Source organism: Ellagibacter isourolithinifaciens (assembly GCF_008831035.1).
GTDB lineage: Bacteria > Actinomycetota > Coriobacteriia > Coriobacteriales > Eggerthellaceae > Ellagibacter > Ellagibacter isourolithinifaciens.
In genome coordinates, this window is the sequence record NZ_WAJR01000009.1 from 57,672 (window position 1) to 100,872 (window position 43,201).

At 61.6% G+C, this 43,201-nt stretch carries 39 protein-coding genes, 1 tRNA gene and 2 rRNA genes (1 of these 42 running past the window's edge); 8 read left to right on the top strand and 34 right to left on the bottom strand.

The genetic code is table 11. The features are described from left to right. The 4 genes from F8C90_RS05165 to F8C90_RS05180 form a co-directional block, all read right to left on the bottom strand. Positions 1–980, bottom strand: partial view of an NYN domain-containing protein gene (locus F8C90_RS05165; protein ID WP_211361029.1) — the 5' portion only. Its footprint begins 466 nt before the window's first position; the window shows 980 of its 1,446 coding nt (coding positions 1–980); the start codon lies at positions 978–980; the stop codon falls past the left edge of the window. Positions 981–1,129: 149 nt separating this feature from the next. Next, entirely contained in the window at positions 1,130–2,461 is a 1,332-nt protein-coding gene (locus F8C90_RS05170; RefSeq protein WP_158049392.1) for an MATE family efflux transporter, read from the bottom strand. Positions 2,462–2,464: 3 nt separating this feature from the next. After that, positions 2,465–3,262: a MarR family winged helix-turn-helix transcriptional regulator gene (locus tag F8C90_RS05175; protein WP_158049393.1), complete on the bottom strand. Its 798-nt coding sequence runs from the start codon at positions 3,260–3,262 to the stop codon at positions 2,465–2,467. A 411-nt stretch (positions 3,263–3,673) separates the two neighbouring features. Beyond that, a complete protein-coding gene (locus F8C90_RS05180) occupies positions 3,674–4,819 on the bottom strand; it encodes an aminotransferase class V-fold PLP-dependent enzyme (protein WP_158049394.1) in 1,146 nt (381 codons plus the stop codon). A gap of 129 nt (positions 4,820–4,948) precedes the next feature. Between F8C90_RS05180 and pyrE the strand changes: the two genes are divergently transcribed. After that, complete coding sequence (gene pyrE, locus F8C90_RS05185) at positions 4,949–5,629, top strand: orotate phosphoribosyltransferase (RefSeq protein WP_158049395.1); 681 nt, start codon at positions 4,949–4,951, stop codon at positions 5,627–5,629. 215 nt (positions 5,630–5,844) lie between these two features. Here pyrE and F8C90_RS05190 read toward each other — a convergent pair whose 3' ends face one another. Then, positions 5,845–6,363, bottom strand: coding sequence for a hypothetical protein (locus F8C90_RS05190; RefSeq protein WP_211361030.1), 519 nt, complete (start codon positions 6,361–6,363; stop codon positions 5,845–5,847). Between the two features lie 304 nt (positions 6,364–6,667). On the opposite strand from F8C90_RS05190, the gene F8C90_RS05195 reads away from it, so the two are divergent. Next, positions 6,668–6,742, top strand: a tRNA-Thr gene (locus tag F8C90_RS05195). 60 nt (positions 6,743–6,802) lie between these two features. On the opposite strand, the gene F8C90_RS05200 is transcribed toward F8C90_RS05195, so the two are convergent. Then, positions 6,803–7,264: a universal stress protein gene (locus tag F8C90_RS05200; RefSeq protein ID WP_158049397.1), complete on the bottom strand. Its 462-nt coding sequence runs from the start codon at positions 7,262–7,264 to the stop codon at positions 6,803–6,805. A gap of 213 nt (positions 7,265–7,477) precedes the next feature. Here F8C90_RS05200 and F8C90_RS05205 point away from each other — a divergent pair, with 213 nt between their 5' ends. Both F8C90_RS05205 and F8C90_RS05210 read left to right on the top strand, forming a co-directional pair. Further along, positions 7,478–9,085, top strand: a complete 1,608-nt coding sequence (locus F8C90_RS05205) for a putative DNA modification/repair radical SAM protein (protein WP_158049398.1) — start codon at positions 7,478–7,480, stop codon at positions 9,083–9,085. Next, positions 9,082–9,954, top strand: coding sequence for a TIGR03915 family putative DNA repair protein (locus F8C90_RS05210; RefSeq protein ID WP_158049399.1), 873 nt, complete (start codon positions 9,082–9,084; stop codon positions 9,952–9,954). The genes F8C90_RS05205 and F8C90_RS05210 overlap by 4 nt, the downstream gene beginning before the upstream one ends. Here the strand turns inward: F8C90_RS05210 and F8C90_RS05215 are convergent. The 8 genes from F8C90_RS05215 to F8C90_RS05250 form a co-directional block, all read right to left on the bottom strand. Then, complete coding sequence (locus F8C90_RS05215) at positions 9,876–10,841, bottom strand: radical SAM protein (protein WP_158049400.1); 966 nt, start codon at positions 10,839–10,841, stop codon at positions 9,876–9,878. The genes F8C90_RS05210 and F8C90_RS05215 overlap by 79 nt on opposite strands. Before the next feature lie 317 nt (positions 10,842–11,158). Further along, a complete protein-coding gene (locus tag F8C90_RS05220) occupies positions 11,159–12,118 on the bottom strand; it encodes an NAD(P)-binding domain-containing protein (RefSeq protein WP_158049401.1) in 960 nt (319 codons plus the stop codon). Between the two features lie 8 nt (positions 12,119–12,126). Then, positions 12,127–13,050 carry a DegV family protein gene (locus tag F8C90_RS05225; RefSeq protein ID WP_158049402.1) on the bottom strand — a complete coding sequence of 308 codons (924 nt, stop codon included), beginning with the start codon at positions 13,048–13,050 and terminating at the stop codon, positions 12,127–12,129. 60 nt (positions 13,051–13,110) lie between these two features. Then, complete coding sequence (locus tag F8C90_RS05230) at positions 13,111–14,565, bottom strand: nicotinate phosphoribosyltransferase (protein ID WP_158049403.1); 1,455 nt, start codon at positions 14,563–14,565, stop codon at positions 13,111–13,113. 9 nt (positions 14,566–14,574) lie between these two features. After that, complete coding sequence (locus F8C90_RS05235; protein WP_158049404.1) at positions 14,575–16,026, bottom strand: regulatory iron-sulfur-containing complex subunit RicT; 1,452 nt, start codon at positions 16,024–16,026, stop codon at positions 14,575–14,577. Beyond that, the gene (locus tag F8C90_RS05240) at positions 16,004–17,155 is read right to left on the bottom strand and encodes a DNA polymerase III subunit (RefSeq protein WP_158049405.1); all 1,152 of its coding nucleotides are present in this window, start codon (positions 17,153–17,155) and stop codon (positions 16,004–16,006) included. Before F8C90_RS05240 ends, F8C90_RS05235 begins: the two co-directional genes overlap by 23 nt. Then, positions 17,148–18,011 carry a dTMP kinase gene (gene tmk / locus F8C90_RS05245; protein WP_246155793.1) on the bottom strand — a complete coding sequence of 288 codons (864 nt, stop codon included), beginning with the start codon at positions 18,009–18,011 and terminating at the stop codon, positions 17,148–17,150. The genes F8C90_RS05240 and tmk overlap by 8 nt, the downstream gene beginning before the upstream one ends. A 6-nt stretch (positions 18,012–18,017) precedes the next feature. Further along, positions 18,018–19,172, bottom strand: a complete 1,155-nt coding sequence (locus F8C90_RS05250; RefSeq protein ID WP_158049406.1) for an NAD(P)-dependent malic enzyme — start codon at positions 19,170–19,172, stop codon at positions 18,018–18,020. Positions 19,173–19,412: 240 nt separating this feature from the next. Between F8C90_RS05250 and F8C90_RS05255 the strand changes: the two genes are divergently transcribed. Then, positions 19,413–20,276 carry a fumarate hydratase gene (locus F8C90_RS05255; protein WP_158049407.1) on the top strand — a complete coding sequence of 288 codons (864 nt, stop codon included), beginning with the start codon at positions 19,413–19,415 and terminating at the stop codon, positions 20,274–20,276. A 2-nt stretch (positions 20,277–20,278) separates the two neighbouring features. Then, a complete protein-coding gene (locus F8C90_RS05260) occupies positions 20,279–20,833 on the top strand; it encodes a FumA C-terminus/TtdB family hydratase beta subunit (protein ID WP_158049408.1) in 555 nt (184 codons plus the stop codon). A 101-nt stretch (positions 20,834–20,934) separates the two neighbouring features. Here F8C90_RS05260 and F8C90_RS05265 read toward each other — a convergent pair whose 3' ends face one another. The 4 genes from F8C90_RS05265 to thyX all read right to left on the bottom strand — a co-directional run bounded on the left by F8C90_RS05265 (position 20,935) and on the right by thyX (position 26,450). Beyond that, positions 20,935–21,600: a TetR/AcrR family transcriptional regulator gene (locus F8C90_RS05265; RefSeq protein WP_158049409.1), complete on the bottom strand. Its 666-nt coding sequence runs from the start codon at positions 21,598–21,600 to the stop codon at positions 20,935–20,937. A gap of 4 nt (positions 21,601–21,604) precedes the next feature. Further along, positions 21,605–24,193, bottom strand: a complete 2,589-nt coding sequence (locus F8C90_RS05270) for a DNA topoisomerase I (protein WP_158049410.1) — start codon at positions 24,191–24,193, stop codon at positions 21,605–21,607. A 271-nt stretch (positions 24,194–24,464) separates the two neighbouring features. Continuing rightward, positions 24,465–25,763, bottom strand: coding sequence for a DUF1385 domain-containing protein (locus F8C90_RS05275; RefSeq protein ID WP_158049411.1), 1,299 nt, complete (start codon positions 25,761–25,763; stop codon positions 24,465–24,467). Between the two features lie 6 nt (positions 25,764–25,769). Beyond that, on the bottom strand, positions 25,770–26,450 hold the full coding sequence (thyX, locus tag F8C90_RS05280; RefSeq protein WP_158049412.1) for an FAD-dependent thymidylate synthase: 681 nt from the start codon (positions 26,448–26,450) through the stop codon (positions 25,770–25,772). A 188-nt stretch (positions 26,451–26,638) separates the two neighbouring features. Here thyX and F8C90_RS05285 point away from each other — a divergent pair, with 188 nt between their 5' ends. Both F8C90_RS05285 and F8C90_RS05290 read left to right on the top strand, forming a co-directional pair. Further along, positions 26,639–27,532: a class I SAM-dependent methyltransferase gene (locus F8C90_RS05285; RefSeq protein WP_158049413.1), complete on the top strand. Its 894-nt coding sequence runs from the start codon at positions 26,639–26,641 to the stop codon at positions 27,530–27,532. 104 nt (positions 27,533–27,636) lie between these two features. Then, positions 27,637–28,062 (top strand): TOBE domain-containing protein, encoded by a 426-nt coding sequence (locus F8C90_RS05290; RefSeq protein ID WP_158049414.1) that lies wholly within the window; start codon positions 27,637–27,639, stop codon positions 28,060–28,062. A 187-nt stretch (positions 28,063–28,249) separates the two neighbouring features. Here F8C90_RS05290 and rpmE read toward each other — a convergent pair whose 3' ends face one another. From rpmE to F8C90_RS05370, 16 genes are all read right to left on the bottom strand, one after another. Beyond that, on the bottom strand, positions 28,250–28,717 hold the full coding sequence (rpmE, locus tag F8C90_RS11365; protein WP_158049415.1) for a 50S ribosomal protein L31: 468 nt from the start codon (positions 28,715–28,717) through the stop codon (positions 28,250–28,252). Positions 28,718–28,941: 224 nt separating this feature from the next. Continuing rightward, entirely contained in the window at positions 28,942–29,322 is a 381-nt protein-coding gene (locus F8C90_RS05300; RefSeq protein ID WP_158049416.1) for a desulfoferrodoxin family protein, read from the bottom strand. A 105-nt stretch (positions 29,323–29,427) separates the two neighbouring features. Then, positions 29,428–30,261, bottom strand: a complete 834-nt coding sequence (gene lgt / locus F8C90_RS05305; protein ID WP_158049417.1) for a prolipoprotein diacylglyceryl transferase — start codon at positions 30,259–30,261, stop codon at positions 29,428–29,430. Positions 30,262–30,265: 4 nt separating this feature from the next. Further along, positions 30,266–30,484, bottom strand: a complete 219-nt coding sequence (locus F8C90_RS05310; protein WP_158049418.1) for a UDP-N-acetylmuramoylalanyl-D-glutamate--2,6-diaminopimelate ligase — start codon at positions 30,482–30,484, stop codon at positions 30,266–30,268. Between the two features lie 68 nt (positions 30,485–30,552). Beyond that, entirely contained in the window at positions 30,553–30,843 is a 291-nt protein-coding gene (locus tag F8C90_RS05315) for a hypothetical protein (protein ID WP_158049419.1), read from the bottom strand. A gap of 134 nt (positions 30,844–30,977) precedes the next feature. After that, positions 30,978–31,217 (bottom strand): NifU family protein, encoded by a 240-nt coding sequence (locus F8C90_RS05320; RefSeq protein ID WP_158049420.1) that lies wholly within the window; start codon positions 31,215–31,217, stop codon positions 30,978–30,980. 108 nt (positions 31,218–31,325) lie between these two features. Continuing rightward, positions 31,326–32,771 carry an LCP family protein gene (locus F8C90_RS05325; RefSeq protein WP_170264555.1) on the bottom strand — a complete coding sequence of 482 codons (1,446 nt, stop codon included), beginning with the start codon at positions 32,769–32,771 and terminating at the stop codon, positions 31,326–31,328. A gap of 69 nt (positions 32,772–32,840) precedes the next feature. Further along, a complete protein-coding gene (gene murA / locus F8C90_RS05330; protein WP_158049422.1) occupies positions 32,841–34,121 on the bottom strand; it encodes a UDP-N-acetylglucosamine 1-carboxyvinyltransferase in 1,281 nt (426 codons plus the stop codon). A gap of 185 nt (positions 34,122–34,306) precedes the next feature. Then, positions 34,307–35,167 (bottom strand): translation elongation factor Ts, encoded by an 861-nt coding sequence (gene tsf, locus F8C90_RS05335; RefSeq protein WP_158049423.1) that lies wholly within the window; start codon positions 35,165–35,167, stop codon positions 34,307–34,309. 83 nt (positions 35,168–35,250) lie between these two features. Further along, positions 35,251–36,018, bottom strand: coding sequence for a 30S ribosomal protein S2 (gene rpsB, locus F8C90_RS05340; protein WP_246155794.1), 768 nt, complete (start codon positions 36,016–36,018; stop codon positions 35,251–35,253). A gap of 324 nt (positions 36,019–36,342) precedes the next feature. Then, complete coding sequence (locus F8C90_RS05345; RefSeq protein WP_158049424.1) at positions 36,343–38,370, bottom strand: methionine--tRNA ligase; 2,028 nt, start codon at positions 38,368–38,370, stop codon at positions 36,343–36,345. Continuing rightward, the gene (gene sppA, locus F8C90_RS05350) at positions 38,354–39,436 is read right to left on the bottom strand and encodes a signal peptide peptidase SppA (protein WP_158049425.1); all 1,083 of its coding nucleotides are present in this window, start codon (positions 39,434–39,436) and stop codon (positions 38,354–38,356) included. The genes F8C90_RS05345 and sppA overlap by 17 nt, the downstream gene beginning before the upstream one ends. Positions 39,437–39,568: 132 nt before the next feature. After that, entirely contained in the window at positions 39,569–41,611 is a 2,043-nt protein-coding gene (rho, locus tag F8C90_RS05355) for a transcription termination factor Rho (protein ID WP_158049426.1), read from the bottom strand. 3 nt (positions 41,612–41,614) lie between these two features. Beyond that, the gene (gene fsa / locus F8C90_RS05360; RefSeq protein WP_158049427.1) at positions 41,615–42,301 is read right to left on the bottom strand and encodes a fructose-6-phosphate aldolase; all 687 of its coding nucleotides are present in this window, start codon (positions 42,299–42,301) and stop codon (positions 41,615–41,617) included. A gap of 438 nt (positions 42,302–42,739) precedes the next feature. Beyond that, positions 42,740–42,854 (bottom strand): 5S ribosomal RNA (rrf, locus tag F8C90_RS05365). A 118-nt stretch (positions 42,855–42,972) separates the two neighbouring features. Then, positions 42,973–43,201, bottom strand: a 23S ribosomal RNA gene (locus F8C90_RS05370); the annotation flags it as partial.

Genomic DNA, 43,201 nt, shown 5'->3' on the forward strand with positions numbered 1-43,201 from the left:
GTCTCGGAGGTTGCCTCCCGCTGCCCGTCGATTGTCTCATCAGCCTTCGTATCGGCAGATTCACCCTGCTCAACGCTAGAAACCTTGGAGGATTTACGGCGACGGCGGCTGCGGCGGCGCGACTTCGAGCTGTGCGAGGACGCATCCTCACCACCCTCGCTCTCCGAATCCTCGGAAGCGCACGCAGTTTCAGCTTGCTCGCCCGCTTGCTCGCCAACGCCCTCGGAATCAGAATGCCTCTCAGCCGCCGCGCGCTCATGCTCGGCGCCTTCCGCAAGCTCGACCCGCACGTTCGAGCCGTCCTTGCGAATGGTGACGCTCTTGAACTCGCCGAGAAGCTTCGAGAGCAGGTTTGTCCCGAACGAGCGCACGTCGAAGTCGGGGTAACGCTTGAGCAGGCGGCTTCCCACCTCGCCCAAACCCGTCGACTTCCCGTTGTTCTGGTTGTCGGTGATGATGTCGACGACTGCGCGCTCGACTTCCTCGATGGTCAGGCTCGATGAGGAGCCGTTCGCCTTGTCGCGGCGTGCCTCGCCGATGAGCAGCTCAAGCGTGGTGAAAATGTCGCACGCCTTGCGAAACGGCGTGGGCGTTTTCTTCTCGCCCATCCCGATCACCGTGAGGCCGCTCTCGCGGATACGGCTCGCCAGGCGCGTAAAATCGCTGTCGCTCGACACGAGGCAGAAGCCCTCGACCGAGTTCGTATAGAGGATGTCCATCGCGTCGATGATCATGGCCGAGTCGGTGGCGTTCTTGCCGACGGTGTAGCTGAACTGCTGAATCGGCGTGATGGAATTGTCGAGCAGCACGTCTTTCCACTTGGCATGCAGGGTGCTCGTCCAGTCGCCGTAAATGCGCTTGTAGGTGATGGTACCGTATTTCGAAAGCTCGTCGAGAATGGGCTTGATGTACTTCGATGAGACGTTGTCCGCGTCGATAAGCAGCGCAAAGCGCTTGTCAAATGAGGGTTTTTGTTCCACAGGTTCTCCTTTTGCGGCGCCCGAGAAGAGGCGCTCATTGTTCGCCCCCATGATACAACAGCACTCCCATCACCGCATTATCCTCACAAAGCGCACGAGCAGGCCGCGGCGAGCGAAAGCGGGACGACCCTTCCGCGACGCGGAGGACGCTAGACATAACCGTAGTGGTTGCGCAGGCCGACGAGAAAACCGCCGGTAAGAAACATCGACGCGATCTCGGCGACCACGATGGAAAGCCAGATGCCGTCGACGCCGATGATCGCAGGCAAAAACATCACCGCCGCGCACTCGAACACGAGCGTGCGCAAAAACGATATGAGCGCCGAGACGAGACCGTTGTTGAGCGCCGTGAAGAACGCCGAGCCGAAAATGCTCACGCCCACGAAGATGAACGCGAGCGAATACTCGCCGAGGGCGGCGACGGTCATCTCGCACAGGGCAGGGTCGTATCCCACGAACACCGCCGCGAGCGGGTGCGCAAAGAGATGAGTCAGCACGGTGATCAGCACGCCACCCGTCACCATCACGCCAAGGCAGGTGCGGAACAAGCCCTTGAGCTCGGCGGAATTCTTCGCACCGTAGTGGTAACTGATGATGGGCGAGGATCCGACTGTAAATCCCATGAGAAGCGACACCGCAATCCAAGCGACGTACTGGATAACGCCGTAAATTGCGACGCCATCAGGCCCGATATAAGCCATCAGCTGGAAGTTGTAGACCATCGACACGAGCGACATGGAAAGGTTCGAGACAAGCTCCGATGAGCCGTTCACGCAGACGCGCCCCAAAGCCCGCACGTCGATAAGCGGGCGACCCAGGCGCAGCGTGCTCGAGTTTGGCCGCGCGAAATAGAGGAACGGGATCGCACCGCCAAGGACCTCGCTTATCGCTGTCGCCAGGGCAGCGCCCGCCAGGCCCCACTGGAACACGATGATGAACAGGGCGTCGAGCGCGATGTTGGCGACGCCGGCAACCACCATGACGCAAAGCCCCACCTTGGGCTTGCCCGCAGCGGTCAACAGGCTCTGGAAGGTTTCCTGCAACATGAAGAAAGGAAGCGAGAACGCCAGGATGCTGCCGTAAACGACACATTCCTCAAGCAGCGATCCTTCGGCCCCCAACGCACCGGCGACAGACCCTACGGCCACGAACACCACGACCCCGCATGCGATGCCCACGATGAGCGTCGCGTACACGATAAGTGAGAACAGCCCGCGAGCACGCTTGTCATCGCCCTCCCCCAACGTTTTGGCGACGAGAGCCGTACCGCCCGTTCCGAACATGTACCCGAGCGCACCGAGCATCATGAACAGCGGATAGACAAGATTTAAGGCAGCGAAGGATTCCTTGCCGACGAAGTTCGACACGAACAGACCGTCGATCACGCCGTAGATCGAGGTGAAAAGCATCATTGCGCAAGTTGGAGCGGTGAAACGCGCGAGCCGCCCGAGCGTGAAATGGTCGGAAATCCGGATCGCCATGGCTTATTGCACCTTCTTATTCGGAGAGGAAAGACACCCGCCCGGGGGCGCACCCTCGCCCTCCCCGCCGCGCTTGGCAGCCCCGTCGTTTCGAGGTGCGGAAGCGTCGCCTTGCGCTGCAGCCTTGACTCCTCGGAGCGCAGCTTCGCCAGCCAGAAGCGCGGCCTTGCTGCTTTGCGAGGTCAGGAGCACCCCAGGGATATCCGCGAAATGCGAGCGCAGAGCATCGGTGTAGCGCCGTCCGAGGAGAAGCGCCAGTTCGAGCTCCCTGTCGTCGAATTCCCTCAGCGCCGCAAGCTCTGCCTCGATCATAGGGACGATGGTACGCTCGGCGAGCTCAAGGCCCACCGGAGTCAGATGCGCGAGCAGACCGCGACGGCCCGGACCACTCTTGAGCACGACCACACCCTCGCGTTCGAGCTTGTGGATGGAGCTGTTCACCGTTTGCTTGCCGATACACATCTGCACGCAAATGTCATGCTGAGAGATGCCCTTTTCGCCCGCAAGATAGATAGCGTATAGGATATTGAACGCGCTTTCGGAGATTCCAAACGATGCCGCAACGTCGCGATAGAGCTGGTTCTGCTCACGCCAAAAACTATCGAGCGCCTCGTAGGCGCGCGCGATATTGCCTGGGACAGAAGCGCCCGTCGGGCAACTTGGGCCCTCCGCGTCCGCCGAACTTGCGACGTTTGCCGCGCCGCTGGAAACCGCCGCATCCGCCATGTTCGCGCCCACCTTGCCCGGCGCGCACGTGCCGTTTGCCTCATTCGCGTCGGACGCCGTATTCCCTTTTCTCATCCTTGTCCTTTGGTCCGATTTCGTACTTTCATGGTACTGTAGTACGAAATCGGACTTACGAGAATGCCGCGCATGCAATATGCACAACTAATGCTCGCCTTCTCGGGCGAGAAACGCAAGAAGGCATATTTATAAGGAACCTTTATAACCCAAAACTGCAAGTCAGTGCTCTGTCGTTCAATTAATTAGGACTCTAGATGTACAAGAATGACGATAATTTGCAAAACAAGAAATAGCCTCGCGGCGCATTCCCTCACTTCGTCGCCCCAATTAGCGGAATGCGCAGAGATATTCCCCGCTTTGCTAGACTTTGGGGAATATTTTAATTAGTGGCCATACTATAGTTGAAAATTATCGTCGTTTTTGTACACAACCCCACCGCACGCCCGTCAGCGCACCGCGCGGCACTCGCTAGCTCGCTCGGTGCGCAATACTCTCCACTGCCTCAAGCGCGGCGTCAACCTCAGCCTGCGTGTTGAAGCTGGAGAAACTCGCGCGCACGACGCCCTGCTCAGCCGTGCCGAGCGCCTTGTGCATAAGCGGCGCGCAGTGGGCACCGGGGCGCGTGCAAATCCCGAAATCAGCGTCGAGCCGCGCGGAGACCTCGCCCGAATCGGCATCGCCGATGTTGAAGGCGACGATCCCCGAGCGCCCAAAGCTCGCATGCCCGCCGTACACCACGATCCCGGGAACGCTCGCCAACCCGCGCTCGAAGCGCTCGACAAGCCCCGCCACCTGGGCAGCAATCGCAGCTGGCGCTTTCTGCGCCACGTATTCCACGCCGGCGGCAAGCCCCGCCAAGCCATGCGCGTTTTCCGTTCCCGCCTCAAGCGCCTCGGGCATGAACGACGGTTGACGCTCATCGAAGCTGTGTACTCCCGACCCGCCCTCGAGAAGCGGCACTACCTCAAGCCCCTCACGCACGATGAGCCCGCCTGTCCCCTGCGGGCCGTAGAGGCTTTTGTGCCCAGTGAAGCAAAGCACGTCCACCCCGAGCGCCGCCATATCGACCGGCATCGCGCCCGCCGTCTGCGCCGCATCCAGAACGAACAGCGCACCCGCGTCGTGAGCCATCGAAGCCATGCGCACAACATCGTACACATCGCCCGTCACATTCGACGCGTGCGTGGCGGCGACCAGGTTCGCACCTCCTTCAAGCGCGCGCTCGTAGGATTCCCAATCAAGCGACCCATCAGGGAGAATGCGGGCAACCTCCACCTGTACCCCACGCAGATCGCGGGCGCGGAAGAGCGGCCGCAGCACCGAGTTGTGCGACGCAGCCGTGGTGACAGCGTGTCCCTCATCTGGCAAAAGACCGGCAAGAGCGATGTTGAGCGCCATCGTGGCGTTCATGGCGAACGACACGCGGGAAGCGTCCTGTGCGCCGAGCAACCCCGCCACGGCCGAGCGCGCCTCGAACACCGCCATGCTCGCCGCGAACGCCGCCGCATGCGAGCCGCGCCCCGGACCGCCAAACGAGCTGATCGCGTCCGCCACCGCGCAAGCCACACCGCCGGGTTTCTTAAGCGTCGTCGCCGCATTGTCGAGGTAAATCACGTGAGCGCCTTTCGGGAAATCTGCCCGCAGGCGAGCAGTACCCACCGCAAGCGTCGAGTTCTTGTATAGTGGAATCATACCGCGAAAACGACTCGCGCGACCACGCGCACAACAGGGAAAGGACGCCCCATGGAGCAGTACAAGCAAGAGTTCATCGAGTTCATGGTCGAAAGCCATGTGCTCAAGTTCGGCGAGTTCACGTTGAAAAGCGGCCGCAAGTCCCCGTTTTTCATGAACGCGGGCGCCTATGTGACGGGCGACCAGCTGCATCGTCTGGGGCTCTACTACGCGCGCGCGATCCACGACAACTTCGGACTCGACTTCGACGTCGTGTTCGGCCCCGCGTACAAGGGTATCCCCCTGTCGGTCGTGACGGCGATGGGACTTCACGAGCTCTACGGCAAAGAGGTGAAGTACTGCTCGAATCGCAAGGAAGCGAAAGACCACGGCGAGGGCGGCAACCTGCTCGGGCACGTGCTCGAGGACGGCGACCGCGTTGTCATGGTGGAAGACGTCACCACGTCGGGCAAGTCGATCGACGAGACCTACCCCCTCATCACCGGCGCCGCGAATATCGAGGTCAAAGGCCTTATGGTCTCGCTCAACCGCATGGAGGTTGGAAAAGGCGGCGTGAAGTGCGCCTGCGACGAGGTGTCGGAGAAGTACGGCTTCCCCACGGCGAGCATCGTGAACATGGCCGAAGTGACCGAGTACCTCTACAACCGCGAGGTGCAGGGTGAGGTCCTCATCAACGACGACATCAAGGCTGCTATCGACGCATATTACGAAGAATGGGGCGCGAAGGAATAGCGCAACCACTTAATTAAGCGGGCGAGAAGGCGCCGGGGCACGCCAAGCCGCACCTCCTCGCCCGACCCAGCCAATCGGCACCTCTCGCCCGGTGCCTCGTTAATGGATGATTTCCACGTTTCTCAGCATCTTCTCGGCAAGAGCGACTTCCTTCGCTCTATCCTCTTCCTCAACCGACCCGAGATACGTTAGCCCCACACCAATGAGCCGATCGTTCAAAAAATAACTTGCAACGCGCATCTCTGCGCCTTGTTCTTGTCCACATTCTCATATGCGGCGTAAATAAGAATAGACTCACCGTTTCCTTTGTCGATATCGTCAACGAGGCGAAATCCCGGATCGGTCATTTCAGGGCGCGGAAGCGTGAAGTTATCGATGGCGTTTTTCACATCTTGGCTGGAGACATTGCCATCATCGACCTCGGAAAACATCGAGAGCGACCGAAAGCCATGATCTTCCTCCTCGCCCGACACCAAAAACGTCGAGTCAAGACCGCTCACTTCGCTTGAAGAGAAAAGCGAGCAATACGCCTCGAGAAACATGCCAAATCCCTTTTCATGGTAGAAGCTGCCCTCTGGAACAACCGCGTAAGGTTCCTCGTAATAAATGTGCAGCTTTCCGTTATCCACATGGGGAGATGAGTTGTCACCGTCGCTCGAGGAGCAAGCAGCCAGCGTAAAAACTGCTAACGCGGAAAAGCATGCAACTAGAACGGAGCAGAGGAAGCGCGGCACATGGTTCTTACGCCCCCGCAACCCCCGATTTCGATTATCATTAGATTTCGATCGCATTTTCTTCGGTTCCTATCTCGTGCATGTTGCACGCAGGATCTCCTATCTAGCCATACCCCCACGCAAAGCCATCGCTGCCAGATAAGAGTTCATAGAAGCAATGACTCCTGGCATCGGGACATGGACATAGCGCGGAGCAGCTTCGACACCCTTCGACGCCCCCTTGCTGCACCCCGACGCCTTCCAGGATTTCCCTCTTTTCAGTTGGCGCGTTTTGCCTTATCATGTTTGCTTGCGCAAACCGCATGCCGGCGTGGCTCAACGGTAGAGCAACTGATTTGTAATCAGTAGGTTGCGGGTTCGATTCCTGCCGCCGGCACCACGAAAAAGCAATCCTCCATCTGGCGGTTCGTCCTTTCCAGATGGGGGATTTTTTTGCTCGCTAGTCTTTCACCACGAGAACGGGAACCTTCGCCTCTTTCAGCACGAAGCTCGACACGCTGCCAAGGATGCCGCGCAAGCCGCCAAGGCCGCGCGACCCCATGATGATGAGGTCGATGTTGTGCGCCGCCGCATACGCAACGATTTGCACGCCTATCGTCGTCTCGCCCTGCACCTCGGCATGAATCTCGTTCATAAGCCCGCGCGTCGCGAGACGGACATCACGTTCAAGCTTCCTTTGAGCCTCGTTTTGGGCTTCCTCGAAAGCCTCCCTCATGCCAACGGGAACCGCCGCGCCATACGAAGAATCGAGCCGCTCGATCACCTGGTGCTCGATGTCCGAAATCTGCAGCACGTGAAGCGCGCAACCCGGATCCTCTTTCGCGTAGCGGGCAGCTTCCTCGAGCGCCGCATCGGCAGACGCCGAACCATCGTAGGGAACTAAGATATTGTCATAGAGCATGGCTGCCCCTTCCCCATCGTGCGTTTTGGAAACGCAATTCAGAAGACGGCGATGCAGCAATCGCCTTGTGAGCTAATGATAGCGCGCTTATCTATCTGCGAACAGGGATTATGGCGAATTTTCTCCTTCATCGGGAAAGAAAGGCGCGGGCATTGCACATCAGTTCGAAGCTTGTTAAAATACGAACAAATATTCGAACGAACAGGTGTACCCATGAATATCGTCGACAAACTGGAAATTCTCGCTGACGCCGCAAAGTACGACGTAGCCTGCACATCTTCCGGCGTCGACCGAGGGGCGCGGCGCGGGCAGCTGGGAAACGCCCTGGCCGCGGGGTGCTGCCACAGCTTCACCCCCGACGGGCGCTGCATCTCGCTTCTGAAGGTGCTCATGACCAACGTCTGCGTCTACGACTGCGCCTACTGCGTGAACCGCGCGAGCAACGACGTCGCTCGTGTCGCGTTCACCCCGCGCGAGCTCGCCGACCTGACGATATCGTTCTACCGACGCAACTATATCGAAGGGCTGTTCGTAAGCTCCGGCGTCATAAAAAGCCCGGATTACACGACCGAGCTCATGATCGAGACGCTGCGCATCCTGCGCGACGAGTACGGCTTTCGCGGGTACATCCACGCGAAGGCGGTGCCCGGCACCTCACCTGAGCTGATCGATCGGCTGGGTCATCTGGCCGACCGCATGAGCGTGAACCTGGAGCTCCCCTCCCAGAAAAGCCTTGCGCTTCTGTGTCCGCAAAAGCGCAAGCAGCAGCTTCTGGCTCCGATGCGCCAGATTCGCGACTCCATGGCAGAAGACGCTGACACGCGTGCTCTCATGCGAAAGAACACGACATACTACTCGCAAAATCGACCGGCGAAATGCAAGCGGGCATTCGCACCCGCTGGCCAAAGCACGCAAATGATTATCGGCGCCACACCCGAGAACGACTTTCAAATCCTGAATTTATCGGCAGCGCTCTACCGCACGCTCTCGCTCAAGCGCGTGTTCTTCAGCGCATACCTGCCAGTTACCTCCGATGAGCGCCTGCCCGCATCAGGCGCGGTGGAACTCGACCGAGAGCATCGACTCTACCAGGCCGATTGGCTTATGCGCTTCTACAAGTTCGACGTGAGCGAGATAATCGACGAGGACAACCCTTACCTCGACCCGCAGCTTGACCCGAAGGCGAACTGGGCCGTCAACCACCTGGAGCACTTCCCCGTAGAGGTGAACACCGCCCCGCTCGAAATGCTCCTGCGCGTGCCCGGCATCGGCCCGCGCGGGGCGCGCCTTATCGTGAAGGCCCGACGCACATGCTGCCTGCACGAACCCGAACTGCGCAAACTCGGTATCGCCTACAAGCGCGCACGCTTCTTCATCACCTGCAACGGCAAATACGCGGGAACAGGCACGCCATTCGCCCCAGGAGCCCTGCGCGCGCAGCTCGCCGCACCGATTGACGGCGGAAAGCACGGACGACGTGCGGCGAAGCAATGCCAGGGGCAGCTAAGCCTCTTCGATCCGCTTGAGGGTCAGAATCAACACGGAAAGCGAATTGAGGAAGCACAGGCACGCGATGCGCTCCATAACGCACAAGGGACGAGCGCGCACGATGCGCCCACAAACTCAGCCAGAGCAGGCGTAGACGACGCCCTTAGAACTTCATGCAAGGCAAGCACGAGCAGTACCCCCATGACCGCGCAGAAGACGAGCATATCAAGCTCAAGCCCCCGCAGCCTCCCTGAGAAAAGCACGCTCGCCAGCCAAGCCGATGGCCTGTTCGGGTGGCAGCATGCCATCGACAAGCAAAAGGCTTGCGCATGATCGCCGCAGAAGAGCCGCTCGCCCATGTTGCCTATGTCTACGACGGAACGCCCGAGGGGCTGCTCACCGCAGTGTTTCAAGCTTACGCGAATCACGAGGACCCCGAAGATATTGCACAGGGAGCCGCATTCCAGCCCCGCCTTGATCAGAGCGTTCGGACCATAGAGACCGATGCAGCCCTCGCAGAACGTGTGAAGCGTGGATTGGTGCGCGCAACGGGAAAAGCAGGATTCAACGCCGTGTTGCACGCATCGCTATCCGACGACGCGCAAGCGGGATCCGTCGTCTATCGGTTCATTCGCTACGCCATGAGGTCCAACGCGAATCGAGCGGCAATCAGCGAAATCGCACACCCCGCGGTGGCCCCGCTCATCGCACTCGACCGCTCGGTAATGAACGAGCGGCATCTTATGCAGCAATTTTTGCGCTTCGAGTGCCTCAAAGGAAATATATGGTTTGCTCGCTGCTCTCCGAAGGCATCGGTCGTACCCCTGCTCATGGATTGGTTCTCGGCGCGCTTCAACGACGCCCCCTTCATGATTTACGACGAAGCGCACCGCATAGCGGGAATCTACGACGGATCGGGGTGGCAGCTCGTTCAAACCGACATAGTAAATCTCCCTGAAAAAGCAGGTGACGAAGAGATGATGCAGCAAGCGTGGAAGCGGTTCTACGACGCCGTCTCCATCGATGCGCGCTATCACCCCGAGCTCCGCCGCCACTTCATGCCGAAGCGCTTCTGGGAGAACCTGCCCGAAATGGATGAGCGCTACGACACGTCGACGGACGACTACTCGCTCAATACGCCCTCGAGGTCGAAAGCAGGGATGAAGCTCTCCTCGGCAGCACCGCCCTCCTGCCAGAAGTAGTCCTCGATACCGAGCGAGTCGGCAAAATCGAGCAGCCGTTCGTAATCTTCGTTGGGAACGCGGCGGGCAAGTTCGGAGCAACGTTCAAGCTCGCGGCATGCCCAGGCGTCGCCCGCCTTGGCGCTCTCTGCCAAAACGGGAGTGTACTGGTTCATGATCGAAAGCAACACAGAGCTGCCGAAGTGCTCCCACACCGTTTGCACCACGCGTTTCGAGTCCTCGAGCGCACCGGGCAGCATCAGATGGCGCACCACCACCCCGCGCGTTATACGCTCGTCACCCTCGTACTCGTCAAAGCAAGGGTCGCCCAGCTCATCGACCATAGCAGAAAGTGCATCGAGGGCGACCTGGGGATAATCAGGAGCCTTTGAGTATCGCGCGGCAAGCTCGGAGGAGGCGTATTTGAAATCGGCGAGATACACATCCGCATAACCTCGGTTTTCACGGACGGCGCGAACCGTCTCGTATCCTGAGGTGTTCCAAACGACGGGGAGGTCCATCCCCTGCCCCCGCGCCAAATCGAGCGCTGCTCGCGCATGCGGCGCGTAATGGGTCGGCGTCACAAGATTGATATTCAGCGCGCCCTTCGCCTGAAGCTCGGAATAAATCTGCGCCAGACGCTCAATCGATATCTCAGCCCCCGCCTCGCCGTCGGCAATAACGGCGTTTTGGCAGTACACGCAGCGAAGCGGGCACCACGAGAAGAACACCGTGCCCGACCCGTGCGTGCCGCTGATCGGCGGCTCTTCCCAGAAATGCAGCGCAGCACGGGCGATGCGAAGCCGCCCGTCAGCCCCGCAAACACCACGAGCCCCCGCGCTGCGGTCAACTCCGCACGAGCGAGGGCAAAGGTCGCAAGAAGATATGTCGATTTCGCTTTGAGGCATTGTCTAATCCCACCGTTTTGAGCCGCCGAGATTACCTCCGTGCTCAAACAGTCCTCGCTTCGCTGCGGAACTGCGCGCGGAGGCAACTCTCGACGTCTCAAAACTACTCATTAGTTCTTCGGGTCGAACCAGAATAACGAGCTCGGAAGCATGCGGCGGCGCCTCCGCGCGCAGTTTCGCACGAGCCGAACGTGCCCTCTGGCACGTTCGCGCGAGCTCAGGACTGTTTGAGCACGGAGGTGCCGCCGCATGCTCCCGAGCGGACAGGTCAACTCAATTCGCGGCATTCACACGAATCACAGCCAGAGCAGTCAAGCTTAGTTCGCCGAGTACCCAAACCCGCCGTGGTCGTGATGATGACCGCAGCCGCAATCGTCTTCCTCATCATCGTAGCCGTAGTCGTCGTCATCGTCAGCACCCTGACCATATGCTTCTTCGGCGCGCGACCAATCGAGGCCGTTCTCAGCGCACTCGGCTTCCTCGCCGTAGACCAAAGCCAAGGCTGCCGGCGACTTGAACGAGCCTCCGATCACCTCGAGCAGCTCCACGAGGTGCATCGTCGATTCCGCCTGCGGAAGGATCAAATCGGCATCGTCGGCACTTGCAAGCGCGGCCTGCAGCTCCGAGAGGAACATCTCCGCCGTGAACGCGCCCTCGAAGCGCTTTTCGCGAACCGCCTCAAGCATGCGCTCGGCGGGCTCGGAGAGTCCGGAGATCGCCACGTCGGAGAGGCCGTTACCCAAAGCAGCACGGTGCGCGGCGCGAACCAGCGCGTTCGCCTCGATCGCAGAGACAACGGCAGCCGCCTCCTGCAGAGTGCGAACAGCACGCATGAGCTGGGCCGTTCCCGCAGCGCCGCACTCCACCACGCGACCGCAGACCGCATTGAGGAGCCCTTGCGCCGCAGCGACGGCGTCCTCTTCTCCCGCAACATAGCAAACGAGGTTCTCCTCGTCGAAGGGGCGCGGATCGAGCATGTCCTCAAGGGCGATGGGCGCCTCGACGAACCCCAAGTCGCTCACCGTGGCGACCGCGCCGAGCTCGCGCGCAAAACCTGGCGTCGATGCGGAGAAGTCGATGAGCACCGCGCTGGGATGCGCCGACTGGACGAACCCGCCTTCGTCGAAGTACGCGTCTTCGAGCGCCGATTGCGAGGTGCAGAACGTGATGATGGCGCTTGCCTCTTCGATATCGGCGCAGCGCTCGAAGCCGGCGTTCGCCAAGCGCACGGCGATATCGTCGTGGAAGTTCTCGTCACCGAAAAAAATATAACGCATGGGACCCCCTAATTGCCTTTCACTTTACGGGCGATGCGGTCGGCCACGGAAAGCTCCTCGCGGCGGTCTTTGCCCCAAAACACCACGGCCAGCATGCCCGGCCCCACATGCGACCCGATAACCGGGCCGATGCTGCTCTCCAGGAACAAGATATTCTCGTCGATCTTCGAAAGCGTCTCTTTCAGGCGATCGGCATCCTTCGGGCAGTCGGCGTTGCCGATAACGGCGAAGCGCGCAGCCCCTTCGTCCGAGACATGCTTTGCGTAGTACTCCGCAAGCTGTTTGATGCCCTTCTTCCGCCCGCGCGCGACGCCGGTGAGCGAAAGCTTGCCATCGAGCGCGATGTTGAGCAGCGGCTTCACGTCGAGCTTCGATCCGGCGAGCGCAACCGAGGCGGGGATGCGACCACCGCGGCGAAGCGCCTCGAGATCATCGACCATGAACTCGGCGTCGATGTAGTAGCGCGCCTCCTCAGCCCAATCCACCATCTCCTTGGCGGTAAGCCCCCGGTCACGCTGGCGAATGGCCTCATAGACCAAGAACCCTTCGGCAATCGATGCCAACAGCGTGTCGACTACGTACAGCTCGGCTTCGGGATGCTCGGCCACGAGCTGGTCGCGGATGATCATAGCGGTGTTGTAGCTGCCGGACAGGCCGCTTGAGAAGCTCAGGCACACGGTCGGAACGCCAGATTCGATCGCGCGGGTGAACACATCTTGATACACCGTAAGCGGAACCTGGGCCGTCGAGGGCTCGTCGCCATTGCGCATCGAATCGAAGAAATCGTGTGCGGAACGCGAGCGATACATATCATCGGAATGCTCGCCGTCGCCGGCGATGTAGGGAAACTCAATCAGCTCGATGCCTTCGCGATCGACCACATCGAAGGGCAAATCGCAACAGGAATCGATAATCAGGTTACAAGCTGGCATTCATTCTCCTATCTCATGCGGCACCGCTCGTTGCGGCGCCGGCGTATCAGATTGCACCCGCTACTCGAAGCCGCGCAGCTTCGCGACCAAATCGCTTCGGCGCTCGAACAGTCCGCGTTCGAGTCCCACCGGATACGAATGCGGGTTGAGCATGCGCTTTTGGCTCTCATCGAGCGTGGCAAGCCCCTCCCTCGCGCGCTCCCTCGCAGCGAGCGCATCGCGAAACTTAGGCGCAAGCACCGTTTTGCCGTTGCGCGCGAGCGGCGCGAGCAGCGTCTCGAAGCGCTTACCGCCCAGGCGCTTGCGGCGCAGCGAGTCAAGCGGGTCGACGATCGTCTCGCACTCCTGCACGCCGACGTTAGTGTCAAACACCATGTCGCCCGCAATATGGCCGTCCTCGTGATAGTAGCGGCGCACGTCGAGGACGCCGGGGAACGTGAGCTTTTTGGCCGACTCAGAGATCTTCAGGTGGTCAACCCACTCGCCACCCGGCTTGCGCGTCGCGGAAAGCTTGTAAACGCCCCCGAGCGTGGGCTGATCGTAGGCGCAGGCGAGCTTTGTGCCCACGCCCCAAGCGCTCACCTGGGCACCCTCTTCGAGAATCGACTGGATCGTGTACTCGTCGAGATCGTTGGAAAGCACGATGCCGCAGTCGGTCAAGCCGGCCGCGTCGAGCTTGCGGCGCGCCATCTTCGCGAGCCATGCCAAGTCGCCCGAATCGATGCGGATGCCCGAGAGCTTCTCGCCGCGCTCGCGCATCTCAAGGCCGACGGTGATCGCGTTGTCGATGCCCTGCTCGACGTTGTAGGTGTCCACGAGCAGCGTGCAGTTTTTGGGAAACGCCTCCGCGTACGCCCGAAACGCCTCGAGCTCGGAGGGGAATGCCATGACCCACGAGTGGGCGTGCGTGCCCGACACGGGAAGGTCGAACATCTTGCCCGCGAGCACGTTCGAAGTCGACGCGCAGCCGCCCACGATACTCGCGCGCGACGCCCACAGGCCGCCGCCCGCGCCCTGGGCACGGCGCAGGCCGAACTCGGCCACGGGCGCATCCTGCGCCGCAAGGCACACGCGCGCGGCCTTGGTCGCAATGAGCGTCTGGAAGTTCACGCAGTTGAGAAGCGCCGCCTCGAGCAGCTGGCACTGCATAATCGGGCCCTTGACGCGCACGAGGGGCTCGTTCGGGAACACGACCTGCCCCTCGGGCACAGCATCGATGTCGACCGTCAGCTTGAAGTCGCGCAGCCATTCCAGAAAATCGGCGGCAAACAGCGCGCCGCCGCCCGGGGCGGGAATCTTCGAGAGATAGTCGATGTCCTCGCCCGAGAAGGCGTAGGTGTCCACCATGTCCGCAAGCTGCGCCATGCCGCACGCAATGGCGTAGCCCCCTTTGAACGGGGTGTCGCGGAAATACATATGGAAGCATGCCTCGGTGTTCTCATGCCCGGAATCGCGATAGCCCTGAGCCATCGTGATCTCGTACAGGTCCGTCAAAAGCGCGTAGTCGATGGGCATTTGCTCTCCTTAGCCTTCGTTTTGCGAGCTGCCGCCGGCCTTGTGCGAGCGCCTGCGCGCACGACGATGCTCGTTTTGCGAGGGAGCGCCGCCCTGCGCAGGACGCTGACCGCCCTCTCCCTGTTGACGCGGCCCCGAAGACGATGCCTGCTTTTGAGGCTTCGCGCGAAGACCCGAGGACTTCTGGCCAGGGCGAGGACCCGACTTCTGCTGGCCTCTCCCCTCCTCTTTGGCGCGCTGCGGCTTTTGATGTTTGGCCGAGCGCTCCGCGGACTGCTTGCCCTGCTTGTTCTCGCTCGCCTTCTGATCCGAGCGCCGGCGCGGCTTGCGCTTGGAAGAGGACCCGCGAGAGGCCTGCTTGTCCTGCTTCTTCTCCTGGGAATCCTGCTTGGAGGCATGGTCGCTTTCCGCGGAGACCTTAGTCGACCGGCGACGGCGCGCGCGATGCGGCTCTTCGGCGGGGCGCTCGTCTGAGCCCCCCTTGCGCGAGCGCTTCGAAGAACCCGTACGGCGCACGCTGCCCGCTTCTGCAAGCTTGTCCCTGCCGGTGAACTGGTCGGTCGAGAAGAGCGCGTTGGACATGAACTCCGGCTCGTCGGGAGCATTCGCCTCGTCCCACGCCTCCTGCCCGATCGTGTTCGGGCGCGAGCCCTCCTCGGGCGCATCGAAGGCGGAAAGGGGCACGCGAACGGGCTCCTCGCCCTCAAGGCGCACCGAAACGACCTCGCGCGGCACGTCCAAATCGACGACCTTCGCCGGTCCATCGGGGGTTTTCACCGTGGCGTTCTGCTTGGGGGCGCGGCTCTTGAAGTCCTTGTACGCATCGAACTCGTAGCGCAGACAGCACATGAGGCGCCCGCAAACGCCGGAAATCTTCTGCGGGTTGAGCGAGAGGTCCTGTTCCTTGGCCATGCGGATGGACACGGGGCAGAACTCGCCGCCCAAGCGGGCGCAGCACAGCTCCTGGCCGCAATGGCCGAGACCGCCGACCATGCGAGCCTCGTCGCGCACGCCGATCTGGCGCATGTCGACGCGCACATGGAAGCGCGAGGCGAGCTTGCGAACAAGCTCGCGGAAGTCGACGCGCTCCTCCGCCTCGAAGTAGAAGACCGCCTTGTCGCCCTCGAGCAGGTATTCCACCGACACCGGATGCATGTCCTCGTTCGCCTCGGCCGCCATCTCCTTGAAGATGGGCAGCGCCTCGCGGCCGAGCCGCTCCATCTCGCCAGCGCGCTCCACGTCCTCGGGCGTGGCGATGCGCTTCACGGGCTTGAGCGGCGACTTCAACTTCTTCACCTGGTCTTCGTCGATCTCGAAGACGTCGCCTGCGGCATGACCGAACTCGACGCCGCGCGCGGTGAGCACCACCACGTCGTCGCCGTTATGAATATCCAGATCACGCGGGTCGAACCACAGCGTGCGCGGATTGAATGCGAGCCTAATGGGCGCGACTCGAACCATACAGAACCTCTCTCACTTCAAACAGCATCGCATCGATGCACGTTTCTGGGGAAACATTATACGAGATAGCCTCGTCGCTTTCGCGCAGCGCAGCCAGCGCGGCGGCCGCTCGGGCCTCGTCGGTGCGCGCGGCAGCCATCTCGATCTGCGCCTTGACGTCGACGTTCACGATGAACTCAGGCGTTCCGGCGCAGGTTGCCATCACATCGCGCAGCCAAGAGCTCGCAATCGAGAAAACCTGGTGGAGCGCCTGCGAGGTCTTCGCCGTGATCTGGCGCTTGTTGCGTGCCTCGATCTGGCGAATCACTGACTTTGCCAGGAAGTCGGCGTTCTCGGAAAGCTCCGCCTCGAGCGCCGCACGGACGTCGTCGAGCGGTGCCTTCGCAGCCCTCACGAGACCGGCAGCGAGCTCTATGATATCCCAATCGTCGGCGGTGGCGAGCCGCGACATCGCGTCGACCACGCCCCTCCGGAAGGCGAGGCTGTCGTTGGACTTCAAAAACTCGCACGCGCGCGTGATCGAACCCGAACATGCCTCGATAGCGATGCGCGCGGTCTCGATCGAGGCGCCCGTGTTCTGGCGGATGATGCCCGCGGCCTCGGTTGCAGGGATGTGGCGAAACGGGACGACCTGGCAGCGCGAGACGATCGTCGGGAGCACGCTTTCCCGCGTGCGGCCCAAAAGGACGATCATCACGTTGGCGGGCGGCTCCTCGAGCGTCTTTAGGAAGGCGTTCGCCGCGGCGGTACCCAGCATATCCACACGGTCGAGGATATAGACCTTCGACTTCGCCTGGATGGGGGCATAGGAGACGTCCGACACGATCTCGCGGATCTGCTCGACCAGGTAGCCGCCCGCACCCTCGGGCGCATAGTAGCGCACGTCGGGATGCTTGCGCCGGGCGATGCGCGAGCAGGCATCGCATGCCCCGCACAAACCTCCGCGCGGGCCCTTCGCCCCCTTCGGGCAAAGGTACGCCTGGGCGAGCGCGTATGCAGCCGCAGTCTTGTTCGAGCCGGCAGGACCGCAGAACAGATACGCTTGGCTCACATGCCCGCCGCGGACGCTCGCGCGCAAGAAGTCACGCACCCGAGGCTGGCCGAATATGTTCTCAAACGCGTCAGCCACGATTGCCCCTCTTTCCCCGGCCGCCGCGTTTGCGTTTCGCCTGGGGCTTACCCTTGGCCGCCCCCTCCCCATGGGGAGCTGCAGGCTGGGAAGGCGTCGCACCCTCCGCGCGGGCAGAAAGCTCGGGAAGGATATCGGCAAGCTCGGCGGCGACGGCAGCGGCGGTCGCTTTGCGCGACGAGCTGGAGCGCACAATGCGGATTCGCTTCGGGTCGCGCTTGGCAAGCTTCAGGAAAGCCCTGTTCACACGTGAATGAAATACCTCTCCCGCCTGTTCCATCCGATCCCCCGCGCCCGCCCCCGTCGCTCGGGCAAGGCTTTTGCGCGTGTTGCCGAGCACGAGGAGGATGGTGCGGTCGGGAACGATGCCGCCCGTGGCGAACGCGTTCGCGCGGCGCACGAAATCGAGGGGAAGACCGCGCCCGTAGGCTTGATAGGCGATCGTCGAGTCCGAGAAGCGGTCGCAGAGCACCACCGCCCCCCGCTCAAGGGCAGGGCGGATCACTTCGCGAACCAGCTGGGCTCGGGCGGCCTCGTACATCAAGAGCTCGGCCTCGCTCGATATCTCACCGTTGTCGGGGTCGAGCACCATCGCCCGAAGCGACTCGCCGATACCCGTGCCTCCCGGCTCGCGCAGGCACACGACCTCGCGTCCCGTGCGGCGAAGCTCATTGGCGACATAGCGGATATGGGTTGATTTTCCCACGCCGTCGCCGCCCTCGAACGTGACGAAGACACCGCGGGGAGAATCCCCCTCGGGCCGGCCGCTCGCAGGCGCCCCCTGCGCATCATAGCCTTCGCGCTCCGAAACGGGCTGCGCAGGCTCGGCGGTATGTCTTTCGGGCGTCAACGGCACGGGCTCCTAGTCCGCCACGCAGTTGCGCACGGCGGCGGCAACTGCCTCGACGGCGCGCGGGTCGAAGGGTTCGGGCATGATGAAGTCCTCGCAAAGCTCCTCGTCGGACACGAGAGCGGCGAGCGCGGAGGCGGCGGCGAGCTTCATATCGTTGGTGATGCGCGTCGCGCGCGCCTCGAGAGCGCCCTTGAAGATGCCGGGGAAGGCGACCACGTTGTTAATCTGGTTCGGGAAGTCCGAACGGCCCGTGCCGACGACGCGCGCGCCCGCGCGGCGAGCCACGTCGGGGTAGATCTCGGGGACGGGGTTGGCCATCGCGAAGAGGATCGCGTCGTCGTTCATGGAGGAGACCATCTCCTCGCTCACGATGTTCGGGGCGGACACGCCAACGAAGATGTCGGCACCGCGCATGGCGTCGGAGAGGGATCCCTCCTCGTCCGCGAGGTTCGTTACCTTGAGCATGGCGCGCTGAGCATCAGTCGTGCCCTCAGACTTCGAGCAGATGATGCCGCACTTGTCGCACAGGATGAGGTTCTTGAAACCGTAGCTCAGCATGAGCTTGGCGATGGCGATGCCCGCCGAGCCCGCGCCGTTCACGATCACGCGGCACTCCTCCTTCTTCTTGCCCGTAAGGCGAAGTGCATTGATGACGCCGGAGAGCACGACGATGGCGGTGCCGTGCTGGTCGTCGTGGAACACGGGGATATCGAGCTCGTCGATAAGGCGGTTCTCAATCTCGAAGCAGCGCGGTGCCGAGATGTCCTCCAAGTTGATGCCGCCGAACGCGGGGGCGAGGCGCTTGACCGTCTCGACAATCTCGTCGACGTCCTGGGTATCCAAGCAGATGGGCACGGCGTTCACATTGCCGAAGGCCTTGAAGAGGGCACATTTGCCTTCCATGACGGGCATAGCGGCTAAAGGACCGATGTTGCCCAGGCCAAGTACCGCCGACCCGTCGGAGACAACGGCGATGGTGTTCGCCTTCTGCGTGTAGGTGTAGGCGAGCGCGGGGTCCGCCGCGATCTTCTTGCACGGCTCGGCGACGCCCGGCGTATAAGCGAGCGCCAGATCCTCGCGCGTCTTGATCTCCATCTTGGGAACGGTGTCGAGCTTACCTTGCCACTCTTCGTGCAAACGCAGCGATTCCTGCGCGATGTCCATGCCTTACCTCCGAGCCTTCTCGCTTCGCACGCGCCCTTGCGCGCTTCTATACAACCGTAAAAGTATACCGCTTCGGTGCCGCATCGCCGAATCCGCGCGGGCAAGCGCACAGGCAATCCATCGAGCGGGGCGGGGCCAACGCGGCGGAAGTCGCTCACCCTGCCGCTGTTCGAGGACCTACGCGAAAGACGGCAGCTCGTGCTACACTCAACGCATTTGCAAGACGAGAAGGGAAATCGAGTGGAGAACAATACTCTCACGGCGAAGCGCGTGGCGGACGCGGCCTACGACGCGATTCGCGCCGCTGCGGTCGGTCTGCGAGAAGACGTGCTCTGCGGCCTGGCTGCTGCACGCAAGATCGAGGAGCAGCCGCGCGCGCAATCAGTGCTCGACTGCCTGTTGGAGAATGCGCAGATCGCGCGCGAGGACGGCGTGCCCCTGTGCCAGGACACGGGAACCTGCTGGGTGAGGCTCGAAGTCGGCGAGGAGCTCTCCATCCCCGGCGATGTCCTCTCGCAGGTCGACGACGCGGTCGCGCGCGCCTACACCGACGGGCGTCTGCGCATGAGCGTCGTGCACGACGCGCTTTTCGACCGCGCGAACACAGGCGACAACACGCCTGCTTTCGCCGAGATCGCGACCCGGCCGGGGCACGGCGCGACGCTGCACGTTCTTTTGAAGGGCGGCGGGTCGGACAACGCCTCCCGCGTGGTCATGCTCGCCCCCGGCGCGGGAATCGAGGGCGTGAGAAACGTCGTGCTCGACTGCGTGCGCGAGAAGGCGGCCAACGCCTGCCCGCCGCTTATCGTGGGCGTGGGCGTGGGCGCCACCTTCGACAAGGTAGCGGGACTCGCCAAGCACGCGCTTTTGCGGGAAATCGGGAGCCCCGCCGCATCGCCTAAGCACGCTGCCTTCGAGCGCGAGCTGCTCGAGGCCATAAACGCGACAGGCATAGGCCCTGGGGCACTCGGGGGCAAGACCACGGCGCTCGCCGTGCACCTCGAGACGGCGCCTTGCCACATCGCGGCGCTCCCCGTTGCCGTCAACATGGGGTGCTCGGCTATGCGCAGCGTCTCGATCGACCTTGTGAGCTGGGAGGACTAACCATGAGCGAACCAATCCGCATGACCTTGCCGGCCAATCGGGAAAAGCTTGCCGAGCTGCGCATCGGGCAGGAGGTGCGCCTTACGGGGGCCGTGTTCACAAGCCGCGACGCAGGGCATGAGCGCATGCTCGCGGCCCTGCGGGAAACAGGCGAGCTCCCCTTCGGGCTCGCGGGCGAGACCATCTTCTACGCAGGCCCCACCCCGCCAGCCGCAGGCCGCCCACTCGGAAGCGTCGGCCCCACGACGGCAAGCCGCATGGACTTCGCGACGCCCGAGCTCATGGACGCGGGGCTTGCCGCCTGCATCGGCAAGGGAAAGCGCTCTCAAGCCGTCATCGACGCCTGCGTACGCAACCGCTGCGTCTACTTCGCAGCCGTCGGCGGCATAGCGGCGCTGCTCGCGAAGCATGTCACCGAAAGCGAAACCGTCGCTTGGGATGATTTAGGGACTGAGGCGCTGCGCCGCATCGAGCTTATCGACTTCCCCGTCTTCGTGGCCGTCGATTCCCAAGGCGGCGACCTCTATCGGGCAATCGAGTCGGGAGAGCAGCTGTAAAGCTCCCGCATCAGGGAAAACGCCCGGCTAAAGCCGCAAGGGCCCGGCGCTGCAGCATCACCGCTGCAGCGCCGGGCCCTCCTTTATCGCCTGAGCTTCCCCTACAGCCTGCGCGTGCTCGCTGCCAGGCCGCCCAGGATGAAGTTGTCGATCGCCGCCTGCGTGCGCGCCCACTCCTCAGGGCTCGCATTGATACAGCGGCGCACCGCGGAGAGGCACCCGCTCGACTGGAAGTACAAAAGATCGGCAAGCTCCCCCTCGCTTAGGTCGCAGATGCCCTGCATCGCGCGCAGATAGACGCCCTTTTGGCTCTCGACCATCTTGTCAAGGACGACGCGCGTGAGGCTCTCGTCCAAAAAGATGCCCGCGTAGTGCTTGTTTTCGCGCACGAACTGGCAAAACGGCATATCGCACCCAGAACATGCACCCGCCGTGCGTATCTCGCGCGACACGAGATGGCGGGCAAGCGAGCTCGATTGCGAGAAGGCGTCGTCGAGCACCTCGTCAAGCACCTCGGTCATGTTGCGGTAATGGCGGTAAAACGTGCCACGGCCGATTCCCGCGCGCTCGCACAAGTCGGTCACCTTAATGTCGGCGAGCGAGCTCGATTTCTTCAGTTCCAGAAACGCCTCTTTGATGAGGCCCTTCGTGAAAAGGATGCGGCGGTCGATCTTCGGTGCCGTCGCAGGCCGCACGCTAGCCCGAGACGGCGCGCCGGACTGCGTCCCCGAGCCGGCCTTCGCCCGCCCTTCTGTCATCTCCGGCATGGCGCTATTTCCCCGCCGACCCAGACGACGCCTTGCGGGTCGAGGGCTTCTTGGCCGCAGCCTTGCTCGTCGCCGCAGTCTTTTTCGCCGCAGTCTTTTTCGCGGCGGTCTTCTTCCCCTTCGACGCCGCCTTCTCGGAATCGTCTTGCTCCTTGCCCGGGCAGTCGAAGTTCGGGCAGAGCTTCCACGGGCCGCGAGCCGTCGTCACGATGACGAGCGGCGCTCCGCAATGCTCGCAAACCTCGTCGGTGGCCGTGAGCTTGCCGTACTGGGGCAGCGGATAGCCAACGCCGCACTCATCGTGGTTCTCGCAGCGGATGAAACGCTTGAGCGTGCGAGGATTTTTCTGCGCGATGAGCTTCGCCTGCTTGCCGGCGGCCTTGCACACCGGGCACTCGCCGACGACCACATCGGGCTCTTTGTTTGTCTCGCAGTTCGGGTCGATGCAGATGACGCGCGGCTTCGAGCGGAAGGCCGTCACCTTCACCTGGGGCATCCCGCACGTGGGGCACAGCTCCTCCATCGACTCGATCTTGCCCTTCGGGAGCGGGTAGGTCACATCGCAGTCGGGCCACCCAGCGCATCCGATGAACATCCCGCGCGTCTTCTGCGAGGCGCGAATCTGCAGGTCCTTGCCGCATTTGGGGCACTTGCCCACGTACGCGTCAGCGGCGACGGCGTCGGCAAGGGCGTCCTTGACTTCCTCGGAATGGGGCATGAGGCCGGCCAGCTGCTCGGAGAGCAGGTTACGGGAGTTCATGACCACATCGGCCTTGGTCTTCTGGCCTTCGGCGATGTTGTCCATCTCCGCTTCGAGTTCCGCCGTCATCTCCGAGTGGGTGATATGCGGCGCGAACTTGTCGAGCGCGTCGCACACCGCCATGCCAAGCTGCGAGGGCTCGATGGGGTCGTTCTGGATGTATTTCACCGTGTAGAGGCGCTCGATGATGCTGTGGCGCGTGGACTTCGTGCCGAGCCCGAGCTTTTCCATCTCCTGGATGAGCTTGCCCTGGCTGTAGCGGGCGGGCGGCTCGGTCTGCTTTTTCGTGCAGGTGGCGCCGTTGAAGGCGATCTGCTGGCCCTCGGCGAGCGCAGGCAGCTGCTCGTCTTTCTTCATGCCGTAGGGGTAGATGGCGCGATATCCCTCGTGCACGAGGACGTCGCCCTTCGCGGCAAAGTGCTCGCCTGAGATATCGAGCGTGACCTTGGTGCCCTCGACAACGGCGGCTTCGGAGAGCGTCGCCAAGAAGCGGCGGGCGATCAGGTTGTAGAGCTTGTATTCCGCAGGTGGCAAGTCGTCGGGCGTGACCATGGCCGTCGGGTAGATCGGCGGGTGGTCGGTCGTCTCCTTCTTGCCGCGGGTTGCCGTAAGCGGCCCCCTCGCGAGCAGTTCCTTGCAAAACGGCGCGTAAGCCGGGTTACCGGAGATGGTCTTCACGACCTCCTCCAAGTCGAGCGAACTCGGATACACCGTGTTATCGACGCGCGGATAGGAGATATAGCCGTCCATGTAGAGGCTCTCGGCGAGGCGCATCGTGCGTGCAGGGGAAAGGCCCTCCGCCGACGCCGCAGTCATGAGGCTTGTGGTGTTGAAGGGAACAGGCGGCTGCTGCTTGCGCGAGCGCTTCTCGATGGAGAGCACCTTCGCGCTTGTCGCCCCCTCGACGGCGGTCATGGCAGCCTTAGCCTGCGCCTCGTCCTTGAAGCGTGCCGTGGCATGGGGCGCCTCGAAAGCAAGCGCGCCCTCGCCTGCCGTGGGACCGGTCTTCTCGGCGGCGTCGAAGGCTCCCTTGATCACCCAGTAGTCCTCAGGAACAAACGCCAGGCGCTCACGCTCGCGCGCCACGATGAGGGCGAGCGTCGGCGTCTGCACGCGGCCCGACGAGCGCACGTTGCCGTAGCCCGCGAACTTCACGAGGGTGAGATAACGCGTGAGCACCGCGCCCCAGATAAGGTCGATATCCTGACGCGACGCGCCGGCGGACGCCAGGTTGACGTCGAGTTCCACGAGGTTGGAGAACGCGTGGGTAATTTCCTCCTTCGTGAAGGCGGAGTAGCGGGCACGCGAGACGGGGGCGGTAGGGTTCACTTCCTGGATGCACGAGAGCGCATCGGAGCCGATGAGCTCGCCCTCGCGGTCGAAGTCCGTCGCAATCACGATGGAGTCCGCCTTCTTGGCGAGGTTCTTTAAGCTGCGGATGATTTCCTTTTCCTTAGGAAGCTTCTCGATTGGCGCGTAGACCAGGTACGGCAGCGCGTCCATCTTCCACCCTTTGAGCTCCACGCCGTCTTCGGTGAAGGGCTTTTTCTTCTTGAAGGGGGGCTTAGCCAAGCTTGCGGGCACGTCGGCGGGCACGGTCTCGCCCTCGACGGTCACGCCTTGCCAACCGCCGCGCTTCTTATATACCAGGTTGGGAGTGAAGTCGGGCTCCAAGATATGCCCGCGCAGACCGATGGTCACCCACTCCTCGCCGTCCACCTCAAACCGGTAGATCGGCGTCGAATACACCTTGTCGGCTTTCGGCTTGCTCGCACCCAAAAGGCTCGCGATCTTGGTTGCCGCGTCGTTTTTCTCCGTTACGACCAGTTTCACATGGTCCTCCTTGCCCCCAGAGCGCCTGCCGCGCGCCGGAAATCGTTCACACGATTACCCCGATTCGTCAGTTTTACGTGTGCGGGGACTCTCCTACCCTATCGCGCGCAGCGTCCAAACGTTGCGCATAACGCGCTTTAGCATACACGATTTGGAAGCGCTGGGCCAAAAAAGGTTCACGAAACGGGGTTTTCATCTCGAGAACCTGAGAGGCGAGCCTGGGGGTGTTCCTATCGCGAGGGCGACGCGGAAGGCGACGGCGCCCTGGGTCCTATGCCGTCTGTGCTGCCTGCGTCGTCTGTTCCGCCTGCGCTGCCTTCCCCGTTTCTGCCTCCTCGCGGTCGAGCACGAGCTTCATGGCGGCGATGGCGCACTCAAGCATGCCGTCGTCGGGCTCGTTCGTGGTGAGGTACTGCATCTGCATGCCAGGCCAAAGCACCACCTTCACAAGCGGGTTGTCCGGATGCGAGCCCGCCCACCTGACCGTGATCTCATAGGACACGCCCGCGATCACCGGCATGAGCACGATACGCGACAAGATGACAAGCGCAAGCTTCGGCGCACCATCGGGCACGCCCCATGCGGCGATGAGCGCGTTTAGAGGCACCACCGTGTACACGAAGATGGCGATAATCATGACCATGATGAGGAATGCGGTTCCGCAGCGCACGTGCAGGCGCGGGAAGCTGCGCGCGTTCTCGGGCGTGAGCGGCAAGCCGTGCTCGTAGCAGTGGATGGTCTTGTGCTCTGCGCCGTGGTAGCCGAACATGCGCTTGATCTCCGACATGCGCCCGATGAGCCAGATATAGAAGACGAACACGGCAACGCGCAGCACGCCGTCGACGATGTTCCACAGAAGCGTGTTGCCGTCGTACTCGCCCACGATGAGGTTCGTGATGAAGGCGGGCGCCACGATGAAGAGCACGATGCCGAGCGCAAGCCCGCAAACCATCGAGATGGCCATCTCCTTCTTGCCGAACTCGGACTCAGGCTCCTTCGCGCTTGGGATATTGCGAGCATCCTTGCTATTTGCGGCAGGCTCAGGAGCGCCGCCCTCGGCTTCTCCCACCACCTCAAGCGAGCTTTGCGCGCCGAGTGCGTCGATCACGGTATCGGGGCGTCCGAAGTCGTCCCTCCAGGAGAACTCAAGCTCGGATTCCTGGCGCGTGGGCTGCTCGCAGGCGGCCTCATGCTCCGGCCCCTGCTCGCAAGCGGCCTCGCACGCAGTTCCAGACACAGGCTTTTCTTCCGCCTTCTCTTCCCCCTCGTCCTCTTCCGCATAGGCGTGAAGGGTCGCAATCTCTAACGCCTTGAAGCCCAAGACGAGCGACTCGACCAGAGCACGGCATCCGCGCACGAGCGGCCAGTACAGCCAGCCGTTCTTCTCCTTCCCGCTCGCCAGGTCGTGTTCTTCGGTGTACACGGCGCCGGAGGGCTCGCGCACGGCGACCGACCAGTTGTACTTTCCGCGCATCATGATGCCTTCAAGCAGTGCCTGCCCGCCGACGTGGGTCTTGCGCGCGCCGTCTTCCGAGAACGCGCGGGAGAGATCGCTTTTCTCGCGAGTCACTTTCCGCTAGCTCCTTTTCACACGAGGATACGGGTTTTTGCAGCTCATCTTGCCTTCAGGACATGTGCCCGAAACACAAGGGGCACCGGCGTCGGCGAAGACGAACGGCGCGGTGGGACGGGCGAGCTCGAGCATGCGGTGCGCCATGTCGCGAATTTCCCACTGGGCGCGGTTGCAACAACGCAGCTTGAAGAAATGCAGCAGCTCGCGAACGTTCATGGTGATGACGATCTTGCTCTCCGCAGCGTTCGGCAAGAGATAGCGGGCGTCCTCAGCGGGCACGCCCGCGTCGAGCAGCTTCTCATACGCGCTGACGGCGGCGGCGATGGCATCGTCGAAGAGAGCCTTCCGCTCGGGGTCGGAGGCGATGGTGTCGGGCGTGACCACATCAACGCCGTCCTTGAACTTCACGTAGCGCTGGCTTTGCTGGTTGAAGCTCGCGATGCGGTGACGCACGAGTTGATGGGTGAGCGCGCGGGAGACGCCGTCGACGGCGAAGGTGTAGCTCGCGTGCTCGAGCGTGGAAAAATGCCCGCTCTCCATGATGGTCGTAAGCACGCTGCGAATGCGCTCCTCAGGCATCGTTTCCATAAGCTCGGCCGCCCCCACCGGCGCATAGCACAACCGCGCCGCAGTGGCGATCGCACGCTCGGGGTCGGGCGTATGGTACAAAAGCTCAACATGCATAGAGAGCTCCCCCCTCTTCCTTGGTATCGTTCGCGGTTCTTCGCTTCCCGATGGCGGCAAGCCGCAGTTTTTAAGACCGTCTTCGCCCACCATCGGCCATTGTCCGCTAACATGATAGGCAAACGCGCGCATCGGGTCGCCCCCGATTCGCCCCAATGCGAAAAACTCCCCGAGAAAGGCAGCTTCCCATGACAGAGAGCTTCACTCCCCTGCTCACCACCACCGACTGGAACGCCGAATGGATGCAGCTGCAAAAAGCGCGGCGACACCGCGACAGCGCGGTCTACTGGAACGAGCGGGCGAAGACCTTCACGTCCAAAGACTACCCCAATCCCTACGTGAACTCGTTTCTTGAGCGCGCAGGAGTCGCTCCCGAGGAAAGCGTATTCGACATGGGCTGCGGGACGGGCGCTCTCGCCCTGCCGCTCGGGGAAGCGGGGCATGCTGTCACGGCCGCCGACTTCTCGGAAGGGATGCTTTCCATCCTTCGCGGGGAACTTGAGGCACGTGGGATCAAAAGCGTGCATTGCGAGCAGATGAGCTGGGAAGACGACTGGGAGGAACACGGCATCGCCCCGAAATCTCACGACGTGTGCACCGCATCGCGCTCGATTGCCGTCGACGATATGCGCGCCGCGCTCTTAAAGCTCACCATGGTCGCCCGTCGCCGCGTGTGCATCACGTTGCCGACAGGCGCCTCCCCGCGAACCGACGACCACGTGATCGAGGCACTCGGCCTCGCCTCCCGCGTCGGCCGCGACCACCTCTACGCCGTGAACATCCTCTCAAGCATGGGATTCGAGCCCGAACTGACCTATATCAAGAGCTCCCGGCACGACACGTTCGAGACCTTCGACGACGCGCTGCGCAAGTACGACGACATGGTGCGCAAAGCGTGTGCCCTCCTACCAGAGACGCGCACGCAGATCGCGCTCTCGAAGCTCAAACCCTGGCTCGAGGCGCAAATCGTCGAGAACGAGGACGCCGGCAAGCCTGGAGAGAGGGGGATTCCGCAAGGAGCGCTGCGTCTTCGCGAGCCGAGAACCATTACCTGGGCTTTCATCGCCTGGAACGTCGATTAGATAGCTTGACGTGCACAGTTGTGCGCTCTGGGGGCTTTGCCTATACTTGACGGGAGAAAGCCTCTATGCGGGGAACAACCGATACAAACAGCGAACGGGGAACTATGCGCATTTCAGCACGAAACGTCTTGAAGGGCACGATTACCGACGTCGAGATTGGTGCCGTGAGCGGAGTCGTCTCAATCAAGGTCGGCGAGACGGCCCTCACCTCTATTATCACCATGGAGGCCATTCACGATCTCGGCCTTAAGAAGGGCATGCCGGCATATGCCGTCATAAAGGCAAGCCATGTCATGTTCGCGCGCGGAGATGAGCCCCTCAACAACCTGTCGGCCCGAAATCAGCTCGTCGGCACCGTGACCACGGTTCGCCCGGGAAAGACAGACGGGCGCGTGTCCCTCACGCTCGCAGACGGCAACATCATCACCGGCTCGGTCTTCAACGACATGATCGGGGAGCTCGGCCTGGAAGTTGGCAACAAAGCGGTCGCCATCGTGAAGTCCACCGATCTCATGATTGGCGTCGACTAACGCTGGCGACCCTGCCCTGTAGTCAGCGGCAGGCTCCGGCCCCGCGGCCTGCCCTTTTGCGGTTCGGCACTTGCGGCTTGCTTCCGGCTCTCCCGCGCGGCGATGGCCTGCCGAGACTTTGTCTTTCGGCAAAAGAAAAAGCCCGAACAGCTGAGCTGTTCGGGCTTGCTTTTTCCCAGGGGAAAAGCTATTCGGCTGCAGGAGCCTCGACCTCGAGAGCGGCCTCAGCCTCGGCGTCGGCAGCAGCCTCTTCGGCAGAGCCCTCAGCCTCGGCGGTAGCAGCAGCCTCAGCAGCGCGGGCAGCTTCCTCTTCAGCCTTCTTGGCGTACTCTTCAGCACGCTTGGCCTTCTCGGCAGCCTTCTTCTCGCGCTCGGCCTTCTTGGCAGCCTCTGCCTCGGCGACGGCGGCAGCGCGCTTGGCCTTCTTGGCAGCCTCGCGCTCGGCAACCATGTCCTTCGCGGAGCCGAACTTGTCGGCAAAGCGCTGGACGCGTCCGCCGGTGTCGATGAACTTCTGCTGGCCCGTGAAGAACGGGTGGCAGGCGTTGCAGATGTCAACGCGCAGCTCGGACTTGGTGGAGCGGGTCGTGAACGTGTTGCCGCAGGTGCACTTGACGGTGCACTCGACGTAATCCGGATGGATTCCTTGCTTCATGTTGGTTCTCCTTTACCATGCCTTGGTTTCCGACCAAGGCGAGACAAGCTTTTTTATGATACCACAGCGTATTGACATTGCAATAAGAAACGGGCGGCGAATCGCATCGATTCACCGCCCGTACAGAAGTCAAGCGCCCGTCTCGACCACACAGCTGCAACGTCGAGAGAAAAATGCGGCGGCGCAAAGGGCGAGGCGCGCCCGAGACGCTCCCGACAGCGGGCCTAGACCTCGGCGACCCACAGACCGTGCAGGTTGCAGTACTCGTAAACCTTGATCGCACGATCGCCCTCGGCGATAGCAAAGTCGGCTTCCGGCTTGTCGGCACTCGTCAGCTCTGCGATCTGATAGCCCTTCTCGGTGACCAGGCAGACGAACGCGATGAGGTGCTCGTCAGTCATCGGGTGGGCCACGCTGCCGACCTCGACGTGAACGGCATTGCCCGAAACGCTCACGACGGGAACGTGCTTCTCAACCGCCGCATCAGTGGAATTCGCGACCAGCTCGCTCATCTTCTCGCCGCAGCAGGAAAGTGGGACCTTCTTGTCGAAGGGCTTCACGGCAACGTTGCCGCAGTGGTTGCATTTATAGAACGTGACGTCCATAACGTATCCCTTTCTCGTCTGTACCTCGCGCGTCCCCATCCGGGAAGCGCGTGGCTACTGCAAACAAGGCTCCTCTCGTGTCATAGCCTTGCTCTGCTGCATATGTTACTCGCTTTGTTTCAATTCTGGAAGTCCTTGTTGAGACTTTTTCGCAATAAGTGCATAAAGCAGCACGCCGATGCCGACCGCGATGAGCGGAGTCGAGAGCACCTGCCCCATCGTGAGCCAACCGCCCCACAGGTATCCAAGCTGCACGTCAGGCTCGCGCACGAACTCGATGGCGAAGCGGAAGCACCCATACATGATGAGGAATACGCCGAGGAAAGTCCCCTGGGCGCGCGGCGGACGCTTGCGCGAAAGCGCGAACAGCACAAGGAAGATGACAATGCCCTCAAGCACTGCCTCATAAAGCTGGGAAGGGTGGCGGGGCATCATTCCCGCCTGCCCCCCGAACACGACGCCCCATGCGACATCGGTCGGCGCGCCCCACAGTTCGCCGTTCACGAAGTTGGCGCAGCGCCCGAAGAACAGCCCGATAGGAGCCCCGATGCAACCGAGGTCAGCCAGCGTGAGGTACGGAATGTGCGTAAAATGCGCGGCGACGATTCCCGAGAGCAGCGCGCCGATGAGCCCGCCGTGAAAGCTCATGCCCCCCTTCGAGAGTGCGAAGATGTCGGCAGGGTGCTGCAGGTAGTAGCCGTCTCCGTAGAACAGGACGTACCCTAAACGCCCGCCCACGATGACGCCCACGACGACGCACAGCATGATGGTGATGAGCGCATCCGAGTCGACGCGCACCCGCCAGCGCTTCGCCGTGCTCATGAGCACGAGAGCGGCACAGATAAATCCGAGCACGTATGCGATACCGTACCAGCGCACAGAAAAAGGCCCGACCGAGAACGCGATCGGGTCGAGGCTTTGATAGATTTCGTTGAGCAAGGAGCTAGTCCCTTCCCATTCCAGCGCCCACTTCGATGGCGGCGAAGCGAACTTCCTCGCGCAGGGCCAAAGGAATCGTCTGGACCGACGAGACGGACGCGCCGCATCGGGGGCATGTGACCGTGAACATCGCGACATCGCTGCGAAGGACCATCATGGAGTCGTAGCGGCATACGTCCAGGTCGCTTTGTCCGCACGTGGGACAGCTCAGCGTTCGAACCACAGCTCTCGCCTCCTCATCGCAGTCGGTCGTGTTTGCTTCATTGTAGCAGTGTTTGGGCGCAAGGCGTCCTACAGGATGAATCGATTGCGCGCGCCGAGCTTGTGCTCCTGGCGCGGGCACTCCTCGATGCTCGGGCCGTGCGTCAGGAAGAACGTGCAGAAATGGCACACTTCCTTCACCGCCGCGTCGTAGCCCAAATCGGGATTGAGCAGCAGCTCGAAATCGTCGCAGACCTCGTGCGTCGGACGATGACATGCAGCGTAATGGCAGTCGGCAGGGCACGGCTCGCCCGGCGTGTTGTGAGGGCAGCGCTCCTGCATCTCGTCATCGCAGCCCCGCATCTCCCAGCAATGAGACACCTTCTCCTCCTTCACCGGCATCGCCGTCCCGGCAACCGCGCGACAGGACGCGCGACCTCTGTCCTGAACAGCTTGCCCGAAATAAAGAGAAGGACGGGATATTCCCGCCCTTCTCGCGTCTCACAAGTAGTCGACTAGTATCCCTCGTGGTACGGCACGACGCGCTCGACGCCCGGCACGCGTTCCTTCAAGATGCGCTCGACGCCGTTGGCAAGCGTCATCTCGGACATCGGGCAGCCCTTGCAAGCGCCCTGAAGCTCAACCGTGACGATGCCGTCTTCGCTGACGTCGATCAGCTTCACGTCGCCGCCGTCCGCCTGAAGGCTCGGTCGGATAAGCTCCAAAACCGCGGCCACATCGGTCTTCTCAACCATCGTTGCTCCTTCTCGAGTACTGGATGTTTCTCTTGATTCGCTATAGTACCACAAGCCGCCGCCCCAACGTCGCGCGCACGCGAGGCGCAAGGTCAGTGCAACTTGTCGCTACTGAATCGGCTGCCAATCCTTACCGATCACCACAAGGACGTTCGCGTCGAAAGTATAGTAGTCGCCGCCGTTGACGACGCGTCCACCGTCGATCGTCTTCACGATGGTGTTCGCCGCCGCCTTGTACGCCTCGTCGCGGTAAATCACGAGCGTCTCGTTGTAGATACCGGCATCGGTGACGTTGCCGATAGTCCCGATGGTGAATCCCGCGTTGCCGAGGATCTCGCCCATCTTCGCCCCGACGCCGGTGATGCCGCCGCCGTTGCGGATCTCAACCTTGATGCCAGTGGGATCGCTCACCGTCTCCGCCTCTTCGACGGCGTTCGGATCGGCTCCGGCATCAACGCTTTCCATAACCGTCTTCCATTGAGAATCGGAAGCCTTGAACAGCGCTGTTCCGTCCTGTTCGCTTTCGCTACCCGGCACATATGCCGTGTATACCGTCGCCTCGCCTAAGGGGCGAAACGCGTTCGCCAAATCGATCACCTGCGAAGACGACAGATCGGTCCGCACGTTGCCCGCAATTCCGTCGAGCTCGGTGGCGAAGTCGAGCCCGCCCGCCTCGAGCAGACGCAGCGCCATCGCATAGGCGAAGGATGTGCGCACCGAGGCTTGCGTCTCGGATGACTTCGCGTAATTGCTTGCGCGAAGTGCGACGAGCGAGCTTTCGGCATCGAGGACCTGCTCCCCCGCCTCAAGGTAAATGCTGCCCGCATACGGGTCGTCGACGGATTCGGGAAGCGTCATGCCGATGCCGCCCACCAAATCGACGAGCGAGCGGATGCCCTCCTCGTTCGTCTTCACGAGATGGGATATGCCCACTCCCGCAAAGGACGAGACAGCCTTCACGAGTGCCTCGTCACCGCCTATCCCATAGGCGTCGTAGAGCGGATGGGTTTTGCCGTCCGAGAGGCTTACGGCAAGGTTGCCGGGGATGGAGACGAGCGTGAGCGTCCGCGTGGACTCATCCACGCGCGCAAGGATGTAGGTCTCGCTCGACACATTGGAGCCTCCCTTAGGGGAGCCGAGGTTCGCCGCGGCGAGAACGTAGTAGGGCGACCCTTCCTTGGCGGCGGTAAGCGCGCTGCTCGCATTCGAATGCTCAAGTGACAGCTTCGAGTTCGATGCGTTGAAAAAGACAGTGACACCGACGCCAACCGCAACCGCGATGATGACGATCACCGAGATGACACCTACAGCGGCGCGTCGCATCCCGCTTTTGCGCTGGGCGCTCTGGATATAGCCGCGCTTGCTCACGCGACGGGAATAGGCGCGATAGTTCTCGCCCGATGCGGTCTGGGGGGTCACATGATCGACGATGCCGCGCGCGGCACGACGCTTCTTGCGATCGCTTGAGAACCCGACCGACGAGGCGTTCATCCCGCGCGAATGGCGCGGAGTGCCGCCCTTCGCCACATGCGTGCCGATGGTGTGGGACGTCATTTTGCGGGAGGTATGTTTCGATTGCGAGGCGCTAAAGCCCTTCTTCTTGCCGAACATCGCGATGGGCGCCTAGATGCTCTCGTCGACGTTGAGCCGGGACACGTCTGCGCCAAGCCCGCGCAGCTTGCCGACGTAGTCCTCATACCCTCGATCGATGTGGTAGATATGGCTGACGCGCGTCTCGCCCTCGGCGACGATGCCGGCGAGCACAAGAGCGGCTCCCGCGCGAAGGTCAGTCGCTTTTACAGGCGCACCCTGCAGAAGCTCGACCCCGCGGACGAGCGCATGATGATCCTCGATGGTGATGTCGGCGCCCATGCGCGAGAGCTCGGCGGCGAACATGAAACGGTTCTCGAAAACGTTCTCCGTGATGACTGAAGGCCCTTCGGCGAGCGACGCCAGCAACATAAACTGCGCCTGCAGATCGGTCGGGAACCCAGGATGCGGAAGCGTTTGGATGTCGACCGCGCGAAGGGGTTCGGTGCGCGAGACGGTAATGAAATCTTTGCCGGTGATGATTTTGCACCCCATGGCCTCGAGCTTCATGAGCGCCATGCGCAGAAACGATGGGTCAATCCCCCTGACCGTGACCGGACCGCCGGTAAGCGCGCCTCCGACAAGGAACGTTCCCGCCTCGATGCGGTCGCCCACCACGGTATGCTCGCACGGCCCCAGATCGTCAAGGGAGACACCGTGTACCTCGATGGTGGAGCTGCCTGCACCTTCGATATGGGCGCCCATGCTCGAGAGCATGTTCGCCAAGTCGACAATCTCGGGCTCGCGCGCCGCGTTCTCGATGAACGTCGTCCCGTTCGCCACCACGGCCGCCATGAGCGTGTTCTCCGTTGCGCCGACGCTCGGGAACTCGAGCATCACGTGGGCGCCATGCAGGCCGTTCGGCGTCGTCGCGTGAAGGACACCGTGGGCGTTGTCGAAGTGGACGCCTAACGCCTCGAGCCCGACGAGGTGCATGTCAATCTTGCGCGCGCCGATTTGGCAGCCGCCCGGCATAGCGACACGGGCTTCACCGAAGCGCCCGATGAGCGGCCCGAGGACGGAAATGCTTGCGCGCATCTTCGAGACGAGTTTGTAAGGAGCCTCGTATTTATCGACGGTGGACGTGTCGACGGACAGCGAATGGTCGGCGCCGCGTTCGACATCGGCACCGAGATGAGCAAGGACTTCGGACATGATCTCGATATCGGAAATGCGCGGCACGTTGTGGAGCACCGTCTTGCCCCGTCCGAGAATTGCTGCGGCGATAAGTTTCAACGCCGAGTTCTTCGCTCCGGATACGCGGACTTCCCCCTCGAGCACCCCGTTGCCCGAAACGATGATTTCCTCTTCCATGAAAGGACACCTTCTATCACGATGCACGGAAAGGCGGCCCCGGGGGCCGAGCCGTGCAATATCAACATTCCTGTCCATCCATTATAAAAAGCGAAGGCCCGCACAGAGCGAGCCTTCACAAGTAAAGCGTTTGGTTGCAGCGCAGGGGCGAAAACCCACCGATACGCCGGGAAAAAGCGAGTCGTCTATTCGCCGAGCATGAAGCGCTTGAAGCCGGTCACCTTGATGGTGCCGCCGAGCTTCTTGGCGACCTCGTTGACGTAGTCGGTGACGTTCTGGTCCGGGTTCTTGACGAAAGCCTGCTCAGTGAGGCAGCTCTCCTTGTAGAACTTCTCGAGACGGCCAGTGGCAATCTTCTCCTGGATGTTCTCGGGCTTGCCGGACTCGGCAGCCTGAGCCTTGTAGATCTCCATCTCGTGCGCGACGACCTCGGCAGGGACGGACTCACGGGTTGCGGAAACCGGGGAAGCGGCAGCAACCTGCATAGCGACGTCGCGGCCACAGTGCTGGAACTCGTCGGAAGCGGGGTCGATGCCCTCGACATCGAACGTCACGAGGACGCCGATCTTGCCGCCACCATGAATGTAGGAGGCGACGCCGCCAGCCTCGACGACAGCAGCGCGAGCGAGGTTCATGTTCTCGCCGAGCGTGTGGATGGCATCGGTGAGCACGTCCTCGACGGTCTCGCCCTCGGCGTCGACAGCCTTCAGAGCCTCAACGTCCTCGACGTTGGCAGCCATAGCGGCGCGGGCGATCTTCTCAGCGTAGCCCTTGAACTTCTCGTTCATGCCGACGAAGTCGGTCTCGCAGTTGAGCTCGACGACAGCGCCCTTGGTCGCGTCGTCGGAAACGATGGCCATAACGGTGCCCTCGTTGGTGGCACGGCCGACCTTCTTGGCAGCAGCGGCCAGACCACGGGTACGAAGAACGTCAACGGCCTTGTCCATATCGCCATCGGCCTCGACGAGCGCCTTCTTGCACTCCATCATGCCGGCGTCGGTCATTTCGCGGAGCTCTTTGACCATTGCAGCGGTAATTGCAGCCACGGATGTTCCTTTCTCTCAAGTGAAAGTGAATGAAAAGACCGCGCGCCCTCTATCGAGCGCGCGGCTGGAGCTAAACGTTCGTGCTATTCAGCAGCAGGAGCTTCCTCAGCGGGAGCAGCCTCGGCAGGAGCGGCCTCCATCTCGGCAGCGGTCACGGGAGCACCCGTACCGGCGATGACGGCGTCAGCCACGAAGTCGGCGAGCAGGCGCACGGAGCGGATGGCGTCGTCGTTGGCCGGGATGCCGAACTCGACGTCGTCCGGATCGCAGTTGGTGTCGAGCGTGCCGATGACGGGGATACCGAGACGCTTGCACTCGTGGATGGCGATGCCCTCGCGGTTGGTGTCGATCACGAAGACGGCGTCGGGCGTGCGCTTCATGTTGCGGATGCCGTTGAGGTTGGCCTGCAGCTTAGCGAGCTCCTTGTGCAGCAGGATCTGCTCCTTCTTGGGAAGCGATGCCATGCGGCCGTCGGTGTCCATGGCCTCGAGCTCCTCCATGCGGGCAACGCGGGAGCGGATGGTCTGGAAGTTGGTGAGCATGCCGCCGAGCCAACGAGCGTTCACATACGGCATGCCGCAGCGGTTCGCAGCATCGGCGATGGGCTCCTGAGCCTGCTTCTTGGTGCCGACGAACAGCACGGTGCCGCCCTTCTTGGCGGTTTCGGAAGCGAAGGTGTAGGCCTGATCGAGGCCGATGAGGGTCTGCTTGAGGTCGATGATGTAGATGTCACCGCGATGGCCGAAGATGTAGGGCTTCATCTTGGGGTTCCAGCGGCGGGTCTGATGACCGAAGTGCGCGCCTGCATCGAGCAGCGACTGAATGCTGACTTTCGTCATGTTCTTCTCCATTCGTTAATCCTCTGCCTGCGGTCATCCCCAACTACCGCAGCCTTTTCCGGTTGGCCACTGGCGGCGTGGGTCGCGCAAGCATGTGTAATATAGAAACCGTTGAATTATAACGCTCTTCCATATGCGTCTGCAAGAGCAAATAGAAGTTTTCTTTTCGAGGAAGAGGGAGGGAAACGGGAAACGGGACGGCTGAACAGAAGAAACAGAAGATGCTGCGCTTAGTTACAATTGCCGCAGAATGCCCAGATCAAAAGAAAATGCGGGCGGAAAGGCGCGCTTTCCCACCCGCATCACAATACACGACCACAATCGCGCAGACACCCGCTACTTCTTCTTGATCTGGCTTTCGTGCTTCTCGAAGAAATCAAAACGCGGCGGAAGCTCGCGGACGCGATGCGCCCCCTCGTCGAGCTCGGCAGCACCGCACAGCTCGCCCATTCCCTCGAAGTCGTAGTTCCAGCTGAAAAACTCATCGGCGTCGAAGTTCATCTGCATGCAGATCTTCTCGCAGCCGAACGGAACGATCGGGTGCATGAGCAGCGTGCAGACGCGCAGGAGATAGAACGAGTCCGCGAGCACCTGCCGGCGCGCGTCGGCATCGCCGGAAAGCTCAGCCTCCCTGATGCCGTCAGTCCAATACTTGTTTGAATAGCGGATGAACTCGTCCATGAGCGACATCACCGTATGCAGCTCGACCTTGCGCATGAGCCCGTCATAGGTATGCAGCGCTTTCTGCGCGCGCGCAACGACCTCCTCGCTAATCGAGCAAAGCGGCATCATACCTTCGAAGTTTTTCTGCGCCTCATAGAAGCAACTGCGTGCCAATCGGTTGAACACGTTGGTGAGAAGCGTTCCCTCTTTGAGCGCCGGGTCGGCCACACGCGGATCGGTGCGCTTCGACTCGTCGGGGTCGAACGGTTTAGGCTTGAACCCAACTGACTTCTGATCAAGCCCGAGCGCGAGGAAATGCGCGCGCAGCTGCTCAGGAGTGTAGTAATCGAGCAGCTCATCAGCCGAAGGCGGCTTCACAGCACCCGACGACGACGCCTTCTTATTTCCGAGCAGCAGGTGGTGATTTGCAATGAGCGTCGTCTGGCGCAGGGCAGGCGACTCTTTGCCCCCGAAGAAGTTCCCGGGCTTGAGCGCCTCCCACATCGCCGGCTGAGCGACACCGTAGAAGTAGAGGTTGTCCTGTCCGATGAACTGGAACACCTCCGCATCATCTGAGCACCACCACTCCTGCCAGCTCGAGCGCGGAAGGCCGAGCTCGTCGTTTACTGCCATGGTGAACGAAATCGGCGCCCACAGCGACTCCGGCCAGCACCACACGGTAAGCCCCTCGACGCCCTCGACGACCGGCGCCTTCACGCCCCACTCGATGTTGCCGGTGATGCGGAACGGAACGAGCGTCTTTCCCGTGCGGAAGCGGATGTTCGCTTGCGCAAGCAAAGGCCGCGCCGCATCTCTGTCCTCGATAGACGAGAACTCGAGCTCGAAGCTCTGCTTGCCCTTCTCCGCCGGACGAAAGACGTGCTTCGGCAGGTCGGCCGCAATCGCCCGATATGCCTCCTCGGCCTCGTTCTTCACATAGACGACCGGCGGCGCGAGGAACTCCTCGATCGTCTGCGGGACGACATCGCGGATCGTAGGATCGGCCTTGAGCGCCTCGACGTGCTTTTTCAGAAACTCGGAGAAGGCGGGCAGGTCGAAATACCAGTTCTCGACGGGGCGCATCTCGGGCACGGTTCCCGTGACCGACGACTTCGGCGCGATGAGGTCGACCGGGTCGTACTGATGGCCCAAATCGCACTCGTCCGCGTAAGCGTGCTCAGACTTGCACCCCTGGACTGGGCAGTGCCCCACCACCTGGCGACCGTTCAGAAACGTCTGCGCCTCGGTGTCGTAGAACTGAAGCGTCGATTCTTTGCGGAGGAAACCGTTCTCGTGGAGCTTCTCGATGAATGCCTCGGAGACATGCTGATGGACCTCGCCAGCGTGGCCGATTCCCGAGCCATCGTAAATCGAGAGGCTAATACCGTACGAGCGCAGCGTGTTCGCCTGACGCTCGTGGTTGCGCATCACGTAGTCGGAGATGTTCCCGTCGAACTCCCCCGCCTCGACGAGCTTTCGATAGCCCTCGTTGATCGGGGAGCCGAAGCAGTCGGTTCCCGAGACGAATCGGACGTTATCCTTGCCGATGCGGTCCCGCAAGAAGCGCGCGAACGCGTCTGCCGGGACGAACACGCCTCCGACGTGCCCGAAATGCAGCGGCTTGTTGCCGTATGGCATGCCCGCGGTGACGACCGCGCGTGCAGGCCATTCCACCGGGTTCTCGTTAGTGCTGTGAGCCATTGCCGTTAAGCTCCTTCAATCTTTCAATCAAATCTTCGTTCGACATCTTGCTGCTCGAAAGCAGTCCGACGAGATCAGACAAATCGTCGGACTCGGGCTCGAGGCTCACCACCGCATAGGTGCGCATGCCAGCAAGCTCCGCCGCCTTCGCGATGGCATCTTCCCTTGTGCCGATCTCGTCAGCAAGGCCGTTTTGAATCGCGTCGATGCCAGTATAGGTAAGACCCGTGGCAAGCTCGCGAACACGCTCGATCGGAAGCGAGCGACCCGACGCGACGGTCTCCATAAACGTCTCGTTAACAGTGTCGACCATGGCCTGGTAGTACGCGCGCTCCTCTTCGGTGAGCGGGCGGGTCCCATAGCTCGAATCCTTGCTTTCGGCAGAAGTGATGTTCTCAACCGAGATACCGAGCTTGTCGAGCAGACCCGAAAGGTCAGTCACCTGCATGGCGGTTCCGATTGCACCAATTGCTGTGGTCTTCGCGGTGAAGATGTAGTCGGCCTGGGACGAGATCTCGTAGGCTGCGGAAGCGTTCACCGAAGCGCTCGAGACCACAACCGGCTTCGAAAAGTCGTTGACATAGCTGGCCATCTCCTCGCCCGCAGTCGCCGTGCCACCGCCCGAGTTGACGCGCAGAACGACCGCCTTGATGTGAGGGTTGTTCTCAGCGCGATCGAGCTGAGCTTTCAATCCCTCGGGGCTTGCCGTGGAACCGTCGTAGTCGATCGTCCCGTCGATGGTGATCACGCCGACGGCATCCTCGGAAAGCGAATCGACCGCACTTTGCGAACCCGCCCCGAACATCGAGGAGCTCGCCCCAGCCATCACGCTCGTGCACGAGGCAAGCGCTGCAAACAGAAAGGCGAACAGCAGCACCACTGCAACAAGCGCAACGATCCAACCGCGGCTTTTCTTCTGCGGTTGCACCGGCGCAGCGTACGGCGGCGCGTACGACGGCTGCTGCCAATAGGCCTGGTTGCCAGGTTGCGGCTGATAGGCGCCGTAAGGAGCATTGGCATTGTTGGAAACGCCGCTCGCTCGAGAGTTTTCAGGCTGGTTGTCCATCTTCCCTCCTAATCGTCCTGACTCCATACTACCTTATGAAAAAACGCGCCGGACGAACATGCCCGGCGCGTCTACCGATAAAGCAAAATCCTCGGCGCTTCGCGAAATCTAGGGGTGCCGCAGACAATTGCGCTACAGCTCGAAGCCGTCTTCGACCTTCCCATGAGCAGATTGTGCCTTTTTCGCCGTACGCAAGAGGAACTCTTGGTTCGTCTCGGTGCGCTTAAGCGACTTGATCAGCATATCCATCGCTCGTTCAGTATTGTTCATATTCGAGAGGATACGACGAACTGCCCAAATGAGCGGGGCTTCTTGCGGATCAAGCAGCAAATCTTCCTTGCGGGTGCCGCTCGTTACTGGATCGATCGCCGGGAAGATCCTGCGATCGGCGAGGTTGCGGTCGAGCTTGAGCTCCATGTTGCCCGTTCCCTTGAACTCCTCGAAAATGACCTCGTCCATCTTCGATCCGGTATCGATGAGAGCAGAGGCGAGGATGGTCAAGCTGCCGCCGCCTTCGATATTGCGCGCCGCGCCCAAGAAGCGTTTGGGCGGATAGAGCGCCGTCGAATCGACGCCACCCGAGAGGATGCGCCCGGAAGCGGGCTGCGCAAGGTTGTACGCACGGGCAAGTCGCGTGATGGAGTCGAGCAGGATAACGACATCTTCACCCATTTCCACCAGACGCTTCGCACGCTCGATAACGAGCTCCGACACGGCGATATGATTCTCGCACGGCATGTCGAAGGTCGAGGAAACCACCTCGCCGCGAACCGAGCGCTCCATATCGGTAACCTCTTCGGGACGCTCGTCGACGAGCAGGCACATGAGGTGAACCTCGGGGTTATTCGCCGTGATGGAGGCCGCGATATCCTTCAGGATGGTCGTCTTGCCCGCCTTCGGAGGCGACACGATAAGACCGCGCTGGCCTTTGCCGATCGGCGCCGCAAGATCGATCACGCGGGCGGTGATCGTGCTCTTGCCGTGCTCCATAATCAGGCGCTCATCAGGATAAACGGGAGTCAAGTCAGAGAACTTAGGACGCTTTGACCCCTCTTCAGGAGCCTTCCCGTTAATCGAGATAAGCTTCTGGATCGCAGCGAACTTCTCGTTCTCGCGCGCAGGGCGCGTCTGGCCGTATATCATGTCGCCCTTGCGCAAACCGTTGCGACGAATCATGGAAAGACCCACATATGCATCCGTCTCGCTGGGAAGGTATCCCTGCGTGCGCAGGAAACCATACCCATCGGGCATGATGTCGAGAATGCCGGAGACCTCGATGAATCCTTCGGCTTTCACGCTCGCCTCATACACTGCATCGACGAGCTCCGCCTTCTTAAGGCCCGTCACGTCCAGTTCGAGCTCGGCGGCCTTCGCCCTCAGCTCGGCAACCTTGAGCGCGGCAAGTTCCTCGCGGTTCACGCTCGGAGTGATCTCACGGTTCTGCTGATTGCGGCCACGGCGCTGCTTGCGGTCGTTGCCGTGCTTTTGCTGGTACTGCTTCTGATTGTTGTTGCGATCTTTGTTGTAACCGGAATGATTCTTTCCGGATTGCTTCTGCTCGTTTGAGGAATTCTGCTCTCCGCGAGAGCGACGCACGTGAACGGTAGTCTTCGACGGAGATGACGAATCTTTATGAGAAGCATTGGAAGAGGACGCCTCTGAAACCTGATCGTTATTTCGCTCGTCAGACTTGCTAGCCTCCCCAGTGCGAGCTTCAGAAGCATCCGCATCCGATGCGCGCTCAGCGCTCCTGCGAGACGTCGTCTTACGTGCAGCGGGCTTGGCCGCTTTCGATTCGCCGTCAGCAGGAGCCTCCCCCGCCTTGGTTTCAGCCGCCCGCACAGGCGCTCCCTTGGATGAGCCTTCCACATCAACGGAAACAGGGTTCTTTCGCGGACGACCAGGTCGGCGCTTGGGTTTCTCTTCCGCAGGGGCCTCGGAAGCCGATTGAGCCGCAGCCTTGGCAGCCTCAGAGACAACAGGCGTTTTGCGAGGACGCCCAGGGCCGCGCTTCGGTTTGGCTTCCGCAGGTGCCTCGGCAGCTTCAGCCTTCACCTTCCGCGGGCGACCAGGTCCGCGCTTCACGGGGGAAGCGGAGGTCGTATTATCAGCAGTCTTCTTCGGGGCTTCGGAAGCTTCAGCTGCTTTGGTCTCCGCCACTTCGTTATCGCTCATAATTTATGCCTGCTGCACTTTCTCCCAGTCCTTGAGGAAGGAATCGAGACCACGATCGGTCAGAGGGTGCTGCACCATCTTCTTCAGAACGCCGAAGGGAACGGTCGCGATGTCGGCGCCCATGAGAGCAGCCTGCGTAACATGATTCGCAGAGCGAATCGAAGCAGCAATGATCTCAACCTGCTCTCCATTGACCGTGTTAGCAGTGAAATCGTAGTTGTTGATTGCCGTCACAATATTAGCAACCTGCTCAAGACCGTCTTCAGAGATATCGTCGAACCGACCGATGAACGGACTGATGTAGCGAGCGCCGGCACGAGCAGCCAAAAGTGCCTGCGGGACGCTGAAGCAAAGCGTCATGTTGACGGGAATGCCCTCGGCCGCAAGGGTGTGGGTTGCAGCAAGGCCCTCGACCATAGTGGGAACCTTCACAACGACGTTCGGCGCGATATCGGCAAGCTCACGACCATCAGCGATAATCTCGTCGCGCTTCATAGCTACAGATTCAGCCGAGACAGGGCAATCCGGGCCAACAATGTCGCAGATGCGCTTGATGTGGTTGTGGAAGTCGTCAAGCTTCCCACCGATGCGTGCATAAAGCGACGGGTTCGTCGTGACGCCGGCAAGGGCGCCCCAACTTGCAGCCTCCTCGATTTCCGCAAGGTCTGCGGTGTCAAGAAAGAACTTCACGGGTCCTCCTCAAATAGGGTAACAAGATATGAGAATGTGCTGAGCGCACAATAATCACCGAAGAAAAAGAGAGTAACAATCGATCACAAAAAGAATCGCGACGCAAAAGAGCATCAAACAGGGCTTATCCTAGCGCAATATGCCGAAACCTTCAAGAAAAGATTAGCAAGCAAGCCTTAAATCAGCGATTCAAACAAAAATTTCACGCAGGTGAGAGAGGCAAAAAGGTTATCAAGCAGAAAGCAAACGGCTTATCGCAGGTAAAACAAAAGAGAAGATTCAGCGCGCAACAAAGGAAAGAACTCGCCCCGGCTGCAGGAAACCCGCCTGGAGTGCCGAGGTGCGCTCGCGGCGTTGCCATGGCAAAAATGAAAGGGGGCCGCGGCCGGGTCCCCCCGGGCCGCAGCCCCCCTGCGCAGACAGAAAAAGCGCCGCCCATGAGCGGAACGCCCTATCCTCCCACGGACTTGCTCCGCAGTACTTTCGGCGAGGAGGGGCTTAACTTCCGAGTTCGGAATGGGATCGGGTGATCCCCCTCTCTACGGTTCCGCTCATGGGGGGCGCTCCCCCCGCGAGGCTCTATGTGAAAGTGCCTCTTCCAGGGCGCCCGCGGCGACCCTGGCGGCTGCATGCGCGCTCCATGCCTCGATTCCGATACCCGCACTTTGCTGGTGAAGAAGAGCTCGGGCTATCAGCACCGCTCGCCTGAGCGCCTCGCGGCGCTTGCAGCTGCGGCCTGTCGACCGGGTGTTCTACCCGGGCCCTTACCAAAGAGGGAGCTCATCTCGGAGCCGGCTTCCCGCTTAGATGCTTTCAGCGGTTATCCGTTCCGGGCGTAGCTAGGCGGCGGTGCCGTTGGTCGACAACCGCTCCACCAGAGGCCCGTCCGCCCCGGTCCTC

Coding starts and splice junctions, on each gene's coding strand:
- F8C90_RS05170 (WP_158049392.1), bottom strand. CDS start 2,461: ATGGCGATCCGGATTTCCGACCATTTCACGCTCGGGCGGCTCGCGCGT.
- F8C90_RS05175 (WP_158049393.1), bottom strand. CDS start 3,262: ATGAGAAAAGGGAATACGGCGTCCGACGCGAATGAGGCAAACGGCACG.
- pyrE (WP_158049395.1), top strand. CDS start 4,949: ATGGAGCAGTACAAGCAAGAGTTCATCGAGTTCATGGTCGAAAGCCAT.
- F8C90_RS05200 (WP_158049397.1), bottom strand. CDS start 7,264: ATGCTCTATGACAATATCTTAGTTCCCTACGATGGTTCGGCGTCTGCC.
- F8C90_RS05205 (WP_158049398.1), top strand. CDS start 7,478: ATGAATATCGTCGACAAACTGGAAATTCTCGCTGACGCCGCAAAGTAC.
- F8C90_RS05210 (WP_158049399.1), top strand. CDS start 9,082: ATGATCGCCGCAGAAGAGCCGCTCGCCCATGTTGCCTATGTCTACGAC.
- F8C90_RS05215 (WP_158049400.1), bottom strand. CDS start 10,841: ATGCCTCAAAGCGAAATCGACATATCTTCTTGCGACCTTTGCCCTCGC.
- F8C90_RS05220 (WP_158049401.1), bottom strand. CDS start 12,118: ATGCGTTATATTTTTTTCGGTGACGAGAACTTCCACGACGATATCGCC.
- F8C90_RS05225 (WP_158049402.1), bottom strand. CDS start 13,050: ATGCCAGCTTGTAACCTGATTATCGATTCCTGTTGCGATTTGCCCTTC.
- F8C90_RS05230 (WP_158049403.1), bottom strand. CDS start 14,565: ATGCCCATCGACTACGCGCTTTTGACGGACCTGTACGAGATCACGATG.
- F8C90_RS05235 (WP_158049404.1), bottom strand. CDS start 16,026: ATGGTTCGAGTCGCGCCCATTAGGCTCGCATTCAATCCGCGCACGCTG.
- F8C90_RS05250 (WP_158049406.1), bottom strand. CDS start 19,172: ATGGACATCGCGCAGGAATCGCTGCGTTTGCACGAAGAGTGGCAAGGT.
- F8C90_RS05260 (WP_158049408.1), top strand. CDS start 20,279: ATGAGCGAACCAATCCGCATGACCTTGCCGGCCAATCGGGAAAAGCTT.
- F8C90_RS05265 (WP_158049409.1), bottom strand. CDS start 21,600: ATGCCGGAGATGACAGAAGGGCGGGCGAAGGCCGGCTCGGGGACGCAG.
- thyX (WP_158049412.1), bottom strand. CDS start 26,450: ATGCATGTTGAGCTTTTGTACCATACGCCCGACCCCGAGCGTGCGATC.
- F8C90_RS05285 (WP_158049413.1), top strand. CDS start 26,639: ATGACAGAGAGCTTCACTCCCCTGCTCACCACCACCGACTGGAACGCC.
- F8C90_RS05290 (WP_158049414.1), top strand. CDS start 27,637: ATGCGCATTTCAGCACGAAACGTCTTGAAGGGCACGATTACCGACGTC.
- rpmE (WP_158049415.1), bottom strand. CDS start 28,717: ATGAAGCAAGGAATCCATCCGGATTACGTCGAGTGCACCGTCAAGTGC.
- F8C90_RS05300 (WP_158049416.1), bottom strand. CDS start 29,322: ATGGACGTCACGTTCTATAAATGCAACCACTGCGGCAACGTTGCCGTG.
- F8C90_RS05320 (WP_158049420.1), bottom strand. CDS start 31,217: ATGGTTGAGAAGACCGATGTGGCCGCGGTTTTGGAGCTTATCCGACCG.
- F8C90_RS05325 (WP_170264555.1), bottom strand. CDS start 32,771: ATGACGTCCCACACCATCGGCACGCATGTGGCGAAGGGCGGCACTCCG.
- murA (WP_158049422.1), bottom strand. CDS start 34,121: ATGGAAGAGGAAATCATCGTTTCGGGCAACGGGGTGCTCGAGGGGGAA.
- rpsB (WP_246155794.1), bottom strand. CDS start 36,018: ATGGAGAAGAACATGACGAAAGTCAGCATTCAGTCGCTGCTCGATGCA.
- F8C90_RS05345 (WP_158049424.1), bottom strand. CDS start 38,370: ATGGCTCACAGCACTAACGAGAACCCGGTGGAATGGCCTGCACGCGCG.
- sppA (WP_158049425.1), bottom strand. CDS start 39,436: ATGGACAACCAGCCTGAAAACTCTCGAGCGAGCGGCGTTTCCAACAAT.
- rho (WP_158049426.1), bottom strand. CDS start 41,611: ATGAGCGATAACGAAGTGGCGGAGACCAAAGCAGCTGAAGCTTCCGAA.